This is a genomic window from Streptomyces sp. NPDC101118 (assembly GCF_044759445.1).
GTDB lineage: Bacteria > Actinomycetota > Actinomycetes > Streptomycetales > Streptomycetaceae > Streptomyces.
The window spans coordinates 1-47,757 of the sequence record NZ_JBIVZG010000038.1 but is presented as its reverse complement, the minus strand read 5'-3'; the positions used below and the strand labels follow the sequence as shown (position 1 = coordinate 47,757).

Below are 47,757 nucleotides of genomic sequence, written 5' to 3'. Positions count from 1 at the left end.
CGCTACGCGATGACCCTTCGGGTCACCCTTGACCGCCCACCCCGGTCCGGAAGGCAAAATCCCTCGGCGGACAACCCCCGAAAAACGCCCCGGAGCAACACAAGCCACCCACCACCCCCACAGCCATCACCCGGCACCAAGGCAGAGGCACCTCTCCAGACGGCAGCACGACCTCCGGCCACCCGCACCACCCCAAGCCCCGCCCCACGGGGCGGACGCGTCAGCGTCCGTAGGCCCACCGCCCGTCTCGGCGTCCCCGGGCCGTCCGTGCCCCTTCATAAGCCGCCCACGATCGCTACGCGCTCCCGCCGTCACGCGACACACAGCCGCTTGTGGCCGGAAACAAGCCGCCCACGATCACGTTCCTCCCTCACGCCGCGCGACACACGGCCCATTGTGGCCAGAAACATCGCCGTGACCGGGCCCCAGTGTCGATACACGCACCTGCCGACGGGTCGGCATCAGCCCGGGACGACCTGGTCCCTCGGCACGCAGTCGGGGCACGCGGAGAGGTGGGTGCCATGGTGGGTCTGGAGAACGGCCACGTCGGAATCGACCACGCGGGGGGAGTACGAGGCGAGGGCAGTGAAGCGCAGCCGCTCGCCGCTCTTGCGGACGACTCTCGGCGCGCCGGTCGCCCCCGGTCCGAGCCCCTGGGTTTCGACATCGATCAGCTGGACGTCGCACCACGGCACCCGCCGCGAGCGCCACAGCTCGCGCTCGGTGATGCCGTCCACGCTGACCCGCACTCCGACGCGGGGGGTGCGGATGACCAGCCAGGCTCCCATCAGCAGCCACCAGGCGAAGAGCCCTGCACCGAAAACGTCATCGGCGCCGAACAGGTTCACCCCAGCGACGAGCACGGAGAAGATTCCCAAGAGGAGCATCACCAGTTGCTGGCCCCCTCTGCCGAGCGTGATGGACGGCGGCGGAGGCGGTGATGAAGAGGTCATGGTCCCGGAGCTTAAGAAGCGGATCTTCGGGCGGGAAGATGATTCCACGCTACGAAGGCCCGCCGGGCAGAGCCTTTCAGCCACAGCCACGCCCACAGCCGGCCCGGGCCGGGACCTCACCGCGGGCCGCACCCCCGGCGGGAGGGGGGTGTACCTGGGGTGTAACGCGGGGTGGGGTTCGGTGTAACACCTGCGGCGCACGCTGGCGGCATGCGCACTGAACCCGGTTCCGTCACCGCCACCCACTGCCCGTACTGCGCACTTCAGTGCGGGATGGGTCTGGCGCCCTCGCCCGATGGCGACGGCGTGGCGGTGTCGGTGGTGGAGCGGCCGGAGTTTCCGGTCAACCGGGGGGCGCTGTGCGGAAAGGGCCGCACGGCACCCGCAGTGCTCTCCTCCCGGGTCCGGCTCACCGAGCCACTGGTCCGCACCCATGCCACAGGTGCGCTCGAACCGGCCACCTGGGAGGAGGCCCTCGACGCCGTCGCCGAGGGCCTGGCACGCGTCCGTCGTGGGCACGGTCCGGACGCTGTCGGGGTCTTCGGCGGCGGTGGTCTCACCAACGAGAAGGCGTACGCGCTCGGGAAGTTCGCGCGCGTCGCCCTGGGGACCTCGCAGATCGACTACAACGGACGGTTCTGCATGTCCTCGGCCGCCGCCGCCCACCAGCGGGCCTTCGGCCTGGACCGGGGGCTGCCGTTCCCGCTGGAGGACATCCCCCGTACCGGCTGCGTGATCCTCGTCGGCTCCAACCTGGCCGAGACCATGCCGCCCGCCCTGCGCTACCTCACCGAGCTCAAGGAGAACGGCGGCACGCTGATCGTCGTCGACCCCCGCCGGACCCGTACGGCGGAGCAGGCCGACCTGCACCTGGCCCCCCGCCCCGGCACCGACCTGGCGCTGGCCCTGGGCCTGCTGCACCTGGTGGTCGCGGAGGGGCGCACCGACGAGGAGTTCATCGCCGCCCGCACCAGCGGCTGGGCCGACGCCCGGGCCGCGGCCATGGCGCACTGGCCCGAGCTCGTCGAGCGGATCACCGGCGTGCCGGTGCCGAAGCTGCGGGAGGCGGTGCGGATGTTCTGCGCACCCGAGTCGGCGATGGTGCTCACCGCCCGCGGCCCCGAGCAGCAGTCCAAGGGCACCGACACCGTCGGCGCGTGGATCAACCTGTGCCTGGCCACCGGCCGCGCCGGGCGGCCGCTGTCCGGGTACGGCTGCCTGACCGGCCAGGGCAACGGGCAGGGCGGGCGCGAGCACGGCCAGAAGGCCGACCAGCTGCCCGGCTACCGCAAGCTGACCGACCCGGCGGCGCGCGAGCACGTGGCCGGCGTCTGGGGGGTGCCGGCCGACTCGCTGCCCGGGCCCGGCCGCAGCGCGTACGAGCTGCTCGACGCGCTCGGCACCGGGGACGGCCCCCGCGCGCTGCTGCTCATGGGGTCGAACCCGGTGGTCTCCGCGCCGCGGGCCGCGCACATCGAGGAGCGGCTGCGTTCGCTGGAGTTCCTCGCCGTCGCCGACGTGGTGCTGTCCGAGACCGCCGCCATGGCGGACGTGGTCCTGCCCGTCACGCAGTGGGCCGAGGAGACCGGGACGACGACGAACCTGGAGGGGCGGGTGCTGCTGCGCAGGCAGGCCCTGACACCCCCGCCGGGGGTGCGCAGCGACCTGGACCTGCTGCACGGGCTCGCGGCCCGGCTGGGCCCTGAGTTCGGGCAGGTGGACCTGGAGAAGAAGTTCCCGACCGACCCGGCGGAGGTGTTCGCGGAACTGGGGCGCGCCTCGGCCGGCGGTCCCGCCGACTACGCGGGCATCGACTACGCGCGCATCGAGCGGGAGCAGGGCGTCTTCTGGCCGTGTCCGTCCCCCGAACACCCCGGCAGCCCGCGTCTGTTCCTGGACCGGTTCGCCACCGAGGACGGCCTGGCCCGCTTCGTGCCCGTCGCGCACCGCGAGGCCGGGGAGCTGCCGGACGCCGAGTACCCGCTGCTGCTGACCACCGGCCGGGTTGTCTCCCAGTACCAGTCGGGGGCGCAGACCCGGCGGGTCGACGAGTTGAACCGGGCGGCGCCGGGGCCGTTCGTGGAGCTGCACCCGCGGCTGGCCGAGCGGATCGGGGCCGTGGAGGGCCGGCCGCTCGCGGTGGTCTCGCGGCGCGGGCGGGCCGTGGCGCCGGCCCGGATCACCGACTCGATCCGGGCGGACACGGTGTTCATGCCGTTCCACTGGCCGGGCGAAGGGCGCGCCAACTCCCTCACCAACCCGGCGCTCGACCCGGTCTCCCGGATGCCGGAGTTCAAGGTCTGTGCGGTGCGCGTCGAGCCGGTGGAGTGAGGGTCAGCGGCGCAGCCAGTCGCCGCCGGCGATGAGGGTGCCCGTGGCGCGCAGCTCTGCGGCGACCGGCCCGGCGGCCACGTAGACCCAGGCCGGTACGGGGGTGCCGTCCGGGCGCACGGCCTGGCGCGGGACCCGGTCGTAGACGTTCCGGGGGCGGCCGGGGCCGTGGTACTCCTCCAGCCGGTCCAGTACGTCGAGCAGGTCGCGGTACTGCCCGGCGGCCGGTGTGATCAGCTCGCCCACGACGCCCGCGCCGGCGGCCGGTGCCGGGAGCTCGACGGCGTACGGGTAGCCGGGGCCCTCGTACAGCACCGCGCCCGGCAGCCGGGCCGGCTCCTCGGCGGCGGTCCGGCCGCGCAGGAAGAGGTCGTGGTTGTACTCGCCGGGGCGCAGCGTCCCGTAGACGAAGAAGGGCAGCTCCGCCTCGCTCACCTGGCCTCGACCTCCGCGCCGACCCACGCGAGGTAGCCGGCGGCGCCGCGGACGACCGGGGTCGCGATGATCTCGGGGGTGTCGTAGGGGTGCTCGGCGGTCAGCCGGGCCTCCAGGGCGGCGTAGGCGTCCTCGGTGGTCTTGAACAGCACCTGCCACTCCTGGGCGGTCTCGACGGCGCCCTTCCAGCGGTAGACGGAGGTCACCGGGCCGGAGACCTGCGCGCAGGCGGCGAGCCGCGCCTCGACCGCGAGCCGGGCCAGGGCCTGGGCGGCGTCCGCCGAGTCGACGGTGGTCAGCACCGTCAGGACTGGCCGTTCGACCGATGTCACGGGGTTCCTCCCTCGGTTACAACGGGAGGTCCGGCCCCGGCCGGAACCCCCAGCGGCGTGCCGCGGCCGGGCCGGAGAACGGCTCGTCCGCGCAGCTGTCACACAACGTCCCGGTGCCCGTGACGGGCGCCGTCACCGTCGATTGTCGCGGCCCCGGCTGCGGCCCGTCCCCCCACCCCCTCCCCGTATCCACCATGATCAGAGCAATCCGCGCCGCCGCCCCGGCCCTCGCCGTGTCCGCCGTCCTCCTCGCCCTCGGCGGCTGCGCCGCGCCCGGGGGTCTGGGCGTCGGCGAGCCGGCGCCCGCCGTGTCCGCCCAGCCGCGCCCCGAGGAGCTGTGGCCGGCGTGGGCGATCGGGTCACCGGAGGCGCCGGGGGCGGCCGCGGCCACCCGGCAGCCGCCGCCCGAGCCGTTGCCGGACGGGCCCGCGGTGCCGGCCGGCGGGATGGCGGCGGTGGATCCGCTGGAGGTGCTGCGGGCCGACAAGCGGATGAAGCCCTTCCTGGCGCGCGGGATGATCAGCGGGCCGGGGCACGCGGGCATCCGCCCGCCGGTGCTGCACGACCTGACGGGCGACGGGAAGCCGGACCTGGTCATCGGGGCGGACCTGGAGAGCGGCCGGTCGGCGATCGCCGTCTACACGGCGCGCGACGGCAGGGTCGTGCCGGTCCTCTACACGTCGGGCCGGCGGATGGCCGTCGAGGCGCTGCAACACGACCTGCTGGTGCGCACGGCGGCGAACGACGGGGCCGAGCAGGCGGTGCGCTACCGCTGGGACGGCCGCCGGCTGTCGGTGGTGAGCGACGAGAAGCGCTACCGCAAGGGTGCGGACCTGTGAGGGCCCTCTTCCTGCGCGGCCGCCGCTCCCTCCGGGCGCTCGGCCTGCGGTGGAAGATCGCGGTGCTGCTGGCGGTGGGCTGTGCGCTGGTGGCGGTCACCATCGGCGTGCTGATCCACGAGGCGCGCACCCGGCAGGTGGCCGACGCCGCGCGGGTGGCGGCCACCGGCCAGCTGATCCGGGTACGGCAGCTGTACGAGGTGACGGGACGGCTGGACGGGAACGACGAGACCGAGGCGGCCATCGACTGCCCCCGCCTGCCGGCCGCGCTGCGCGAGGCGGCCCTGGCGGGCGAGCGCACGACGTTCCTGCGCCTGGAAGGACCGGACCCCGCGGTGTGGGCGGCCCGCCCCATCGGGGGCAGTCACGTCCTGTCCGTGAAGCAGTCGCTCCGGGTGGAACGCCAGGAGCTGACCGATCTGGACCGGCAACTGGCGGTCTCGACGGCCGGCGTCGTGGGCCTGGCGGCCGTCGGCGGCGCGCTGCTGGCCGGCAGGCTCAGCAAGGACCTGCGGAACGCGGCCGAGACCGCGCGCCGGATCAGCCAGGGCGAGCTCGACGCCCGCATCGGCCCCTCGGGGGTCCCGGGCACCCGGGACGAGGTGGCCGAACTCTCCTCGGCCGTCGACACGATGGCCGCCAGCCTGCAGCGACGGCTGGAGGCGGAGCAGCGCTTCACGGCGGACGTGGCCCACGAGCTGCGCACCCCGCTGACCGGCCTGCACACCGCCGCCGAGCTCCTCCCGGAGGGCCGCCCGACGGAACTCGTACGGAACCGGGTGGCCGCCCTCCGCACCCTGACGGAAGACCTCCTGGAGGTGGCCCGCCTGGACGCGGCCCGGGAACGGCCGGCGCTCGAGGTCCAGCCCCTCGGGCCGCTGGTCACGGCCGCCGTCCACCGCTCGGGAGTACGGGCCGCCGTCTGCCTCCCGGCCGACCCGCTCCCCGTACGCACCGACTCCCGCCGTCTGGAGCGCATCCTGACGAACCTGCTGGTCAACGCGGCCCGCCACGGCGGCAGCGCGATCACGGTCACGGTGACGCCCAGCGCCACGGGGGCCGAGGTCGCGGTCGCCGACCACGGCCCCGGTTTCCCGGAAACCCTCCTCCGGCACGGCCCCCAGCGCTTCATGACGGGTGCCCCGGAGCGCGGGCAGGGCACGGGCCTGGGCCTCACCATCGCCTTCGGCCAGGCCGCGGTCATCGGCGCCCGGGTCCGCCTCGCCAACCCTCCGGAGGGCGGCGCCCGGGCCACCCTCCACCTGCCGGGTCCGTGAGCTGTCCGCGACCCGGGGCCCGGGGCAGCGCGGGGCCCGGGGCGGCGCGGGGCCGCGGTGGCCCTCCTCACCCGAACGGCGCGCCCCGTGCTCCTCTCCCCGACCGGGTGAGCGGCCCGCGGCTGACCTGCGGAAAGCCAACGCACCGGGTGCCGGGCGGCGGGGGCGTGCGGTGGCCGCACCGGCCCGGGGCCGTTCTCCTCTGAAGGGAGAGACCGCCCCCGAGGAGCGATATGCGCACCCGTCTGCTGACCGGCACCCTGCTGACCGCCGCCGCCCTGCTGGCCCCGGTCACCGGCGCCTTCGCCGGGGAGTTCGCCGTGCTGGAGATCTTCCCGAAGTCCGCCGCCCCGGGCGCCACCGTCACGGTGAACACCACGGCCTGCGGCGCCGGCGGTACGGCGGACGGCGACGCCACGACGGTGGGCGGCGGCCGCTTCCGGCTGGCCCCCTCCACCCACAAGGAGGACGCGGTCGGCCAGTTCCGGGTCGCGCACGACACCCGCCCCGGCACCTACGCGATCGGCGCCACCTGCACCAACGGCAAGTTCGCCACCGGGGACCTGATCGTCACGGAACGCGGCCCGCAGGGCCACGTACAGACCGGCGTGGGCGGCGGTACGACGACCTCCGCCGACCCCGCCAGGATCGCGGCGGGCGTGGCCGTACTGGCCGCGACCGCCGTCGGCGGTACCTGGGCCCTGCGTCGCCGGGCGAGCGGCACGCGGGCCTGACGGGATCCACGGGTACCCCGGATCCCACGGATCCCGGCGGTACCCCGGAATCCCACCGGTACCTCCCGCCGTCGCCCGCCCCGAGAGAGCCGGGGCCGGGCGGCGGCACCGCCCAGACCGAGGGGGCCGCATGCACCGGGACCCGCGCACCGCCCGCCGCTGCGGGCTGCTCGCCCTGGCCGCGTGCACCGGCATCTGGCTGATCGGCAGCGGCTCGTCGGAGACGGTGCGCCCGCCGCAGCCCGCCCTCTCGGAGGCCCTCGGATCCCGTGCCGCGGACCACGGCGCGGCCATCGCCCCGCTGCCCGGCGCCCCGCCGTTGCGCATCCGGATCCCCTCGGTCCGGGTGGACGCCCCGCTCGTCGGCCTCGGTCTCCAGCGCGACGGCCGCCTGGAGGTCCCGCCGCCCGAGCGGACCGGGGTGGCCGGCTGGTACCGGCACGGCACCCCGCCCGGAGCCACCGGGACGGCGGTCGTGGCCGGTCACGTGGACCACGCCGACGGGCGCGCCGTCTTCTACGACCTGGGCGCGGTGCGGCGCGGGGCCGCGATCGAGGTGGGGCGCGCGGACGGCCGTACGGCCGTCTTCACGGTGTACGCGGTCGAGGTGTACGAGGCCGGGCGCTTCCCTGACGCGCGGGTGTACGGGCCCGCGCCGCGCGCCGAGCTACGGGTGATCACCTGCGGCGGCGGCTTCTCGGCCCGCACCGGGTACCGGGGGAACGTGGTGGTGTTCGCGCATCTGACGGGCACGTACTGAGAGGCGCCCACGGCTCACGCGGCGGCCCACTGCTCCAGCCCGAGCTTCACCACCAGTACGCACACCACGCTGAGCAGCACGCCTCGGACGAAGCCGCTGCCCTTCTTGAGCGCCATGCGGGCACCGATCATGCCCCCGGCGAGGTTGAAGACGGCCATCAGGGCGGCCAGCTGCCAGAGCACGTAGCCCTGGTACGAGAACATCACCAGCGCGCCCAGGTTGGTGCACACGTTGACGATCTTCGTGGTGGCGGAGGCGGTCACCAGGTCGAGGTGCAGGAGCGCGGTCAGCGCGAGGACCAGGAACGTGCCCGTGCCCGGGCCGACCAGCCCGTCGTAGAAGCCGATGCCGCCACCGGCCAGCAGGATGGCCAGGAGCACGCGCTGCCGGGTGACCGGGCCGGTGGCGGGTGCGCTGCCGAACGACGGCTTGAAGATCACGAAGGCCGCCACCAGCAGCAGGATCACCATGATCGCGGGGCGCAGGACGTCCTTGCTGATGCCGCCGGCCAGCAGTGCGCCGCCCATCGACCCGGCCAGCGCGGCCAGGCCGATGCGGACGGAGAGCTTCACGTCCACCGGCGTCTTGCGCACGTACGTCACGGCGGCGCCCGAGGTGCCCACGATGCTGACGGCCTTGTTCGTCGCCAGGGCGTAGGCGGGGGGAAGGGAGGACGGCAGCCCGAGCATCAGCGCGGGGAGCTGGATGAGCCCGCCGCCGCCCACCACGGCGTCGACCCAGCCCGCGCCGAGTGCGGCGAGGCAGAGCAGGACGGTCATGGTCAGCGATATGTCGGGCATGATCGCGACCCTATGGACGGGATCGGTGCAGCGTCCATCAATCCCGCGAGAATTGCGCAAGGCTTGAGGTTCCCGCCGGGGCGCGGTCCGGGGCGGCGGGCGCGGCCGGGTCGACGAACGCGGTGACGGCGGTCGCCGAGAGCGCGCTGGCCAGGGCGAGGGCCGCCGCGAGCCGCTGCGCGGGCGGTACGGCGGCCAGGGCCCTGCGCAGCAGGGCGGGCGCGGTGGGGGGCTTGCGGTGGCGGGCCATGTCCTCGTCTTCCGGGTGCGGGGGTGATCGGTGAAGTCGTCGCCGGGGATGACCGGCAGGGGCGTCGCTGGGGGCCGGCGGCGGGGGTTGCGGGGGCGCGGGATGGGCGCAGGGGGCCGGCGGGGTCGGCGGCGTCGGCGCAGCTCAGTACGCGAAGCACTCCGAATGGATCCGCGCGGCCGGCACCCCGGCCCGGCGCAGCGAGTTCGTGGTGGCCAGGGCCATCCCCGGCGGGCCGCACAGGTAGACGTCGTGGGCGTCGAGGTCGGGCACCAGCTCCCTCAGGGCTCCGGGCGCCAGCGGGTCGTACGCGGCGTCCGACGGCCCGAGCAGGTAGTGCAGGCCGGCCCCCCGCTCGGCGGCGATGGCCTCCAGCTCGCCCCGCAGCACGAGTTGCCCGGCGTCGCCCGCCCGGTAGAGCAGGGTCAGCTCCCCGGGCCCGCCGGGCAGCGTTTCGAAGAGGGCGCGCAGCGGGGTGATCCCGACCCCGCCCGCTATCAGCAGCACCTTCGGCCGGGTACGGCGGCGCGCGGTCAGGGCGCCGAACGGGCCGGTGGCCAGCACCCGCGTGCCCGGCCTCAGCCGGCGGATCCGGCGCGAGTGGCGCCCGAGGCCCTTCACGGTGATCCGCAGCGTGTCGTCCCGTACCGGCGCCGAGAGGGAGAAGGGCAGCGCGGTGTGCCAGAGCCCGCGGCACAGGAACCGCCACCGCAGGAACTGCCCCGGCTCGGCCCGCAGCTCCGCCAGCCCCTCCCCCATCACCGTCACGGACACCACACCGGGCCCCTCGGCACGCACCCCGGCCACCCGCAGCCCGTGCCGCAGCGCCTGCCGTACGGGCACCACGGCCCGGTACCAGACCAGAAGCACGGCAACGGCCGTGTGCAACAGCGCCCAGCACCACGCCACCGGCGGGACGGACGCGAGATCCGGCCCGGCGAGCTGGTGGCCGAAACCCAGCGCCACGGCCGGGTACGTCAGCAGGTGCACCCCGCGCCACGTCCCGTGGGGCAGGCGGCGGCGCGCGGCCCTGGCGGAGGTCACCCCGACGGCGGCCAGCAGCACCGCCCCCAGCGCGGCCGCCGCGAGCGCCGGGTAGCCCAGCAGCGCGACGGCGGCGCCGATCACGTCGGACCCGGTGTGGACGGCGTAGCCGCACAGGGCGAACAGCCCGTGTCCGAGGCACAGCCCGAGCACCCACCGGCCGCCGAGGGCGTGCAGGCGGGCCAGCCGGTCCGCGCCCACCCCGTGTTCCACGGCGGGCACCCGCGCCATCAGGAAGAGCAGCGCCAGCACCCCGTACCCGGCGAGCAGGCCGGTCAGGTGGGCGGCGGTGGCGAAGAGCGCATCGAGTCGTGCGGAGGGCCGGACCTGGGCGGCCCACAGGGCGAACACGCCACCGGCCCCGCCGAGCAACCCGGTGCGCAGGCGCGCGGGGGCGGATCTCATGCGGGGCACGCTATGCCAGGTCAGAGGGGGTGTGGTGATCCTTAAGCCGGGCTTGAGGGAGCGTTAAACCACCCCTCATCCGGTACCTCATCGGCCCCTGATCCGCGCCTCGTCCCGGTGCCCACGCGCCGCACCGGAACACCTCGTCACAGCCCTCGTCACCGCCCACGTCACGGCCCCCGCAACCGGCCCCGGAAGACCCTCACACCCGACGGACACCCCCCGGGAGGGCAGCGTTCCCCGCGGGAAACAGAGGGGATGCGGTGGGGAAACAGCGGGCCCGCAGTCTCCTGACATGACCTCGCGACGTGTGGTGGTGATCGGCGGCGGAATGGCGGGCCTGCGCCTGGCCCAGCGGCTCACGGCCGCCTCCACGGCCCCGGGCACGGCCCCCGGCCCGGCCCCGGGCACCGCCACAGCCACAGCCACAGCCACCGCCGCAGCCACAGCCACCGCCGCAGCCACCCCAGCCGTGTCCGTGACCGTACTCGGCGAGGAGCAGCACGCCCCGTACAACCGGGTGCTGCTCGCCGAGGTGCTGGCCGGGCGGTACGCGCCCGAGGTCACCGCCCTCCCCTCCCCCGGCCCGGTGCTGCGGCAGGGGGTGCGCGCGGTGCGCGTGGACCGGGGAGCCCGGGAGGTGCACTGCGACGACGGCGCGGTCCTGCCGTACGACGACCTGGTGCTGGCCACGGGGTCGAACCCGGTGCTGCCCCCGCTGCGCGGCCTGTTCGAGCCGGGCGGCGGTGAACTGCCGGACGGCGTGCACCCGTTCCGCACCATGGACGACTGCCTGGCCCTCTCGGCGGCGATGCGCCCCGGGCTGCGCGCGGTGGTCATCGGCGGGGGCCTGCTGGGCGTCTCGGCGGCCCGGGCGCTGGCCGCCCGCGGGGCGCAGGTGGTGCTGGCCCAGCAGGGTGCGCGGCTGATGGAGCGGCAGCTGGACGAGGAGGCCGGCGGGCTGGTCCGCAGCCACCTGACCGCCCTCGGCGTGGAGGTCCACACCGAGTGCCGCGTCCGCGGCCTGATCACCGCCCCCTCCGCCCCTGCCGGCCCCAAGGCGACCGGCCCCGCCCCCACCGCCTCCCCCCGCCGCGTGACCGCCGTGGAGCTGGGCGACGGCTACCGGCTGGAGGCCGAACTGGTGGTGATCGCCTGCGGGGTCCGGCCCCGCGTCGGCCTCGCGCAGGCCGCCGGCATCGAGACCCGCCGCGGCATCGTCGTGGACGACGCGCTGCGCACCTCGGACCCGCACGTGTACGCGATCGGCGACTGCGCCGAGCACGACGGAAGGGTGTACGGGCTCGCCGGCCCGGCGCTGGAACAGGCCGACGCCCTGGCCCGGACCCTGACCGGCGCAGCCCCCATCGCCCTGGCCCGGCCCCAGACCCCTCCCACCCCCACCGCCCCCCGCTACACCGGCACCCGTGCCCTCACCCGCCTCACCCTCGCCACCGGCGAACGTCCCCTGGACCTGGCCGCCTTCGGCGAGACCACGCCCCAGCCCGGCGACGACGTCGTCCGGCTGGTCGACGCCACCCGCAGCACCTACCGCAAGGTCGTCGTCCGCGGCGACCGCCTCGTCGGGGGCGTGCTGCTCGGCGAGCTCTCCACCGTGGGCGCCCTCGCCCGTACCTGGGAGAGCGACGAACCCCTGCCGGACCCGCCACCGGATTCCCACCGGAATCCACTGCTCCACCTGCTCACCGACGACGGAGGCTCCTGAGATGGCCAACCCCGCCCCCAAGCCCACGATCGTGCTCATCGGGCACGGCATGGTCGGCCAGCGCTACCTCGAAGCGCTCGCCGAACGCGGACTGACCGCGACGCACCGCGTCGTCGTGCTCTGCGAGGAGCCCCGCCCGGCGTACGACCGGGTCCACCTCACCTCGTACTTCTCCGGCACCAGCCCGGAGGAACTGTCCATGACCCCGGACGGGTTCATGGCGGAGCACGGCATCGAGCTGCTCCTGGGCGACCCCGCGGCCGCCGTCGACCGCGCGGCCCGGACGGTGACCGCCCGCTCCGGGCGGGTCGTGCCGTACGACACCCTGGTGCTGGCCACCGGCTCGTACCCCTTCGTTCCGCCCGTGCCGGGCAAGGACGCGCCGGGCTGCTTCGTCTACCGCACCATCGAGGACCTGCTCGCGATCGAGGAGTACGCCAAGGGCCGCACCCGCGGCGCGGTCGTCGGCGGCGGCCTGCTGGGCCTGGAGGCCGCCGGCGCCCTCCAAGGGCTCGGACTGACCACCCACATCGTGGAGTTCGCCCCGCGCCTGATGCCGGTCCAGGTCGACGAGGGCGGCGGCGCAGCCCTGCTGCGCACGATCGAGGACATGGGCCTGACGGTCCACACGGGCACCGGCACCCAGGAGGTCGTCACCGGCCCCGACGGCTCGGTGACCGGCATGAAGCTGTCCGACGGCAGCACCGTGGAGACCGAGCTGGTGGTGTTCTCGGCGGGCGTCCGGCCGCGCGACGAGCTGGCCCGCGACTGCGGCCTGGACGTCGGCGAGCGCGGCGGCATCGCCGTCGACGCCCGCTGCCGCACCTCCGACCCGCACGTGTACGCGATCGGCGAGTGCGCCCTCGCGGTGGACGGCCGGGTCTACGGACTGGTCGCGCCCGGCTACGAGATGGCCCAGACGGCCGCCGAGGACCTGCTGGGCACGGCGGAGCGCGCGTTCACGGGCGCGGACCTGTCCACCAAGCTCAAGCTGCTGGGCGTGGACGTGGCCTCCTTCGGCGACGCCCACGGCACCACCGAGGGCTGCCTCGACGTGGTCTACTCGGACTCCCGCTCGGGCGTCTACAAGAAGCTGGTCGTCGCCGCGGACGGCACGCTGCTCGGCGGTGTGCTGGTCGGCGACGCCGACTCGTACGGGCTGCTCCGCCCGCTGACCGGCTCGGTGCCGCCGGCCGCCCCCGAGCAGCTGGTGCTGCCCGCCGGGATCGGCGCCCCGGCCGCCCTCGGCCCGGCCTCGCTGCCGGACGACGCGATCATCTGCTCCTGCCACAACGTCACGAAGAAGGCCATCGCCGCCTGCGCCACCCTGCCCGAGGTCAAGAAGTGCACCAAGGCGGGCACGGGCTGCGGCAGTTGCGTGAAGGTGATCGGCCAGCTGCTGCCGCAGGCCGGCGACCAGGGTCTGTGCGGCTGCTTCAAGTACACCCGCGCCGAGCTGTACGAGATCGTCCGCACCCTGCGGGTGACCTCGTACGCCGCACTCCTCGACAGCCACGGGCGGGAGGCGGCGCGCGGCGGCGAGGGCTGCGACGTGTGCAAGCCGGCGGTCGGCTCGATCATCGCCTCGCTCGCGCCGACCATCGGCGCGGAGGGGTACGTGCTGGCGGGCGAGCAGGCGGCCCTCCAGGACACCAACGACCACTTCCTGGCGAACCTGCAGCGCAACGGCTCGTACTCGGTGGTGCCCCGGATCCCCGGCGGCGAGATCACCCCGCAGAAGCTGATCGTGATCGGCGAGGTGGCCCGCGACTTCGGCCTCTACACCAAGATCACCGGCGGGCAGCGGATCGACCTGTTCGGCGCCCGCGTCGACCAGCTCCCCGCGATCTGGACCCGCCTGGTCGACGCCGGGTTCGAGTCGGGCCACGCGTACGGCAAGGCCCTGCGGACGGTGAAGTCCTGCGTGGGCCAGACCTGGTGCCGGTACGGGGTCCAGGACAGCGTACGGATGGCCATCGACCTGGAGCTGCGCTACCGGGGCCTGCGCGCCCCGCACAAGCTCAAGTCCGCGGTCTCCGGCTGCGCCCGCGAGTGCGCCGAGGCACAGAGCAAGGACTTCGGCGTGATCGCCACGGCCGGCGGCTGGAACCTCTACGTCGGCGGCAACGGCGGCGCCACGCCCCGCCACGCGGACCTGCTGGCGCAGGACCTGTCCGACGCCGAGCTGGTCCGGCTGATCGACCGGTTCCTGATGTTCTACATCCGCACGGCCGACCGCCTGGAGCGCACCTCCACCTGGCTGGAGCGGCTGGAGGGCGGCCTGGACCACCTGCGGGACGTGGTCGTGCACGACTCGCTGGGGCTGTGCGCGGAGCTGGAGTCCCTGATGGCCGCCCACGTGTCCCACTACCGCGACGAGTGGGCCGAGACCCTGGACGACCCCGACCGGATGCGCCGCTTCGTGTCCTTCGTCAACGCTCCGGGGGCGCCGGACCCGACCGTGAAGTTCGTGCCCGAGCGCGACCAGGTCAAGCCCGACCTGGAGATCCTCACCATCCGCCCGCTGGAAGGGAGCACGGCCCGATGACCGTCGAACTGCGCACTGGGGAGGACTGGGTGCCGGTCTGCGAGCTGACCGCGCTGACACCGGGACGCGGGGTCGCGGCGCTGCTGCCGGACGGCAGCCAGGCGGCGCTGTTCCTGGACCGGGCGGGCCGCGCGTACGCGATCTGCAACCAGGACCCGTTCACCGGCGCCCACGTGCTGTCCCGGGGGCTGCTGGGCTCCGACGCGGGGCGCCCCTTCGTGGCCTCGCCGCTGCTCAAGCAGCGCTTCGACCTGGAGTCGGGGCGCTGCCTGGACGACGACGGGGTGGCGGTCCGCACGTACGAGGTGCGGACGGCCTGACCCCTGGGTCGGGTCCGGGGCCGCCGAGGAGGCGCGGTCCCGGACCGCCCGGGGGCATCCGTCGTCCCGGGGCGCGGGGTGCCCGGGGTGCCGGTCGCTCGGGCGCCGGCTCAGCCCCCGATGGCGGCCGGGTCCATCCAGACGTACTCCCAGACGTGGTGGTCCAGGTCCTCGAAGGCGCGGCCGTACATGAAGCCCATGTCCATGGCCGGCCGGGGCTCGACGGCGCCGGCGGCGAGGGCGGCCTCCACGACCTCGTCGACCTTCTCGCGGCTCTCGGCGCTGAGGGCGACCATGACCTCGGTGGTCTTGGAGGCGTCGGCGACCGGCTTGGTGGCGAACTCCTTGAACTTCTCCTCGGTCAGCAGCATGGCGAAGATCGTGTCGCTGATGACCAGGGAGGCGGCCGTCTCGTCGGTGAACTGCGGGTTGAAGGAGTAGCCGAGCTTCTCCCAGAAGGCCTTGGCGGCGTCCAGGTCCTTGACCGGCAGGTTGACGAAGATCATGGTGGCGGACATCGGCCGTCTCTTCTCTCTCGGTGTTCCCGTCCGCCGCCCTCGTGGGCGGCGGTTTCAGAGAGATAGACCGGGGGCCGTCCCGGAACTCATCGCCCGCCGGTGAATTTTCTCGAAGATTTTTTCGTGGCGGCGTATCCGCAGGTCAGACTGGGTGCGACGGTCCGGGTCAGGCTGCGGAACGGAGCTGCAGGGCGGCCAGAGGGATGAAGCCGCGGTTCTCCGCGCCCGCCAGGGAGGCCCCGGGACCGGCGAGGCGCCTGTGCAGGGTGAGGGCGATCCGCTCGCCCTGCACCTTGGCCCGCTCGGCGTTCGGTCCCCGGTGCGCTCCGTCGACGGTGGCGTGCCAGAGCTGGACCCAGCGGCCGAAGTCGGCGGCGGTCATGCCGCGCACCGAGTGCAGGGCGGCGTGCGGGGCGAAGGCGTTGCGCCGGTAGTCGGCGGTGCGGAACAGGGCCCGCTCCCAGAAGTCGGTGATCCGGGGGAGGTGCACGCCGAGGTCGGTGCCGGCGATCTCCGTGAAGAAGGGGCCGATCCGCGGGTCCGCGAAGGCCGCGGTGTAGAAGCGGCGCAGCAGGCGTTCGAGGTCGGCCCGGCCGGCGATGTCGGCACGGTGGTGGTTCATGCCCCCAGCCTCCTCCTCGCCCGCTGCCGGGCCCAGGGTCGAAGGTCCCTGGCCGGCGCGGAGGAGGGGGGCCGGCCGCGCTGAAGGAGCTGCTGGGGGGCTGAGGGGCGTACGCCGGTGCGTGCCGGGCGGTGGTGGGCGCCCGGTGGTCGCAGCAGGCTCCGCCACCCCGGAGTCCGTAGGCCTGCGGTCGCCCCCGGGACACCCGGCGTTGACGCCACGTCAATTCCGGACGCCTAGGTTCCTCGGCGCGCGACCCCGTGGCCGTCCCGGGCCGCGGGGCGCTCCCTCCCCACCAGGAGTGACCGTGGAACGTCGTACCTTCCTGCGCGGCGCCGTCATCGGCTCCTCGGCCGCCGCCTTCGGCGGCACGCTCATGCGCGGCGCGGCCTACGCCGCGCCCGCCCAGCCCGGCCCGGGGCCCTACGGGGCCCTGAACCCGGCCGACGCCAACGGGATCATGCTGCCCGGCGGCTTCACCAGCCGCGTGATCGCCCGTTCCGGCCAGACCGTCGGCGGCACCTCGTACACCTGGCACAACGCCCCCGACGGCGGTGCGTGCTTCGCCGACGGCTCGGGCTGGATCTACGTGTCCAACTCCGAGATCAACCCCTCCGGCGGGGCGAGCGCGGTCCGCTTCAACTCCTCGGGCACGGTCACCTCCGCGTACCGGATCCTCTCCGGCACCCGGCAGAACTGTGCGGGTGGCAAGACCCCGTGGAACACCTGGCTGTCCTGCGAGGAGGTCAGCCTCGGGTTCGTCTACGAGACCGACCCGTTCGGCGTCAACGCGGCCGTCCAGCGGCCCGCGATGGGCAAGTTCAAGCACGAGGCGGCCGCGGCCGACCCGGTGCGCCAGGTGGTCTACCTGACCGAGGACGAGTCGGACGGCTGCTTCTACCGCTTCGTCCCGAACACCTGGGGCAGCCTCTCCGCCGGCACCCTCCAGGTCCTGAAGGCCGGCACCGCCACGTCCGGCTCCTTCACCTGGCAGAACGTGCCGGACCCGGACGGGTCGCCGACCGCCACCCGCAACCAGGTCTCCGGCGCGAAGCGGTTCAACGGCGGCGAGGGCTGCCACTACGCGAACGACACCGTCTGGTTCACCACCAAGGGCGACAACCGGGTCTGGCAGCTGAACCTGGCCAACAGCACCTACGAGCTGGCCTACGACGACTCGCTGGTGGTCGGCGGGGGCGCCCCGCTGACCGGCGTCGACAACGTCACGGGCTCCTCGTACGGCGACCTGTACGTCGCTGAGGACGGCGGCAACATGGAGATCTGCGTGATCACCCCGGACGACGTGGTGGCGCCGTTCCTGCGGATCACCGGCCAGTCCTCCTCCGAGATCACCGGCCCGGCCTTCTCGCCCGCGGGCAACCGGCTGTACTTCTCCAGCCAGCGCGGTACGAGCGGCAGCTCGTCCGGCGGCATCACGTACGAGGTGACGGGGCCCTTCCGCACCTGACCGTGGACGGACGTGGCCCCGGCCGGACTCCCCCGGCCGGGGCCACGCCCTTGTGCCGCCCCGCCCCGGCCCGTGGTTGCCGTGGGCGGGCCGGCGGCTCAGGAGGCCACGGCCCCGCCCTTGAGGAGGGCCGCGCCCAGTGGGGTGACCGTGTGCAGGACGGCGTTGCCGTGCCGGAGCGTGGTCACCAGCCCGGCCTCCCGCATCACGCAGGCGTGCTGGCTCGCCGAGGCGAGCGAGACCCCGGCGCGGCGGGCCAGTTCGCTGGTGGTGGCCCCGTCGCCGATGGCCTGGAGGACCACGGACCGCGTGTGGCCCACCAGCTTGCCCAGGGTGCGATGGGTGCCCGGGTCCGCCCCGCGCGGCGTGGCGGCCGAGCTCAGCTGCGCGGCGGCCGGGTAGACCAGCACCGGGGGCAGCTCCGGATCCGCCAGCGTCACCGCCGTACGCCGGCAGAAGAACGACGGCTGGAGCAGCAGCCCGCGCCCGCGCAGACGGACGTCCCGGTCGACCGGGTAGTCGCACTCCAGCACCGGCGAGCGCCAGCGCAGCATCGGCGGCAGGGAGGACAGCAGTTCGTCCGCCCCTCCGTCCAGCAGCGCCCGGCCCCGGGCGGCGCGCTCGGCCTCGATCTGGGCCTGGATGTGCGTCCAGTACGGCTCGACCGCGACCCGGTGGTACGCCCGCAGCTCGGTGACCAGCCGGCCCAGCTGCTCGGTGCCGCCCTCGGCGAGCTCCCGCAGCCGCGGCACCATCGGGGCCCCGGCACCGACCCGGGCCAGCTCTCCGCGCAGGCGGGAGGCACGGGTGCCGCGGAGGGCGTCGAGGCCCAGGTCCACGCCGTACCGGCCCTCGGCGGGCGTCAGAAAGTCCGGGAAATAGCCCCGGATCGGTATCAGCGCACCCAGCAGGCGTGTTTCACCATTCAACCGGGTACGAGTTTCCGTACGCCATTCACCGAACAGGCGGGCATCTCGCCGGTCTCTTAAGCGATGAAAACTAAGAATCGTTTCCCACAACGCATCGGGTCTCCCCGCCATCCTCACCCGTGCCAGGTCCACTCCAGTGAAATGGATACGCAGCACTGAACCCCCACACTGTGCAACCGCAATCCCCCCGCCCCACGAGTATGCACACCGTCACGCGACGTCACCACGCCCTTTCGGCCACAGTTGAAACCCCTTTCGGCGAGGGCGTGACAAGCGAAATGCTGTACTCCGCCGGGCACACTCCGGGGCGACCGGAAACGCTCCGCGAAGGCCGTGGGGGGCTTTGCGGGGCCTGGCGGTCGGTCGCACCGGGAAGCGCCGACGTGTCCGGCTGATTGACAGGAGGCGGCGGGCGGGTGGGGATCCGCCCGCCGCCTGCTGGTTGAATTCCGCATCTTTTTGGATATGCCGGATATGGCGCACCCCGATATCGCGTTTCCCGCCTCCGGGCATGCCGGAACCGTCCTCCGCTCGATGAGGGTCGGGTGAGCGGGGGACGGTTCCGTGGGCGGCCTGCCCGTCCCGTCTGGTCAGGGATGACAGGACGGGTGGCCGGGGACGGGTGGTTCGTGCCACCCGCCCGGGCCGGCGGTTCGCGCCACCGGCCCGTTGTGGGCGGCCGGGCGGCCCGTGGGCGGCCCGGCCGCAGTCTCAGCGGCTGTCGCTGCCCTGGGCCTCCGCGGCGGCCCGGCCGGCCTCCAGGCGCGCCACCGGGATCCGGAAGGGCGAGCAGGAGACGTAGTCGAGGCCGGCCTCGTGGAAGAAGTGCACCGACTCCGGGTCGCCGCCGTGCTCTCCGCAGACGCCGAGCTTCAGGTCGGGGCGGGTCGCGCGGCCTTCCTTGACCGCGTGGCGCACGAGGGCGCCGACGCCGTCCCGGTCGATGGTCTCGAAGGGCGAGACCCCGAAGATGCCCTTCTCCAGGTAGGCGGTGAAGAAGCTGGCCTCGACGTCGTCGCGGGAGAAGCCCCACACGGTCTGGGTCAGGTCGTTCGTGCCGAAGGAGAAGAACTGCGCGGCCTCGGCGATCTGGCCGGCGGTCAGGGCGGCGCGGGGCAGCTCGATCATCGTGCCGATGGAGAGCTTGAGCTCGGTGCCGGTGGCGGCCTCGACCTCGGCGATGATCGCGTCGGCCTCCTCGCGGACGATCTCCAGCTCCTGGACGGTGCCCACGAGCGGGATCATGATCTCGGCGCGCGGGTCGCCCTTGGCGTCCTTGCGGATGGCCGCGGCCTCGGCGATCGCGCGGACCTGCATGGCGAACAGGCCGGGGATGACCAGGCCGAGGCGGACGCCGCGCAGACCCAGCATCGGGTTCTGCTCGTGCAGCTTGTGCACGGCCTGGAGCAGGCGCAGGTCGTTCTCGTTGTGGTCCTTGCGGGCCTCGGCGAGGGCGACGCGCACCGAGAGCTCGGTGATGTCGGGCAGGAACTCGTGCAGCGGCGGGTCGAGCAGGCGGACGGTGACGGGCAGGCCGTCCATCGCCTCGAACAGCTCGACGAAGTCCTTCTGCTGCAGCGGCAGGAGGGCACTGAGTGCCTCCTCGCGCTCGGACTCGGTGTCCGCGAGGATCAGGCGCTCGACCATCTCGCGGCGCTCGCCGAGGAACATGTGCTCGGTGCGGCACAGGCCGATGCCCTGGGCGCCGAAGCGGCGGGCGCGCAGCGCGTCCTCGGCGTTGTCGGCGTTGGCGCGGACGCGCAGGCGGCGGACCCGGTCGGCGTACGCCATGATCCGGTGGACGGCCTGGACGAGCTCGTCGGCGTCGTCGGCGCCGGCGTGCATGCGGCCCTCGAAGTACTCGACGACCGGGGAGGGTACGACGGGTACCTCGCCGAGGTAGACCTTGCCGGTGGAGCCGTCGATGGAGACGACGTCGCCCTCCTCGATGACCTGTCCGGCGGACGTGGTCAGGCGGCGGCGCTTGGTGTCGACGTCCAGCTCCTCGGCACCGCAGACACAGGTCTTGCCCATGCCGCGGGCGACGACGGCGGCGTGCGAGGTCTTGCCGCCGCGGGAGGTCAGGATGCCCTCGGAGGCGATCATGCCGTCCAGGTCGTCAGGGTTGGTCTCGCGGCGGATCAGGATGACCTTCTCGCCGGAGCGGGACCACTTGACGGCCGTGTAGGAGTCGAAGACGGCCTTGCCGACGGCCGCGCCCGGGGAGGCGGCGATGCCGCGGCCGAGGAGCTCGACCTTCGCGCTCTCGTCGAAGCGGGGGAACATCAGCTGGGCGAGCTGGTGGCCGGTCACGCGCTGGAGGGCCTCGGCCTCGTCGATCAGGCCCTGGTCCACGAGCTGGGTGGCGATGCGGAAGGCGGCACCGGCGGTGCGCTTGCCGACGCGGGTCTGGAGCATCCACAGCTGGCCGCGCTCGATGGTGAACTCGATGTCGCACAGGTCCTTGTAGTGCGTCTCGAGCGTCTCCATGATGCCCATGAGCTGGTCGTACGACTTCTTGTCGATCTGCTCCAGGTCCGCGAGCGGCACGGTGTTGCGGATGCCCGCGACGACGTCCTCGCCCTGGGCGTTCTGCAGGTAGTCGCCGTAGACGCCCTGGTGGCCGCTGGCGGGGTCGCGGGTGAAGGCGACGCCGGTGCCCGAGTCGGGGCCGAGGTTGCCGAAGACCATGGAGCAGACGTTGACGGCGGTGCCGAGGTCGCCGGGGATGCGCTCCTGGCGGCGGTACAGCTTGGCGCGGTCGGTGTTCCACGAGTCGAAGACGGCGCGGACGGCGAGGTCCATCTGCTCGCGCGGGTCCTGCGGGAACTCGCGGCCCGCCTCCTTGGCGACGATCTTCTTGAAGGTCTTGACGATCTTCTTGAGGTCGGCGGCGTCGAGGTCGGTGTCGACGGTGATCTTCTTCGCGGCCTTGGCCTCGTCGAGGGCCTCCTCGAAGAGCTCGCCGTCGACGCCGAGGACGGTCTTGCCGAACATCTGGATCAGGCGGCGGTACGAGTCCCAGGCGAAGCGCTCGTTGTCGGCCTGGGCGGCGAGACCGGTGACGGACTCGTCCGAGAGGCCGATGTTGAGGACCGTGTCCATCATGCCGGGCATGGAGAACTTGGCGCCGGACCGGACGGAGACCAGCAGCGGGTCGTCGGACTGACCGAGCTTCTTGCCCATCTTCTGCTCGAGCGCCTCGAGGTGGGCGCTGACCTCGGCCTGCAGCGCGGCCGGGGCCTCGCCGCTCTCGAGGTAGACCTTGCAGGCCTCGGTGGTGATGGTGAAGCCGGGAGGGACCGGGAGACCCAGGTTGGTCATCTCGGCGAGGTTGGCTCCCTTGCCGCCGAGAAGGTCCTTGAGGTCGCGGTTGCCCTCGGTGAAGTCGTAGACGAACTTCTGATCTTTGTTTTCCGACACGGGTCTCGACTCCTCGAGGACTCGGTGGCTGCCCTGACGGCGAGGAACATACCCAGATCGAAGGCGTTGCGGTACGTCCACTTGGCCGTCGTACGGCTTCAACCACCCGTCCGCCAGCAGATCGAAAGTAACTCAACGGTAGCCAGAAGCCCCCACGAGCCTTCAGATCCCAAAGGGAAAAGCGTCAGATGGGGCCCCAGAGTGCTCACATGAGCGATGATCGATAACTTTGTCTTCAACTCTTGAACGAACAAAGGGTGGCACCCAGTGCCACCCTTTGAGAAGTGCAGTCGATGATTTCGCGCTCATCTGAGCGCAACCCCACCCATGCGTGGCGCATATCACGCCGTCCGTTCAGCCTCCGGACGTGTCCAGTTCGGCTTCCTCGCCCACTCCGGCGCAGTCGTAAGGATCCTTGAGCCAGCCGTCGGGGAGGACAACTCGGTTGTTTCCGGACGTCCGGCCTCGGGGGCCGTCCGCACCCTCGGGCCAGGGCTGGTCCAGATCAAGCTCGCTCAGATGAGCGTCCAGTTCTGCCAGGGACGAGATCACCGCGAGCTTCTTGCGCATCTCCGAGCCGACCGAGAAACCCTTGAGGTACCAGGCCACGTGCTTACGGAAGTCGATCACTCCGCGGGCCTCGTCGCCGATCCACTCGCCCAGCAGGGCGGCGTGCCGCAGCATGACCCGTGCGACCTCGCGCATGCCGGGCCGCGCCAGGTCGTCCGTACGCCCCTCGAAGGCCGCGACCAGGTCCCCGAACAGCCAGGGGCGGCCCAGGCAGCCCCGGCCGACGACGACGCCGTCGCAGCCGGTCTCGCGGACCATGCGCAGGGCGTCCTCGGCGCACCAGATGTCGCCGTTGCCGAGCACGGGGATCTCCGGCACGTGCTCCTTGAGCCGTGCGATGGCCTCCCAGTCGGCGGTGCCGCCGTAGTGCTGCGCGGTGGTGCGGCCGTGCAGGGCGATGGCCGTGACGCCCTCCTCGACCGCGATGCGGCCGGCGTCGAGGTAGGTGAGGTGGTCGTCGTCGATGCCCTTGCGCATCTTCATCGTCACGGGGAGGTCCCCGGCGTTGCCGACGGCCTCCTTGAGGATGGCGCGCAGCAGGTTCCGCTTGTACGGCAGCGCCGAGCCGCCGCCCTTGCGGGTGACCTTGGGGACGGGGCAGCCGAAGTTCAGGTCGATGTGGTCGGCGCGGTCCTCGTCCACGATCATGCGGACCGCCTTGCCGACGGTGACCGGGTCCACTCCGTACAGCTGGATCGAGCGGGGCTTCTCGCTCTCGTCGAAGTGGATCAGCTGCATGGTCTTGTCGTTGCGCTCGACCAGGGCGCGGGTGGTGATCATCTCGCTCACGAACAGGCCCTTGCCGCCGCTGAACTCGCGGCAGAGGGTGCGGAACGCGGCGTTGGTGATCCCGGCCATGGGGGCGAGCACCACCGGCGGCTGGACGGTGTGCGGGCCGATGGCGAGGGTGGGGGCGGCCGGGGCGGTGGCCGTGGCGGTGGCCTGGGCGGACGCGGCGGCCGGGGTGGCTGCGGGGGCCTGGTCGAGCGTGGTCATCCGCCCATTGTCCCTCACTCGGGTGTTGATTAGTTAGGCGTACTATTGAATCATGCGCGCCATGCCGTTCCCGCCCGTCACATCCGCCGCGCCCGAGCCCGGCCCGCGCCGACGGCTGCTGATCCTGGCGATCTGCTGCATGAGCCTGCTGATCGTCAGCCTCGACAACACCGTGCTGAACGTCGCCCTCCCCTCCATGCGGAACGAACTCGACGCCTCCGTCGCCGGAATGCAGTGGACCATCGACGCCTACACGCTGGTCCTGGCCTCCCTGCTGATGCTCGCGGGCTCGACCGCCGACCGGGTCGGCCGGCGCCGGGTCTTCGCCACCGGCCTGGTGCTCTTCACGACGGGGTCGCTGCTCTGCTCCCTGGCCCCGAACCTGGAGGCGCTGATCGTCTTCCGGATGCTCCAGGCCGTGGGCGGCTCGATGCTCAACCCCGTCGCCATGTCGATCATCACCAACACCTTCACCGACCCCAGGGAACGCGCCCGCGCGATCGGCGTCTGGGGCGGCGTGGTCGGCGTCTCGCTCGCCGCCGGGCCGGTGGTCGGCGGCCTGCTGGTGGACAGCGTGGGCTGGCGGTCGATCTTCTGGCTCAACCTGCCGGTGGGACTGCTCGCGCTCGGGCTCACCCTCCGGTACGTGCCCGAGTCCCGCGCCCCGCGGCCCCGCCGCGCCGACCCGGTGGGCCAGGTGCTGGTGATGCTGCTGCTGGGCTCGCTCACGTACGGGATCATCGAGGCGCCGCACGCCCCGGCCTGGGTGCTGTGGACCTGCGGGACGGTCGCGACGCTGTCACTGGTGGGGCTGGTGAGGTACGAGCTCCGGCGCGCGGAACCGCTGATCGACCCCCGCTTCTTCCGCAGCGCGCCGTTCAGCGGAGCCGTGGTCATCGCGGTGTGCGCCTTCGCGGGACTGAGCGGCTTCCTCTTCCTGAACACCCTCTACCTCCAGGACGTACGGGGCCTGTCGGCCCTCGAAGCCGGCCTGTACATGCTCCCGATGGCCGCCCTGACCTTCCTCTTCGCCCCGCTGTCGGGGCGCCTGGTGGGCACCCGGGGGCCCCGCCTGCCGCTGCTGGCCGCGGGGGCGGCGATGGGGGCGAGCGGGCTGCTCTTCGCCGCGGGCGGGGCGGAGGGGTCGGATGCGGTGCTCTTCTCGTCGTACGTGCTGTTCGGACTGGGCTTCGGCCTGGTCAACGCACCGATCACCAACACGGCGGTCTCGGGCATGCCGCGCGCCCAGGCGGGCGTCGCGGCCGCCGTCGCGTCCACGAGCCGCCAGACGGGCGGCACGCTGGGCGTCGCGGTGATCGGCGCGGTCCTGGCCGGCGGCCTGGCCCAGGGCGCCGACTTCGTCGACGCCGCGCGGGTGGCGTGGTGGGTGATCACTGCCTGCGGCCTGGCCGTCCTGGCGGTGGGCGCGGCCACGACGGGCAGGTGGGCGGCGGGGACGGCGGGGAGCGTGGACGGGGTGCGGGAGAGGGCGGGGGTGGGGCGGGGGTGAGGGTTCGGGGGTGAGGGTTCGGGGGTGAGGGTTCGGGGGTGAGAGGCGGGGTGAGGGTGGGTCGGTGAGGGGCGGGGTGACGGTGGGTCGGTGAGGGGCGGGGGGACGGTGGGTCGGTGAGGGGCCACCGCGGCGGTCCGTGCCGGTCGGTCGGCGATCCGTTGGTCGACGGTCCGTCGGCCGGCGATCCATCGGTGGTCGGTCGGTGGTCTGTCGGTACACGGGTCGGCACGTCGGCGGCTGTCGGCGGTGCGTCGGCAGCCGCTGCCAGCCTGGGTTCACCGGGGAGGGCCCGGCGCACGGCAATCCGTGAGGAGAAACCAATGACATCGCACGCGATGAAGACCGAGACCGTGAGCCGACCTGACTTGGACGAATCGCTGGTGGCGCGGATGTGGGAGTACCTGCACGCCGGCCTGGCGATGGACGTCGAGACGCTCGACGCGCTCTACGACCCCGAGTTCACCAACATCCGCGCCGACGGCGCGGGCCGCACGGTGACCCTCACCAAGGCCCAGTTCATGTCCCGCTTCCGCGCGCTCCGCGCTCGGGGCGAGCGGGTCGGCGAGTCCGTGGACGACATCCGTTTCGTGGCCACGACCGTCTGCGACGACCAGGGAACGATCGTCATGCGCCGGGCCGAGGACGACGCCCCGGCCCTGTACCTCTACGTGTGGCGCCGCCGGGACGGTCAGTGGTCCACCCTGGTCCGCGAGTTCACGTTCGAGCACGACCTCTCCGCGCTGCTGGCGCAGATCGGGAAGGGCTGACGCCCACCGGGAAGCGGTATCGGGAGGGGCGGGGCCGGGGGCCGGTGCCGCCTGGGCCGGCACCGAGAGCTGACCGGCTGGCGGCACCCCCAGAGCCGGCACCGGAAAGGCGACCGGACGGCAGCACCACCCAGGCCCGGCACTACAGAGCTGACCCGACGGCAGCACCACCTGGACCGGCCTCAGGGAGGGCGCCGGTCTGGGGCCGTCCGCCGACCGAGGGTTTCCGGGCCGGGGCACCCTGTCAAGGGCGCTCCGCTGCGCTCCGCGTCGCCTGCGGCGATTCCACTTCGTTCCACCCTTGACAGGGCACCCCGGCCCGGAAGGCAAAGACCTCGGCGGACAACCCCAGAAAAGACGCCCTGGCCACTCCTCATGCATTCCGGTACCGGGTGCGCGTCCCGGTGTCGGGGTGCGGGCCCGCCCCACGGGGCGGACGCGTCAGCGTCCGTAGGCCCACCACTCGGCATAGCGGCCTCCGGGCCGTCTGTGCCCCTTCATAAGCCGCCCACGATCGCTACGCGCTCCTGCCTCACGGCGACAGACGGCCGTCTTGGGCCGGGAAGGGACGTGAGAAGGGACGGGCGTCGGGGATGACCCGGATCCAGTGTCCATTTCCCGCAACTGGCGGGCGGGACGGCCCGTCGGCCGCCCAGCGAGAGCCGCACGCGGCCACCGTGGGCGGCTCTCGTCCCACCACGACCGGCCGGCGGACGCTGAGACGTGAAAAGCACCTACCCATCGCTGACGGCCTATGTCCCACCACGACGGGCCCGGTCATCGCGTGACGGGAGAAGCACATGCGATCGCTGGCGGCCTATGTCCGGCCCCAGACGGCCGTTTGTCGCCGTGAGGCAGGAGCGCGTAGCGATTTGTGGCGGCTTATGAAGGGGCACCGGCGGCCCGGAAGTCGCTGAGACGGGCGGAGGGCCTACGGACGCTGACGCGTCCGCCCCGTGGGGCGGGGGCCCACCCCGGCTCCGGGCACCGGGGGCGGACACCGGGCTCCCGGCCGGTGCCTGGGTGGCGGAGCCACCGGGCACGCTCCCATCGCTACTGGTCCGGCCCTCGGCTTTGCCCCCCTGACCGTCCCTCCTGGAGCCTCCCGCCACTCGTCGTACCCCCGGGGCGGGGCGGGCAGTCAAGGGTGAAACGAAGTGGAATCGCCGCAGGCGACGCGCAGCGCAGCGGAGCGCCCTTGACGGGCCGCCCCGCCCCGGAAACACCCTCAAGTGGCGGGTGGCTCCAGGACCCACCCACAACACCGGCCCACTGCGGATGCACCCGGCCCACACCATGCCGCGTGCGTGCGTGGGGCGCCCCCGGCCCACACCATGCCGCCGTGCGCGTGCGGGATGCCCCCGGGCCACCTCCACACCGCCCCACCCCGAAACGCCCTCCCGCCGACCACCCACCCTCCCTCACCGACCACCCACCGACCGCCCACCCCCACCGACCACTCACCCCACCCCACACCCACCCCACACCCACTCCCCCACCCACCGACTGACAGATATTGAAATCTGTCATCGCTCATGCCAAACTCGTCTCATGACCACCACCTTCACCCCCGCCCCCCGCACCCTCGGATCCGCCGGTCCCCGGACCTTCCCCCTCGGGCTCGGCTGCATGGGGATGTCCGCGCTCTACGGCGAGAGCGACCGGGCCGAGTCCATCGCGACCATTCACGCGGCGCTCGAAGCCGGGGTCACCCTGCTCGACACCGGTGACTTCTACGGCATGGGGCACAACGAGCTCCTCATCAACGAGGCCCTGCGCACCGCTCCCGCGCACCTGCGCGACCAGGCGCTGACCAGCGTGAAGTTCGGTGCGCTGCGCACCGTCGAGGGCGGGTTCACCGGGTACGACGGGCGGCCGGAGGCCGTCCGGAACTTCCTCGCCTACTCGCTCCAGCGCCTGGGCCGGGACCACATCGACGTCTACCGGATCGCGCGCGTCGATCCGGACGTGCCGATCGAGGAGACCGTCGGCGCCATCGCCGAGGCCGTCGAGGCGGGGCACGTGCGGCACATCGGGCTCTCCGAGGTCGGGGCGGAGACGATGCGGCGGGCCGCCGCCGTCGCTCCGATCGCGGACCTGCAGATCGAGTACTCGCTGATCTCCCGCGGCATCGAGAAGGAGATCCTGCCCACCGCCCGCGAGCTCGGGATCGGTGTCACGGCGTACGGCGTGCTGTCCCGGGGCCTGATCAGCGGCCACTTCACGCGGGACCGGGCGCTGGCGCCCGGCGACTTCCGTGGCATGAGCCCGCGCTTCCAGGGCGAGAACCTGCACCGGAACCTCGACCTGGTGGAGGCGCTGCGCGAGGTGGCGGACGCCAAGGGCGTCACCGTGGCGCAGGCCGCCATCGCCTGGGTGCTCGCGCAGGGCGAGGACATCGTGCCGCTCGTCGGTGCGCGCCGGCGGGACCGGCTGGCCGAGGCGCTGGGTGCGCTGGAGGTCCGGCTGGAGCCGGCCGACCTGGCCGCGATCGAGGCGGCCGTCCCGGTGGGGGCTGCGGCGGGTGAGCGGTACCCGGCGGCGCAGATGGCCCACCTCGACAGTGAGCACTGACCGGGCGGTACGGTCGTAGTCATGCCACCCGCTGCTGCCGAGCCCCTGACCCCCGAGCGCATCCTCGAGACGACCGAGGAGGTGCTGCGCCGCTACGGTCCCGCGAAGGCCACCGTGGTGGACGTGGCGCGTGCCCTGGGGGTCAGCCATGGCAGCGTGTACCGGCACTTCCCGTCGAAGGCGGCGCTGCGCGAGGCGGTGACGGACCGCTGGCTGGGCCGGACCGTGGGCCGGCTGGCGGAGATCGTCGAGGCGCCGGCGGAGCCGGCTCCGTCGAAGCTGGAGGCGTGGCTGGAGGCGTTGTTCGACGCCAAGCGCCACAAGGCGGGGGACGATCCCGAGCTGTTCGCGACGTACACGGTGCTGCTGGCGGAGAACAGCGGTGTCGTGGACGCGCACCTGGCCGAGCTGGTCGCCCAGCTGGCGCGGATCATCGGTGAGGGTGTCGAGGCGGGGACGCTCGCGGCGCCGGACGTGCCGGCCGCGGCGCGGGCGGTGTTCGACGCGACGGGGCGGTTCCACGACCCGCAGTACGCGGCGGAGTGGCGGTCCCCGTCGATCATTGCCGAGTTCGAGGCCGTGACGGGTCTGGTGATCCGCGGTCTGCGGGTCTGACACCCTCCTGGGCCCCTGTCCGGAGTCGACTCTTCCGGACACCTTGGTGATCATTTGGGGCTGGGACGCCTGTTCTCTTGGCGTGATCCGCACCTAGGTTCCCCCCGACCACACTGATTCCGCAGTCCTCAGGGGGAAGCATGTCCTCGCAGCCCGTCGCGGCCGCCGCCACCGCACCCGGCGGCCGTCCGCAGCCGCCCGCCCGCTCCGGCGGGGCGGCGGCCATCGGCTGGATCCTGACCATCGGCCTGAACGTCGTCGCGCCGATCCTCACGTACAACGCCCTCCGGGACCACGGCTGGAGCGAGTTCGGCGCGCTGCTCACGAGCAGCGCGTGGCCCGTGCTCGACACCGCGGTCATGGTGGCCTGGCGGCGGAAGCTGGACGAGTTCGCCCTCGTCACGCTGGTGTTCATCGTGATCACGGCGGCCGTCTCGCTGGTCGGCGCGCACACCGCCCGGGCGCTGCTGGTCAAGGACTCGGCCGTGACCGGCCTGTTCGGGGCGCTGTGTCTGGCGACGCTGCTCGCGCCGCGGCCGCTGATGTTCTACTTCGGACGCAAGTTCGCCACCGACGGCACCCCGGAGAGCACCGCGTGGTGGAACGGCCTGTGGCAGTTCGAGGGCTTCCGCCGGACCATGACCGTGATGACCACGGTGTGGGGCGTGGCGTACCTGGCGGAGGCCGGGATCCGGATCGCCCTCGCGTACGTGCTGAGCACGGACACGATGGTCGTCCTCAGCCCGGTGATGATCTACGGCGTTCTCGGCGCGCTCGGGGTGTGGACCGCGCTCTACGGCAAGCGGTCGGCGGCCGAGGGTGAGAGGCGCGCCGTCGCGGCCGCCGCGGCGGCCGCGACCGGCGACTGACGCGGCCGGCCGAGGCTGCCGGTGGAACGGCCGGCCGAGCCGGCCGGGACACGGGAACGGCCGGTGCCCGGTGCGCTCGACGCGCACCGGGCACCGGCCGTTCTCAGTCGCGGGTCGCTGCGGGTCAGCAGCCCAGCAGGCGGGCGCCGAGGTACGCCTGGATCTGGTCCAGGGAGACGCGCTCCTGCTTCATGGTGTCGCGCTCGCGCACGGTCACCGCGTTGTCGTCCAGGGTGTCGAAGTCGACGGTGACGCAGAACGGCGTGCCGATCTCGTCCTGGCGGCGGTAGCGGCGGCCGATGGCGCCGGCGTCGTCGAACTCGATGTTCCAGAACTTGCGCAGGTCGGCGGCGAGGCCCTTGGCCTTCGGCGACAGCTTCTCGTTGCGGGACAGCGGGAGGACGGCGACCTTGACCGGGGCGAGGCGGTGGTCGAGGCGCATCACGGTGCGCTTCTCCATGACGCCCTTGGCGTTCGGGGCCTCGTCCTCGACGTACGCGTCGAGCATGAAGGCGAGCATGGCGCGGTTGACACCGGCCGCCGGCTCGATGACGTACGGGACGTAGCGCTCGCCGGCCTCCTGGTCGAAGTAGAACAGGTCCTGGCCGGAGGCCGCGGAGTGGGCCTTGAGGTCGAAGTCGGTGCGGTTGGCCACGCCCTCGAGCTCGGAGAACTCACTGCCGCCGAAGTTGAAGCGGTACTCGATGTCGGCGGTGCGCTTCGAGTAGTGGGACAGCTTCTCCTTCGGGTGCTCGTACCAGCGGATGTTCTCCTCGCGGATGCCGAGGTCGCGGTACCAGTTCCACCGCTCCTGCATCCAGTACTCCTGCCACTGCTCGTCCTCGCCCGGCTTGACGAAGAACTCCATCTCCATCTGCTCGAACTCGCGGGTCCGGAAGATGAAGTTGCCCGGAGTGATCTCGTTCCGGAAGGACTTGCCCATCTGCGCGATGCCGAACGGCGGCTTCTTGCGGGAGGTCTGCTGGACCTGGGCGAAGTTGGTGAAGATGCCCTGGGCGGTCTCGGGGCGCAGGTACGCCTTGGAGCCGGTGTCCTGGGTCGGGCCGAGGTGGGTCTCCAGCATGCCGGAGAACTGCTTGGGCTCGGTGAACTGGCCCTTCACACCGCAGTTGGGGCAGTTGACGTCGGCCAGGCCGTTGGCGGGCGGGCGGCCGTGCTTGGCCTCGTACGCCTCTTCCAGGTGGTCGGCGCGGTGGCGCTTGTGACAGGAGGTGCACTCGGTGAGCGGGTCGGAGAACGTCGCGACGTGACCGGAGGCGACCCAGACCTCGGGGGCCAGGATCACGGAGGAGTCGATGCCGACGACGTCCTCACGCGCGGTGACCATGGCCTTCCACCACTGGCGCTTGATGTTCTCCTTGAGCTCGACACCCAGCGGTCCGTAGTCCCAGGCGGCCTTGGAACCGCCGTAGATCTCGCTGCACGGGTAGACGAAGCCACGGCGCTTGCTCAGGCTGACGATGGTGTCGATCTTGTCGGCGGCCACGGTGCTCTCTTCATTACGAGGACGAACGCGAATGCTTCAGGTTACCGGCGGCCGGGCCCCCACTTTCAAATCGGTTCCCCTTTGGTACCGCGCGCGCGGACGGGCCCGAGGGCGGGACCCGAAGGCTTTTGACAATCGTTTCCATCTTTGATGAAAATGAGTGTCATGAACGTACGACGCCTCATACCCGCCGCCGCCCTGACCGGAGCCGTCGCCCTCGGCGCCGGTGCCCTGACCGCCTGCTCCGGAGCCACCGCTGCCGGCGGCGCGAAGGACGGCAAGCTGGACGTCGTGGCGTCGTTCTACCCGCTCCAGTTCCTGGCCGAGCAGATCGGCGGGGGCCACGTGGCCGTCTCCACCCTCACCAAGCCGGGCGTGGAGCCGCACGACCTGGAGATCACGCCCAAGCAGACCGCCCAGCTCGGCGAGGCGGACGTCGTCCTCTACCTCAAGACCCTCCAGCCCGCCGTCGACAAGGCCGTCGAGCAGGCCGGCGTCGAGAACACCGTCGACGCCGCCTCCCTCACCAAGCTCGTCCACCACGACCTGGCCGGCGAGGACGAGCACGGCCACGAATCCGGCGCGGAGCACGGCTCGGAGGACGACCACGGCCACGACCACGGCGAGGCCGGCGACGACCCGCACGTCTGGCTCGACCCGGTCAAGTACGCGGAGATCGCCAAGGGCTTCGGCGCGACCCTGGAGAAGGCCGACCCGGCCCACGCGGCCGACTACAAGAAGAACACCGCCGACCTGGTCGGCAAACTAGGCGCCCTCGACACCGAGTTCAAGGACGGCCTGAAGAACCGGGCCACCGACACCTTCATCACCACCCACTCCGCCTTCGGCTACCTCGCCGAGCGCTACGGCCTCGACCAGGAGGGCATCTCGGGCGTCGACCCCGAGGCCGAGCCCAGCCCGGCGCGGATGAGGGAACTCCAGGCCCTCGCGAAGAAGGACAATGTCACCACCGTGTTCTTCGAGACGCTGGCCAGCGACAAGACCGCCAAGACCCTGGCGGCGGACACGGGCCTGAAGACCGACGTCCTCGATCCCCTGGAGGGGATCACCGAGAAGTCCCAGGGCGCCGACTACCTCGAGGTCATGCGGTCCAACCTCAAGAACCTCCAGAAGGCACTCGGCAGCAAGTGATGACAGCCACGGCAGTTACGGAGGCGCGCGCCATGCAGTCCACGCCCGCGGAGGCAGCGGACCAGCCCGTCATATCCCTGCGCGGGGCCTCGGCCTCGCTCGGCTCGCGCCCCGTACTGCGCGGGGTCGACCTCACCGTCCGGCGCGGTGAGGTCGTCGCCCTGCTCGGCGCCAACGGCTCCGGCAAGTCCACCGCCGTCCGGTCGGTGGTCGGCCAGGTCCCGCTGAGCAGCGGCGAGCTGTCCCTCTTCGGCACGGAGCTCAAGCGCTTCCGCGACTGGTCGCGCATCGGCTACGTGCCCCAGCGCACCACCGCCGCCAGCGGTGTCCCGGCCACCGTCCGCGAGGTCGTCTCCTCCGGCCGGCTGGCCCGCAGCCGCTTCGGGCTGCTGCGCAAGGCCGACCGGGCCGCCGTGGAGCGGGCCCTGGCCCTGGTCGACATGGACGCGTACGCCGACGCCTCCGTCAACGCCCTCTCGGGCGGCCAGCACCAGCGGGTGCTCATCGCCCGGGCCCTCGCCGTCGAGCCCGAGCTGCTGATCATGGACGAGCCCATGGCCGGCGTGGACCTCGCCAACCAGGAGGTCCTGGCCAACGCCCTGCGCGAGCAGGTCAAGACGGGTACCACCGTGCTGCTCGTGCTGCACGAACTGGGCCCGCTGGAGCCGCTGATCAGCCGCGCCGTCGTGCTGCGCGACGGGTGCGTCGTCCACGACGGGCCGCCCCCGGAGGCCGTGGGCCAGCACGCGCTGCCCGGCCACGACCACGTACACCCCCACGCGGCGCACGATGCCGAGCCGCTCCGGACGGGACTGCTGAGCTGATGGACATCCTGAACTACGCCTTCATGCAGCGGGCACTGATCGCCGCCGCCCTGGTCGGCATCACGGCCCCCGCCATCGGCACGTACCTCGTCCAGCGCCGCCAGGCCGTGATGGGCGACGGCCTCGGCCACGTCGCCATGACCGGCGTCGCCCTCGGCTTCCTGCTGAACACCAGCCCCGTCTGGATGGCCACCCTGGTCGCCGTGCTGGGCGCGGTCGGCATGGAGCTGATCCGTTCCCGCGGCAAGACGAGCGGCGACGTGGCGCTGGCCATGCTGTTCTACGGCGGCCTGGCCGGCGGCGTCATGATCATCAACCTGGCGCCGAACGGCTCGACGACCAACCTGGTCAGTGCGATGTTCGGCTCGATCACGACGGTGGCCCCCGAGGACGTCACCGCCATGCTGATCCTCGCTGCGTTCGTCATCGCGGTGACCATCGGCCTGCGCCGGCAGCTGTTCGCCGTCTGCCAGGACGAGGAGTTCGCCAAGGTCACCGGCCTCCCGGTGCGCGCCCTGAACCTGCTGCTCGCGGTCACCGCCGCGGTCACCGTCACCGTCGCGATGCGGATCGTGGGCCTGCTGCTGGTCAGCGCCATGATGGTGATCCCGGTCGCGGCCGCCCAGCGGGTCACCCGCGGGTTCGCCGCCACGCTGGGCCTGGCCATCGCGATCAGCCTCGCCGTCTCCCTGGGCGGGACGGCGGCCACGTACTACGTCGACGTGCCCTCGGGCGCGACCATCGTGCTGATCGCCATCGGCGTCTTCCTCGTGACGACCGCGCTGTCGGCGCCGCTGGCCAGGCGGCGTGCCGGAGCGGCGCGCGCCGCCGAGCAGGTGTGCACGCGGGACGACGTCAAGGTGTAGAGGGCCGCGGGCGGACAGCCGGGGCCCCGGGGGTGCCCGGCCTGGCACAATGGCCCGAGGCCCGAGATGAGGAGGAACCGGTGGCGACTGCGCCTGGCGAGACGAACACCGCGCCAGTACGAGGACGGTCCACCCGGCAGCGTGCCGCCGTGGCGGCGGCGCTGGACGAGGTCGACGAGTTCCGCAGTGCCCAGGAGCTGCACGACATGCTCAAGCACCGCGGCGATTCCGTGGGCCTGACCACCGTGTACCGCACCCTCCAGTCCCTCGCCGACGCCGGCGAGGTCGACGTGCTGCGCACCAGTGACGGCGAGGCCGTGTACCGCCGGTGCTCGTCCGGCGAGCACCACCACCACCTGGTCTGCCGCAAGTGCGGCAAGGCCGTGGAGGTGGAGGGCCCGGCCGTGGAGAAGTGGGCCGAGGCCATCGCCACGGAGCACGGCTTCGTGAACGTGGCGCACACCGTGGAGATCTTCGGCACCTGCGCGGACTGCGCGGCCGCGGGCTGATCCGGCCCGCGCCGGAAACCCGGCCTAGACCGGCGTGGCGGAGCCGAGGCTCTGCTCGAAGAACCGGCGCAGCCGGTCCAGGTCGGCCGGGCCCTGCAGGCCGCGCTTGGGCAGCACCGTGACTCCCACGGCGTTCCGGTCGGGGCTCAGCATCACGAACAGCTCGGGCGTCTCGACGTAGCGGGGCTGGGCGCCCCACGGGATGAACTGGGAGCCGCCTGCGGAGGTGACCGTCACGCCTTCCCCGTCCACCACGCTCCGGTACTCCCCGTGGCCGGCGGCCATCCGGTGGAGCTGCCGGGCGGCCAGCCGGGGGCTGAGCCACAGCAGGACGCAGAAGGCCACGGCTCCGGTCACCACCCCGATCACGGCCGGTTCGAAGGGGACCCCGTCCCGCGCCTTCAGCCATACGTACAGCGCCGCCGCGGCGATCACCACGACGGGGGCGAACCGCGTCCGCCGCCCCGTCGGCGTGGTCCTGGACCGCGCCTTCAGCGCCCCGACCATGTCCTCGGCCATCGGCCGGTACCTGAGTTCCACCGGCGCCGCGACGCCCTGCTCCCCACCCGTGTTCATGGGCGGGGAGCATAGTGGGCCGGCGTCCGGGGGCTGCCTACCGGCCCCCGACCTCGTTCGGGATCGCCCCGCCGAAGCGGCGGTCGCGCTGGGCGTACTCCAGACAGGCCCGCCACAGGTCGCGGCGGTCGAAGTCCGGCCACAGCACGTCCTGGTAGACCATCTCGGCGTACGCGCTCTGCCAGATCAGGTAGTTGGAGGTGCGCTGCTCGCCACTGGGGCGCAGGAACAGGTCCACGTCCGGCATGTCCGGGTAGTACATGTACTTGGCGAAGGTCTTCTCGTTGACCTTCGACGGGTCGAGCCGGCCGGCGGCCACGTCCCGCGCGATGGCCTGGGCCGCGTCCGCGATCTCCGCACGGCCGCCGTAGTTGACGCAGAAGTACAGCGTCATCGCGTCGTTGTTCTTGGTCTGCTCCTGGGCGACCTGGAGCTCCTGGACCACGGACTTCCACATCTTCGGCATGCGGCCGACCCAGCGGATGCGGATGCCCAGCGCGTCCATCTCGTCGCGGCGGCGGCGGATGACGTCGCGGTTGAAGTTCATGAGGAAGCGGACCTCGTCAGGCGAGCGCTTCCAGTTCTCGGTGGAGAAGGCGTAGAGGGAGAGGTTCTTGACGCCCATCTCCAGGCAGCCCTTGAGCACGTCGAGGACGACGCCCTCGCCGACCTTGTGGCCCTCGGTGCGCGGCAGCCCGCGCTCCTTGGCCCAGCGGCCGTTGCCGTCCATGACCACGGCGACGTGGTTCGGCACGAGCTCGCCCGGGATCTTGGGCGGGCGCTCTCCGGACGGGTGGGGTTCGGGAAGGACGTACTCGCGGCGCTGCCGCCCCAGAATCCCGCGTCGTACCATGTCGCCTCGCTCCTTATTTCTCTACGTAACGCAAGGAGCGTAGCCCTCGCTCCAGATGCCAGTGGAGGTAGGCCGAGACCAGCCCGCTGCCCTCCCTGACGTGCCGCGGCTCGCACGCGTCCGCGGTGGCCCAGTCGCCGGTCAGCAGCGCGCTGAGCAGTCCGATGGCCTCCGAGGAGGGTACGACGCTTCCGGGGACCCGGCAGTCGCCGCAGACCACGCCGCCCGCGGCGACGGAGAAGTGGCGGTTGGGGCCGTGGATGCCGCACTTCGCGCAGTCCTCGAAGGAGGGCGCGTAGCCGTTCACGGCCAGCGAGCGCAACAGGAAGGCGTCGAGGATCAGGTGCGGCTCGTGCTCGCCGCGGGCCAGGGTGCGCAGGGCGCCGACGAGCAGCAGGTACTGCTGTACGGCGGGCTCGCCCTCCTGGTCGGTGAAGCGCTCGGCGGTCTCCAGCATCGCGGTGCCGGCGGTGTAGCGGGCGTAGTCGGTGACGATGCCGCCGCCGTACGGGGCGATGATCTCGGTCTGCGTGCAGAGCGGCAGACCCCGGCCCACCAGTTCGCTGCCGCGGGCGAAGAACTGGACGTCGACGTGGGAGAAGGGTTCCAGCCCGGCGCCGAACTTCGACCTGGTCCGGCGTACGCCGCGGGCGACGGCGCGGACCCGGCCGTGCCCGCGGGTCAGGATGGTGATGATGCGGTCCGCCTCACCCAGCTTCTGGGTGCGCAGCACGATGCCGTCGTCGCGGAACAGACTCATGCGGCCCATTGTCCCGTACGGCGGCGGGACAACGGGCCGGGTCGGCCGGCTCGGGCCGTGGGGCCCTAGAAGGGGACGGCCATCGGCTGCCGGCAGGCGGAGCCCTGGAGCAGGGTCTCGTCGAAGTTCTTCCGGAAGCCCTCGTAGATCGCCGCGTTGTCGATCTTCAGCAGGGTCTCGTCCTGCGAGCGGAGGTTCGGGTACGTGTAGTTGTGGCTGCCGGTGAAGACCAGCTTGCGCGGGGTGCCCAGGTACGTGCCGTCGATCAGCAGGTACTTGGAGTGGATGCCGAGGCCGGGCGCCGACTTGTCCTCGCCGCCCTCACACATGCGTACGTCGACTCCCGGCGCCGTGGCGAAGACGTCGCGCACCCCGGTGCCCACGCTGCCCTTGTCCCCGTTGAGCACGACCTGCACCGCACAGCCCTTGGCCGCCATGCTGCGGAGCCGGTCGGCGACCTGGGTGCGGGTGAAGGCGTACATCCCGATCCTGATCTTCGAGGGAGTGGCGGCGCTGCAGGTCACGTTCTCCAGCAGGTCCACGACGGTGTCGGTGTCCGGGTCCTGCCGCGGGTCGGCCGGCACGCCGTCGGCGGTGTTGTCGTCGTCCTCGCGGCGCGGGAAGAAGTAGGTCTTGTAGTCCCCGACGTCCTTGGTCTTGTAGTAGTGGTCCAGGCCGTCGCCGCTGACGCCGAGGCGCACCTGGTCGTTCCAGTAGCGGCTGTACTCGTCGTAGAGGTCCTTGTGGGGGACGACCACCGCGTTGTTGTACATGGTGGTGCGGTGGCTCGTGGTCAGGTTGGCCGAGGACTGGAAGACGACGTTCTCGGTGGTGCCCACCTTCGAGAACAGGAAGAACTTGTTGTGGTTGATGGCGTTCTCGACGTCGCCGTCGGCCTGCGTCATCTTCCGGTTGCCGATGCAGCCGCGGTCCTTCTCACAGGCCAGGACGAAGGAGCCGGCGGTGGCGACGTCCACCGTGTCGCCGTACTTGACGGTCCTGCCGAACGCGGTGCCCAGGTTGCCGAACTCCGTGCCGGTGGGCTCGCCCGCCGCGTTCGTCTCGGCCACGGCATTCTCGTCGAAGACGATCTGGACGGTGACCTTCTTCGCCCCTTCCCGGGACGCCGCCCGCTTGAGGGCCTCGCGCACGTCGTTGTCGGTGAAGAGGAAGATCGAACCCCGGATCAGCCCGCCGTCCGCCGTGTTGTCGATGAGCCTGATCAGCTCGTCGCGGATGGCGTTCGGGCTGGTGGCCGGATCGTTGAAGACGGCCTTCGGCGTGACGGGGGACGCGGTGTCCGCGGCCGTGGCCCCGTGGCCGCCCAGCAGCGAGGCCGAGACTGCGAGGGTGGAGGCGACGGCGAAGCGCCGGAACACACGTGTGCGCATGATGATCTTCCCGGTCCGGTGGTGGCGGGCGGCGGGCGCCCTGGGTCGGATCCGACCGTAGGCAGGGAAGATCGGTTCGGGACCGGTTTCCGGGTGGCACGAAGCGTCCTTGGCCGCAAGGTGCCTCGCCCGGCGGCGGAACGGCAGTGACCCCGGCCGGTGGTGGTACCCGGCCGGGGACACCCCTTGGGAGGTATCAGGCGGTGGGCGCGGGCGCGGCGGCCTCGCCCTCCGTGGCCTCGGAGGCGGGCGCGGCCTCGTCCGCGTCCGCGTCCTTCGCGGCCTTCGTGGTTTCCGCCGGCTGACCCGGGATGACTGCCGGAGCCTCGGTGGCGTTGTGGGCGTCGTCCTTGCCGAGACCGTTGAAGATCAGGTTCAGGACGATCGCCGCCGTGGCGCCGAGGGTGACACCGCTGTTGAGCAGCGAGGAGAGGTCGGCGTTCATGTGCTCCTTGAAGAACACCGGGACGGTGGCCGGGAGCAGGGCGAAGGCCAGGGAGACGCCGATGACGAGCGCGTTCTTCTCCTCCTTGAGGTCGACCTTGGCCAGGGTCTGGATACCGGCCAGGGCGACCATCGCGAACATCACGGTGGCGGCGCCGCCGAGGACCCCGTGCGGGACGGAGGCGACGATCGCGGCCGCCTTGGGCAGCATGCCCAGGACGATCATGAACACACCCGCGGCGACGACCACGAAGCGGCTCTTGACCTTGGTCATCCGGACCAGGCCGACGTTCTCGGCGAAGGCGACGTACGGGAAGGAGTTCAGCACACCGCCGAGGGCGGTCGCGGCACCGTCGGCGCGCAGGGCGCGGGCCACGGTCTCGCTGTCGACCTCCTTGCCGACGATGTCGCCGACCGCGTAGGTGTCGCCGGTGGTCTCCACCATCGTGATCAGCATGACGATGAGCATCAGCACGATCGGGAACCACTCGAACTTCGGGACGCCGAAGTGGAACGGGGTGGTGACGCCCACCCAGTCGGCCTTCGACACGTCACCGAACTTGGCGTCGCCGAGCAGGAAGGCGACGGCGGTGCCGCCCACCAGGCCCAGCAGGATCGCGATGCTGGAGAGGAACGGCTTGCCGATCTTCATCAGGATCAGGATGAAGAGCATCGTGCCGCCGGCGTAGGCGAAGTTCTTCGGGTCGCCGAAGTCGGGGCTGCCGAGGCCGCCCGCGGCGTCGTTGAGGCCGACCGGGATGAGCACGATGCCGAGCACCGTGATCACCGTTCCGGTGACGACCGGCGGGAAGAGCCGCATCACGGCCCGGAAGGCCTTCGGCGGCAGCCAGGCGAACGCGAAGGTCGCGATGCCCGCGGTGATCACGGCTCCGTAGATCACCAGGAGTGCTGCGGTCCCGCCGCCGGCGCCGAGGCCGATGGCGATCATCGGCGACACCGCGGTGAAGGTGACGCCCTGGATCAGCGGCAGTCGCGCACCGATCCGGCCGATGCCGAAGGCCTGGATGATCGAGGCGATACCGCAGGTGAAGAGGTCTGCGTTGATCAGATAGACGAGCTGTTCCGTGCTGAGTCCAAGGGCACCACCGACGATGATCGGGACGATCACCGCTCCCGCGTAGAACGCGAGTACGTGCTGGAAGCCGTAGAGCGCGAGCTTGGGAAGGGGGAGCACCTCGTCGACCGGGTGCGTGCTCTGCTCTCCGTCGGAAAGCCGGGCGGCGACACGTGCCATCTCTGCCTTGCCCTTCAAGAGGTAGGTAACTGAGAGGAGTTCTGGTTATCCCTGCTCCGGCGGCTCTGACGGTCAGGGTTGTCAGTGCTTCACGTGGATCGAAGCCCTGCGGTGTTACGGACAGCGCCTCGTCGTGTGACCGGAATCAAACGCCTGTGAGGGCCCTCACGCACATCGTCGACTGCTACAAATTGTTGAGCCTTACGGAACCTCGATTTGTGGGTTCCTCTCATGGCGACCGCGCCCCGGATCAACTATGGGAAGATCCTGCTCCGCTTGGCGTTCCCACCTGCACGAACGGGAAGCCGCCGCTGCCCCCAGGCCCCTGACCAGGCAGGGGCGACTTTCCGTCAAGCGAATCCGAACGTCCTGTGAACGCCCTGTGAAGCTGCAGGACAGCAAGGGGCCAGGGGTCCCGGAGGATCCACTTCCGGCCAGGAACGGAGCCGTCCACCGGGCGGCGACGCGAAATCGTTACGCAGCGAAGCGGAGTCAACACGCGTAGAACGGGCGCCCGGAGAAGCCCCGGACAACTGCGTCCGGGGCTTCGGTACTGACAGGCCGCCGCCGGGGCGGGTCAGGAGGGCGTACGGGCCGCCGCGAGCAGCCGCGAGACGTCGTCCGTGTCGAGCCGCAGCGCGCCCCCGGCCGTGGCCAGCACCTCCCGCTCGCCGGGCGTGTACGGGCCGTCGGCGAGGGCGATACGGGCCCCCTGGAGCAGGATCGACTCACGGCCGGCCGGCGCCAGGTGCGGCGACAGCGGCTCCAGCGCCTCGTGCAGCTCGATGGACAGGGCGGCGCCGAACATGTCCGCCGAGAGCCTGCCGGTGTCCCCCAGCGCCTCGACGAGCGCCTCCAGCTGCTCCTCGGTGCAGTCCTCGAACCCGGCGCCGCGCACGGCCGACACCGCGGCCTCCAGCGCCGTACGGGAGGACGTGCCCCCGGCGGCGAGCACGGCCAGGGCCACCGTGTGGACCGCGTCGCGCAGCATCGCCGAGAAGCGGGTCGTGGTCGGGTGGTCCAGCAGCTCCGGGCCGTACCGCTCCGCACAGGCGGCGCACTCGACGACCGGCCCGACGTACCCGCGCGGCAGCAGCGGCAGCCCGAGCACGGTGAGCCGGCGCCGGCCGGTCCGGCGGCGGTAGTTGCGGTCCCCGCCGCAGCCCGGGCAGAAGAACTCACCGTCCCCCACGGTGCTCCAGGTGGTGCGGATGCCCCACGGCATCACCTTCCGGCCGTTCCCGCCTCGCCCAGGCAGCACGTCCCACCTCCGTTACATCCCCGCAACATCGCGACGTTGGCGTGATGTTAGCCACATGCGCCGGACGACGGCAGTCCCGCGACAGGACATCCCCCTTCCCCACACGGGAGTTGGCCGAACTCCGCCCTCCCCCGTCCTCCGGCGGAGTTCCGGCGGGCCGCGCTGGCCCCTTGCGGTCAGGGCCGGTTGCGTCCCGTTGATCTTCCTTCCGCAGGCCGGACGGCTCCCTCAGAGTGGATCTCGAAAGCACCGAGCACGTGCTCGAACGGCACCGGCCATCTCGTGGGCGGAACCGCCCGTGTCCGTGTCCGAGCTCCGGAACCGCCGTTCCCGCCCGGTGCCCCGGGACGGGGGCCGGCCGCCTTCCCCCCTGCGGCCGGCCCCGTACGGCGGATGCCCGGAGCTCCCTCGCGGGAGGTCCGGGCATCCGTCACGTCAGGACCCAGGCGGGCCTCGTGTCAGGACCGGGTCGTCGCGTCAGGACCCGGCCCGGCGGGGTCAGCGGCCCGCGCGGTTCACGGCCGAGATGACGGCCTTCAGGGAGGCGCGCGTGGTGTTGGCGTCGATGCCGATGCCCCACAGGACACGGCCGTCGATCGCGCACTCGATGTACGAGGCTGCCTGCGCGGAGGCGCCCTCGCTCATGGTGTGCTCGGTGTAGTCCAGCAGGCGGGCGTCCACGCCGATGCCGGCCAGCGCGTCGAAGAAGGCCGAGATCGGACCGTTGCCGGAGCCCGACAGGGTGGTCTCCACGCCGTCCACGACCGCGTCGACGGTCAGGGTGTCGGTGCCGTCCTTGTCCGTGGTCGACTGGCCCGAGCGCAGCTGGATGCGGCCCCACGGGTTCTCCGGGTTCGGCAGGTACTCGTCCTGGAAGACGGACCAGATCTCCTTCGGCGTGACCTCGCCGCCCTCGGCGTCGGTCTTGGCCTGGATGATCTTCGAGAACTCGATCTGCATGCGGCGCGGCAGGTCCAGCTTGTGGTCGTTCTTCAGGACGTACGCGATGCCGCCCTTGCCGGACTGCGAGTTGACGCGGATGACCGCCTCGTAGGAGCGGCCGACGTCCTTCGGGTCGATCGGCAGGTACGGGACCGCCCACTCGATGTCGTCCACGGTCTTGCCCTGGGCGGCCGCGTCGGCCTCCATGGCGTCGAAGCCCTTCTTGATGGCGTCCTGGTGGGAGCCGGAGAAGGCGGTGTAGACCAGGTCGCCCGCGTAGGGGTGGCGCGGGTGGACCTCCATCTGGTTGCAGTACTCGGAGGTGCGGCGGATCTCGTCGATCTGCGAGAAGTCGATCTGCGGGTCGACGCCCTGCGAGAACAGGTTCATGCCCAGGGTGACCAGGTCGACGTTGCCGGTGCGCTCGCCCTGGCCGAACAGGCAGCCCTCGATGCGGTCGGCGCCGGCCATGATCGCCAGCTCGGCGGCGGCGACGGCCGTGCCGCGGTCATTGTGCGGGTGCACGGACAGACAGACGTGCTCGCGGCGGGACAGGTTGCGGGACATCCACTCGAAGCGGTCCGCGTGGGTGGAGGGGGTCGAGCGCTCCACGGTGGCGGGCAGGTTCAGGATGATCTCGCGGCCGGGGCCGGGCTGCCAGACGTCGCAGACGGCCTCGCAGACCTCCAGGGCGAAGTCCAGCTCGGTGTCGGTGAAGATCTCGGGGCTGTACTGGTAGCCGAAGACCGTCTCGTCGCCCAGGATCTTCTCGGCGTACTCCATGACCAGGCGGGTGCCGTCGACGGCGATCTGCTTGATGTCGTCCTTGGAGCCGCGGAAGACGACCCGGCGGAAGGTCGGCGCGGTGGCGTTGTACATGTGCACGGTGCCGCGCTTGGCGCCGCGCAGGGACTCCACGGTGCGCTCGATCAGGTCCTCGCGGGCCTGGGTCAGCACAGAGATGGTGACGTCGTCCGGGATCGCGCCCTCTTCGATGATGGAGCGTACGAAGGCGAAGTCGGTGTCGCTGGCGGACGGGAAGCCGACCTCGATCTCCTTGTAGCCCATGCGCACCAGCAGGTCGAACATCTCGCGCTTGCGGGCGGGGCTCATCGGGTCGATCAGGGCCTGGTTGCCGTCGCGCAGGTCGGTGGACAGCCAGCGGGGTGCCTTGGTGATGCGCGCGTCCGGCCACGTGCGGTCCGGGATGTCCACCTGCTCGTACACGCCGTACTTGTGGACCGGCATCCCCGAGGGCTGCTGCGTGTGGGTCGCGTTGGTGACGGGCGTGCGGCGGTCGGCGTAGCTGTGCTGGGTCATGGCGTAGGGCTCCTCGCGTGTCCGCGTTGATTCGCTGGGACGGCCGACGGGTCGTACTGCGCAACACCAGACTCCGCGGGGAGGGGGTCGGCCTACGACTACAGGCCCTCGCCGCGGCAGCTAAGGAGAAGCAGCCCGAAACGCATGATGCTCCGCAGACTAACCGAGACCGCGGCGGGGACGCGTCGTCGTTCCAGTATGCGGGACCCCGTTTCCGGAATGTCCGAAATGTGACTTACACCTCCGGGGGCTCCGGAAGGTCCGGATGTTCTGTCAACGCGGTGCTGCGACTTTGAGACGGAGGAATGAATCATGGTCGCGGGTAGTGACAGCGTCATGACCCACTGCCACATTGCTGTCGCATGGATGCCAAGGACGCCCGCCACGCCGCCCACCCCGTCTTCTGCACGATCGTGCCGCCCCACCTGCTCGACAAGCTCGCCCGGGCCGACAACCCGGCCGTCGCCGCGCCCGCCAAGCGGACCCTGATCGCCGACGCCTCGCTGCGCACCGAGCGCCGCCTGAACACGGTCATCGGCCTGCCGGCCTTCGGCGGGGCCCCCGAGGAGCCGAACCGGACCATCCACGACGCGCAGCGCCGCACCTCCCTGCCCGGAAAGGTCGTGCGCCGCGAGGGGGACGAGCCGGGCCAGGACGCGACGGTGAACCGCGCGTACGCCGGCCTGGGCGCGACCTTCGAGCTGTTCCTGACCGCCTTCGGCCGGAACTCGATCGACGGCGAGGGCCTCCCGCTGCTGGCGACCGTCCACTACGACGAGAACTACGGCAACGCCTTCTGGAACGGCGAGCAGATGGTGTTCGGCGACGGTGACGGCGAGATCTTCCTCGACTTCACCCTGCCGGTGGACGTGATCGGGCACGAGCTGGCCCACGGCGTCACCCAGTACACGGCCAACCTCGACTACTTCGGCCAGTCCGGGGCGCTCAACGAGTCGATGTCCGACGTCTTCGGCTCGCTGATCAAGCAGTACGCCCTGGGCCAGACCGCCGACCAGGCGGACTGGCTGATCGGCGCGGGGCTCTTCGCCCCCGACGTGCAGGGCGTGGCGCTGCGCTCGATGAAGGCCCCGGGCACGGCGTACGACGACGACGTGCTGGGCAAGGATCCGCAGCCGGCCACCATGGACGACTACGTGCGCACCGGCCGGGACAACGGCGGCGTGCACATCAACTCGGGCATCCCCAACCACGCCTTCTACCTGGTGGCCACCGCGCTGGGCGGCAACGCCTGGGAGCGGGCGGGGAAGATCTGGTACGAGACCCTCGCGGGCGGCGAGCTGGACTCCGACGCACAGTTCAAGGACTTCGCCCGCCTCTCGGTGGCGAAGGCCGTCTCGCTGTTCGGCGAGGGCGAGGAGTCCCAGGCACTGCTGAAGGCGTGGTCGCAGGTGGGTGTCCCGACCGTGTGAACGCGGTAGAGAGGTCCCATGCGCATCGAAGTACACAGGACGGGCGGCTTCGCCGGGATCGAGCGGCGTGCCGAGGTGGACACCGGGGGCCGGCCGGACGCGGAGGAGTGGGCGGCGCTCGCGGAGCGGGCGCTGTCCACCGCGCCGGGCGGCCCCGGCGGCACGTCGGGGGCGGTCGGGGTGCCGGACGGCTTCTCGTACCGGATCACGGTGGACGGCCGGACCGTCCACTGCGCCGATCCGCACCTCACGGACGCCCAGCGGCAGCTGGTGTCCCGGGTGCTCAAGGAAGGGGCGTGACGCGGGCCGTAAAGGGGGTGCCCCGCCGGGGTGATCCTGCTTCCATGGCGCCGTGACCACACTTGACGATCTTGAGCGGTACTACGACACGGTGCCGCGCGTGGGCGGTGCCCGCGCCGAGGACTTCGGCCCCCTGACCCTGTTCGTCCAGGAGAACCCCGAGGGCTGGGCGTACTACGCCCGGCCCGTGCTGGGCGGCACCGGCCCGGTGACGGCCGCCGACGTGGAGCGGGTGCTGGCCCGGCAGCGCGAGCTGAAGGTGCCCGAGGCCTTCGAATGGGTGGCCGAGACGACGCCGGGCCTGCGGGCCGCGGTGGAGGCGGCCGGTCTGCCGGTGCACGCCCACCCCCTGATGGTGCTTGACCCGGACGCCGCGGCGCCGGAGCCGCACCCGGAGGTACGGCTGCTGGGCGCCGACGACCCGCTGCTGCGGGCGGCGGTGACGGTGCCGGCGCTGGCCTTCGCGGCGCCCGGCACCGCGCTGGGCGAGGCGGGGCCGGCGGAGCTGGCGCGGCAGGCGGCCGACCCGGGGAGCGAGAGCCGCCGGGCGTACGTGGCGGCGAAGCTGGCGGCCGGCACCACGGTGCTGGCGGCGGCGGTGCGGGACGGGGTGGTGCTGTGCTCCGGGCAGTACAACCCGGCGGGTGACGTTGCCGAGGTGGTGGGTGTCGGCACCCTTCCCGCGGCACGCCGCCAGGGCCTGGCGCTCGGGGTGACCGCGGCCCTGGTGGCGGCGGCCCGCTCGAACGGCGCGCGGACGGTGTTCCTGTCGGCCGGCGACGAGGACGTGGCCCGGATCTACCGGCGGGCGGGCTTCCGCCGGGTGGGCACCGCCCTGATCGCGGAGCGCGAGGGCTGAGCCGCGCCCAGTCGCCGGCCACCGGGCGGGCGCCCGGTGGTCAGCGGCGGACCGGGGTCCGCAGCCGGGCCGGCATGTTCCGGATGAGCCAGCGGTTGGCGGGCTCCTCGACGTACCGGTGCAGCGCCCAGGACAGGGCGGTCGCGACGAGCCCGAGGCCGAGCAGGCCGAAGAGGGCGCCGTTGTTGTCGTGGAGGCGGCCGAACTCGTACGTGGCCCAGCGGCTGACCGTGTGGTGCAGCAGGTAGAAGCAGTACGACCAGATGCCCAGGTTGATCAGCGTCCTGCTGTTCATGATCCCGCGGTGCCCGGCGACCTCGCGCTGGACGAAGGCCAGCATGATCAGGGCGGCCAGGATCGCGATGCCCGGCCGGACGAGCGCCTCCAGCTGCTGGTCCCAGTACGGGGGCAGCGCGGCGCGGGCCTGGTAGTACGCGTAGACGAACGCGGCCAGCGCGGCGACCGGCACGGCCGGGTGCAGCGGCATCCGCCAGCCCCGCTTGACCGCCAGGGCGAGGGTGATGCCGAGCAGGAACTCGGGCATGTAGACCAGCGGGTGCCGCATGACCCAGGAGGCCATCTTGCCGCTGAGCTCCGCGTACGCCACGTGGTCGACGACGACCATGCCGAGCAGGCCGGCCGCGGTCAGCAGCCACAGGTTCCGGGTGCGCATCCGGACCAGCACGCGGGCCGCGAAGGGGAAGAGCAGGTAGAAGAGCAGCTCGACGCCGAGGGTCCAGGTGACCGGGTTGCCGGGCAGCGTGGGGTACGCGCCGGGGAACCAGTTCTGGACCAGGAAGAGCGAGGAGATGATGCTGCCCCAGTCCCGGTCCTCCTTGGCCATCACGTAGAAGACGTAGTAGGCGGGGACGGCGGCGACGAGGGTGGCCGGCCAGATGCGGGCGATGCGCCGCCAGTAGAAGGCGCCGGCCCTCTGCTCCGGCTTGTGGACCCAGGTCAGCAGGAAGCCGGAGAGCACGAAGAAGAACGTGACGCCATGCGCGCCGATCTGCGAGTACGGGAAGATCAGCGGCGCGGTGCCGAAGCCCGTCTTGTGGCCGTACCCGGTGAAGTGGTGCGCGAAGACCGCGAACGCCGCGAAGAACCTCAGGCTGGTGAGTGAATCGAGCCGGCTCGGCAGCGGATCCGTTTCGGCGGGGCGGTCGCCGCGCCCGGATATGGAGGGCTGCAGAACGGTCGGGGACGTCGACGCCGTCGATGTCATGGCGGGGTCTGCCTCACAATTTCATCAGCGGACGGAGCGGCCGGAAAACTCTCCGTGTCATTCCGCGCAATTCAGGACGCCGGTGGCTCCGCGGATTCCCCGATGGGGTGTCAGGCTCCGTGGCTGGACGTGCGGACACCCTGCGGAAGCTCGCGGCGTTCGGCAGACGAAAAGGTTCCGTTCATAGTAAGCACCGCACTCCGACGTTCCGAGCGCCCGAACGACTCACTCTGTGTGATGAATCTCCCGCTGATACCCTGGTGTTCATCCGGGATGATCTGGTATGGGGGCCGCCCTGGTGCCGGGTGCGGGGGTCGGGCGGCTCACACACGCGCGGGGCGCGCCGGTCGGCAGCGGCTGCGGACAGGCCCGCTGGGGTATCGTGCCTGACCGGTCGCCGCGGTGGCCGTCGCATCAAAACCAGCCCCAAAATTCGGCGCGGCGAAAGCACCTCCATTCGGCGCGGCGGAGTTTTCCCGTGCAAAAGAGAGCCGATCGAAGATGACGTATTCGCTGGGGCGAATATGACCCTCGAGACCTCAGAGAACACGAACGCGCCGCGCCCGGATCTCTCCGTGGTCGTCATCGTCTACAACGACGCAGAGCGTCTGCCGACGGCGGTGAAGTCCGTCCTGGACCAGACCCTTCACGGGGTCGAGGTCGTG

41 protein-coding genes are annotated in these 47,757 nt (G+C 72.1%); 21 read left to right on the top strand and 20 right to left on the bottom strand.

Annotation, left to right across the window (positions count from 1 at the left end; translation table 11 throughout):
* Positions 1 to 461: 461 nt before the first annotated feature.
* Positions 462 to 953, bottom strand: a complete 492-nt coding sequence (locus ACIQUQ_RS34870) for a hypothetical protein (protein WP_403984152.1) — start codon at positions 951 to 953, stop codon at positions 462 to 464.
* Between the two features lie 210 nt (positions 954 to 1,163).
* Between ACIQUQ_RS34870 and ACIQUQ_RS34865 the strand changes: the two genes are divergently transcribed.
* Positions 1,164 to 3,284 (top strand): molybdopterin oxidoreductase family protein, encoded by a 2,121-nt coding sequence (locus ACIQUQ_RS34865; protein WP_403984150.1) that lies wholly within the window; start codon positions 1,164 to 1,166, stop codon positions 3,282 to 3,284.
* Positions 3,285 to 3,287: 3 nt separating this feature from the next.
* Here the strand turns inward: ACIQUQ_RS34865 and ACIQUQ_RS34860 are convergent, their stop codons facing one another.
* Together ACIQUQ_RS34860 and cutA are read right to left on the bottom strand one after the other, a co-directional pair.
* Positions 3,288 to 3,719 carry a gamma-glutamylcyclotransferase family protein gene (locus ACIQUQ_RS34860; protein WP_403984148.1) on the bottom strand — a complete coding sequence of 144 codons (432 nt, stop codon included), beginning with the start codon at positions 3,717 to 3,719 and terminating at the stop codon, positions 3,288 to 3,290.
* Complete coding sequence (cutA, locus tag ACIQUQ_RS34855; protein ID WP_403984146.1) at positions 3,716 to 4,051, bottom strand: divalent-cation tolerance protein CutA; 336 nt, start codon at positions 4,049 to 4,051, stop codon at positions 3,716 to 3,718. The genes ACIQUQ_RS34860 and cutA overlap by 4 nt, the downstream gene beginning before the upstream one ends.
* Before the next feature lie 194 nt (positions 4,052 to 4,245).
* Between cutA and ACIQUQ_RS34850 the strand changes: the two genes are divergently transcribed.
* The 4 genes from ACIQUQ_RS34850 (at position 4,246) to ACIQUQ_RS34835 (ending at position 7,661) form a co-directional block, all read left to right on the top strand.
* Positions 4,246 to 4,890 (top strand): FG-GAP repeat protein, encoded by a 645-nt coding sequence (locus tag ACIQUQ_RS34850; protein ID WP_403984144.1) that lies wholly within the window; start codon positions 4,246 to 4,248, stop codon positions 4,888 to 4,890.
* The gene (locus ACIQUQ_RS34845) at positions 4,887 to 6,167 is read left to right on the top strand and encodes a sensor histidine kinase (protein ID WP_403984142.1); all 1,281 of its coding nucleotides are present in this window, start codon (positions 4,887 to 4,889) and stop codon (positions 6,165 to 6,167) included. Before ACIQUQ_RS34850 ends, ACIQUQ_RS34845 begins: the two co-directional genes overlap by 4 nt.
* 233 nt (positions 6,168 to 6,400) lie before the next feature.
* A complete protein-coding gene (locus ACIQUQ_RS34840; protein WP_403984140.1) occupies positions 6,401 to 6,901 on the top strand; it encodes a hypothetical protein in 501 nt (166 codons plus the stop codon).
* Positions 6,902 to 7,031: 130 nt separating this feature from the next.
* Entirely contained in the window at positions 7,032 to 7,661 is a 630-nt protein-coding gene (locus ACIQUQ_RS34835) for a class F sortase (protein ID WP_403984138.1), read from the top strand.
* 14 nt (positions 7,662 to 7,675) lie between these two features.
* Here the strand turns inward: ACIQUQ_RS34835 and ACIQUQ_RS34830 are convergent, their stop codons facing one another.
* The 3 genes from ACIQUQ_RS34830 to ACIQUQ_RS34820 form a co-directional block, all read right to left on the bottom strand.
* A complete protein-coding gene (locus tag ACIQUQ_RS34830; protein ID WP_399958129.1) occupies positions 7,676 to 8,461 on the bottom strand; it encodes a sulfite exporter TauE/SafE family protein in 786 nt (261 codons plus the stop codon).
* Positions 8,462 to 8,498: 37 nt separating this feature from the next.
* The gene (locus ACIQUQ_RS34825) at positions 8,499 to 8,711 is read right to left on the bottom strand and encodes a hypothetical protein (protein WP_399958132.1); all 213 of its coding nucleotides are present in this window, start codon (positions 8,709 to 8,711) and stop codon (positions 8,499 to 8,501) included.
* Positions 8,712 to 8,855: 144 nt separating this feature from the next.
* Positions 8,856 to 10,160 (bottom strand): ferric reductase-like transmembrane domain-containing protein, encoded by a 1,305-nt coding sequence (locus ACIQUQ_RS34820; RefSeq protein ID WP_403984135.1) that lies wholly within the window; start codon positions 10,158 to 10,160, stop codon positions 8,856 to 8,858.
* A 295-nt stretch (positions 10,161 to 10,455) separates the two neighbouring features.
* Here ACIQUQ_RS34820 and ACIQUQ_RS34815 point away from each other — a divergent pair, with 295 nt between their 5' ends.
* Genes ACIQUQ_RS34815 through nirD form a run of 3 tightly spaced genes read left to right on the top strand, consistent with a single transcriptional unit; the run spans position 10,456 to position 14,754 of the window.
* Positions 10,456 to 11,886, top strand: a complete 1,431-nt coding sequence (locus tag ACIQUQ_RS34815; protein WP_403984133.1) for an NAD(P)/FAD-dependent oxidoreductase — start codon at positions 10,456 to 10,458, stop codon at positions 11,884 to 11,886.
* 1 nt (position 11,887) lies between these two features.
* Positions 11,888 to 14,434, top strand: a complete 2,547-nt coding sequence (nirB, locus tag ACIQUQ_RS34810) for a nitrite reductase large subunit NirB (protein WP_403984131.1) — start codon at positions 11,888 to 11,890, stop codon at positions 14,432 to 14,434.
* Positions 14,431 to 14,754, top strand: a complete 324-nt coding sequence (gene nirD, locus ACIQUQ_RS34805) for a nitrite reductase small subunit NirD (protein ID WP_403984129.1) — start codon at positions 14,431 to 14,433, stop codon at positions 14,752 to 14,754. Before nirB ends, nirD begins: the two co-directional genes overlap by 4 nt.
* 110 nt (positions 14,755 to 14,864) lie before the next feature.
* Here nirD and ACIQUQ_RS34800 read toward each other — a convergent pair whose 3' ends face one another.
* Both ACIQUQ_RS34800 and ACIQUQ_RS34795 read right to left on the bottom strand, forming a co-directional pair.
* Positions 14,865 to 15,272: a VOC family protein gene (locus ACIQUQ_RS34800; protein WP_403984127.1), complete on the bottom strand. Its 408-nt coding sequence runs from the start codon at positions 15,270 to 15,272 to the stop codon at positions 14,865 to 14,867.
* A 166-nt stretch (positions 15,273 to 15,438) separates the two neighbouring features.
* Entirely contained in the window at positions 15,439 to 15,894 is a 456-nt protein-coding gene (locus tag ACIQUQ_RS34795; protein ID WP_403984125.1) for a group III truncated hemoglobin, read from the bottom strand.
* Between the two features lie 307 nt (positions 15,895 to 16,201).
* Here ACIQUQ_RS34795 and ACIQUQ_RS34790 point away from each other — a divergent pair, with 307 nt between their 5' ends.
* Entirely contained in the window at positions 16,202 to 17,362 is a 1,161-nt protein-coding gene (locus ACIQUQ_RS34790; RefSeq protein WP_403984123.1) for an alkaline phosphatase PhoX, read from the top strand.
* Positions 17,363 to 17,460: 98 nt separating this feature from the next.
* Here ACIQUQ_RS34790 and ACIQUQ_RS34785 read toward each other — a convergent pair whose 3' ends face one another.
* The 3 genes from ACIQUQ_RS34785 to dusB all read right to left on the bottom strand — a co-directional run bounded on the left by ACIQUQ_RS34785 (position 17,461) and on the right by dusB (position 23,280).
* Positions 17,461 to 18,447, bottom strand: a complete 987-nt coding sequence (locus ACIQUQ_RS34785; RefSeq protein ID WP_403984121.1) for an ArsR/SmtB family transcription factor — start codon at positions 18,445 to 18,447, stop codon at positions 17,461 to 17,463.
* 555 nt (positions 18,448 to 19,002) lie between these two features.
* Positions 19,003 to 21,714 (bottom strand): pyruvate, phosphate dikinase, encoded by a 2,712-nt coding sequence (gene ppdK, locus ACIQUQ_RS34780; RefSeq protein ID WP_403984119.1) that lies wholly within the window; start codon positions 21,712 to 21,714, stop codon positions 19,003 to 19,005.
* Between the two features lie 354 nt (positions 21,715 to 22,068).
* Complete coding sequence (gene dusB / locus ACIQUQ_RS34775) at positions 22,069 to 23,280, bottom strand: tRNA dihydrouridine synthase DusB (protein ID WP_403984117.1); 1,212 nt, start codon at positions 23,278 to 23,280, stop codon at positions 22,069 to 22,071.
* A 52-nt stretch (positions 23,281 to 23,332) separates the two neighbouring features.
* Between dusB and ACIQUQ_RS34770 the strand changes: the two genes are divergently transcribed.
* The 5 genes from ACIQUQ_RS34770 to ACIQUQ_RS34750 all read left to right on the top strand — a co-directional run bounded on the left by ACIQUQ_RS34770 (position 23,333) and on the right by ACIQUQ_RS34750 (position 29,618).
* Positions 23,333 to 24,790 (top strand): MFS transporter, encoded by a 1,458-nt coding sequence (locus tag ACIQUQ_RS34770; protein ID WP_403984115.1) that lies wholly within the window; start codon positions 23,333 to 23,335, stop codon positions 24,788 to 24,790.
* A 323-nt stretch (positions 24,791 to 25,113) separates the two neighbouring features.
* Positions 25,114 to 25,560 carry a nuclear transport factor 2 family protein gene (locus tag ACIQUQ_RS34765; RefSeq protein ID WP_403984113.1) on the top strand — a complete coding sequence of 149 codons (447 nt, stop codon included), beginning with the start codon at positions 25,114 to 25,116 and terminating at the stop codon, positions 25,558 to 25,560.
* Between the two features lie 1,551 nt (positions 25,561 to 27,111).
* A complete protein-coding gene (locus ACIQUQ_RS34760) occupies positions 27,112 to 28,134 on the top strand; it encodes an aldo/keto reductase (RefSeq protein ID WP_403984111.1) in 1,023 nt (340 codons plus the stop codon).
* Between the two features lie 21 nt (positions 28,135 to 28,155).
* Positions 28,156 to 28,749: a TetR family transcriptional regulator gene (locus ACIQUQ_RS34755; RefSeq protein ID WP_403984109.1), complete on the top strand. Its 594-nt coding sequence runs from the start codon at positions 28,156 to 28,158 to the stop codon at positions 28,747 to 28,749.
* 140 nt (positions 28,750 to 28,889) lie between these two features.
* The gene (locus ACIQUQ_RS34750; protein ID WP_403984108.1) at positions 28,890 to 29,618 is read left to right on the top strand and encodes a VC0807 family protein; all 729 of its coding nucleotides are present in this window, start codon (positions 28,890 to 28,892) and stop codon (positions 29,616 to 29,618) included.
* 124 nt (positions 29,619 to 29,742) lie between these two features.
* Here the strand turns inward: ACIQUQ_RS34750 and ACIQUQ_RS34745 are convergent, their stop codons facing one another.
* Positions 29,743 to 31,125: a glycine--tRNA ligase gene (locus ACIQUQ_RS34745; RefSeq protein ID WP_403984107.1), complete on the bottom strand. Its 1,383-nt coding sequence runs from the start codon at positions 31,123 to 31,125 to the stop codon at positions 29,743 to 29,745.
* Between the two features lie 165 nt (positions 31,126 to 31,290).
* Here ACIQUQ_RS34745 and ACIQUQ_RS34740 point away from each other — a divergent pair, with 165 nt between their 5' ends.
* From ACIQUQ_RS34740 to ACIQUQ_RS34725, 4 genes are all read left to right on the top strand, one after another.
* On the top strand, positions 31,291 to 32,277 hold the full coding sequence (locus tag ACIQUQ_RS34740) for a metal ABC transporter substrate-binding protein (RefSeq protein ID WP_403984105.1): 987 nt from the start codon (positions 31,291 to 31,293) through the stop codon (positions 32,275 to 32,277).
* Positions 32,278 to 32,309: 32 nt separating this feature from the next.
* Positions 32,310 to 33,101: a metal ABC transporter ATP-binding protein gene (locus ACIQUQ_RS34735; protein ID WP_403984103.1), complete on the top strand. Its 792-nt coding sequence runs from the start codon at positions 32,310 to 32,312 to the stop codon at positions 33,099 to 33,101.
* Positions 33,101 to 33,967, top strand: a complete 867-nt coding sequence (locus ACIQUQ_RS34730) for a metal ABC transporter permease (RefSeq protein WP_403984101.1) — start codon at positions 33,101 to 33,103, stop codon at positions 33,965 to 33,967. The genes ACIQUQ_RS34735 and ACIQUQ_RS34730 overlap by 1 nt, the downstream gene beginning before the upstream one ends.
* A gap of 80 nt (positions 33,968 to 34,047) precedes the next feature.
* Positions 34,048 to 34,476, top strand: coding sequence for a Fur family transcriptional regulator (locus tag ACIQUQ_RS34725; RefSeq protein ID WP_403984099.1), 429 nt, complete (start codon positions 34,048 to 34,050; stop codon positions 34,474 to 34,476).
* A 24-nt stretch (positions 34,477 to 34,500) separates the two neighbouring features.
* Here ACIQUQ_RS34725 and ACIQUQ_RS34720 read toward each other — a convergent pair whose 3' ends face one another.
* The 7 genes from ACIQUQ_RS34720 to leuA form a co-directional block, all read right to left on the bottom strand.
* Entirely contained in the window at positions 34,501 to 35,052 is a 552-nt protein-coding gene (locus tag ACIQUQ_RS34720) for a YcxB family protein (protein WP_403984097.1), read from the bottom strand.
* Positions 35,053 to 35,089: 37 nt separating this feature from the next.
* Positions 35,090 to 35,905 carry an isoprenyl transferase gene (locus tag ACIQUQ_RS34715; protein ID WP_403984095.1) on the bottom strand — a complete coding sequence of 272 codons (816 nt, stop codon included), beginning with the start codon at positions 35,903 to 35,905 and terminating at the stop codon, positions 35,090 to 35,092.
* Between the two features lie 13 nt (positions 35,906 to 35,918).
* Positions 35,919 to 36,665 (bottom strand): DNA repair protein RecO, encoded by a 747-nt coding sequence (gene recO / locus ACIQUQ_RS34710; protein ID WP_399958188.1) that lies wholly within the window; start codon positions 36,663 to 36,665, stop codon positions 35,919 to 35,921.
* Positions 36,666 to 36,730: 65 nt separating this feature from the next.
* Positions 36,731 to 38,056, bottom strand: coding sequence for a phospholipase D-like domain-containing protein (locus tag ACIQUQ_RS34705; protein ID WP_403984093.1), 1,326 nt, complete (start codon positions 38,054 to 38,056; stop codon positions 36,731 to 36,733).
* 196 nt (positions 38,057 to 38,252) lie between these two features.
* Positions 38,253 to 39,755, bottom strand: coding sequence for a nucleobase:cation symporter-2 family protein (locus tag ACIQUQ_RS34700; protein ID WP_403984091.1), 1,503 nt, complete (start codon positions 39,753 to 39,755; stop codon positions 38,253 to 38,255).
* Between the two features lie 577 nt (positions 39,756 to 40,332).
* Entirely contained in the window at positions 40,333 to 41,016 is a 684-nt protein-coding gene (locus ACIQUQ_RS34695) for a TerB family tellurite resistance protein (RefSeq protein WP_403984089.1), read from the bottom strand.
* 498 nt (positions 41,017 to 41,514) lie between these two features.
* A complete protein-coding gene (gene leuA / locus ACIQUQ_RS34690) occupies positions 41,515 to 43,278 on the bottom strand; it encodes a 2-isopropylmalate synthase (RefSeq protein WP_403984087.1) in 1,764 nt (587 codons plus the stop codon).
* A 362-nt stretch (positions 43,279 to 43,640) separates the two neighbouring features.
* On the opposite strand from leuA, the gene ACIQUQ_RS34685 reads away from it, so the two are divergent.
* The 3 genes from ACIQUQ_RS34685 to ACIQUQ_RS34675 are packed head-to-tail and all read left to right on the top strand — an operon-like array spanning position 43,641 to position 45,867.
* Positions 43,641 to 44,708: a M4 family metallopeptidase gene (locus ACIQUQ_RS34685; protein WP_403984085.1), complete on the top strand. Its 1,068-nt coding sequence runs from the start codon at positions 43,641 to 43,643 to the stop codon at positions 44,706 to 44,708.
* A gap of 18 nt (positions 44,709 to 44,726) precedes the next feature.
* Complete coding sequence (locus tag ACIQUQ_RS34680; protein ID WP_403984083.1) at positions 44,727 to 45,008, top strand: protealysin inhibitor emfourin; 282 nt, start codon at positions 44,727 to 44,729, stop codon at positions 45,006 to 45,008.
* Positions 45,009 to 45,060: 52 nt separating this feature from the next.
* A complete protein-coding gene (locus tag ACIQUQ_RS34675) occupies positions 45,061 to 45,867 on the top strand; it encodes a GNAT family N-acetyltransferase (RefSeq protein WP_403984081.1) in 807 nt (268 codons plus the stop codon).
* Between the two features lie 40 nt (positions 45,868 to 45,907).
* Here the strand turns inward: ACIQUQ_RS34675 and ACIQUQ_RS34670 are convergent, their stop codons facing one another.
* On the bottom strand, positions 45,908 to 47,092 hold the full coding sequence (locus ACIQUQ_RS34670) for an acyltransferase family protein (RefSeq protein WP_403984079.1): 1,185 nt from the start codon (positions 47,090 to 47,092) through the stop codon (positions 45,908 to 45,910).
* Positions 47,093 to 47,757 lie beyond the last annotated feature (665 nt).

Coding starts and splice junctions, on each gene's coding strand:
- ACIQUQ_RS34870 (WP_403984152.1), bottom strand. CDS start 953: ATGACCTCTTCATCACCGCCTCCGCCGCCGTCCATCACGCTCGGCAGA.
- ACIQUQ_RS34865 (WP_403984150.1), top strand. CDS start 1,164: ATGCGCACTGAACCCGGTTCCGTCACCGCCACCCACTGCCCGTACTGC.
- ACIQUQ_RS34850 (WP_403984144.1), top strand. CDS start 4,246: ATGATCAGAGCAATCCGCGCCGCCGCCCCGGCCCTCGCCGTGTCCGCC.
- ACIQUQ_RS34840 (WP_403984140.1), top strand. CDS start 6,401: ATGCGCACCCGTCTGCTGACCGGCACCCTGCTGACCGCCGCCGCCCTG.
- ACIQUQ_RS34835 (WP_403984138.1), top strand. CDS start 7,032: ATGCACCGGGACCCGCGCACCGCCCGCCGCTGCGGGCTGCTCGCCCTG.
- ACIQUQ_RS34830 (WP_399958129.1), bottom strand. CDS start 8,461: ATGCCCGACATATCGCTGACCATGACCGTCCTGCTCTGCCTCGCCGCA.
- ACIQUQ_RS34825 (WP_399958132.1), bottom strand. CDS start 8,711: ATGGCCCGCCACCGCAAGCCCCCCACCGCGCCCGCCCTGCTGCGCAGG.
- ACIQUQ_RS34820 (WP_403984135.1), bottom strand. CDS start 10,160: ATGAGATCCGCCCCCGCGCGCCTGCGCACCGGGTTGCTCGGCGGGGCC.
- ACIQUQ_RS34815 (WP_403984133.1), top strand. CDS start 10,456: ATGACCTCGCGACGTGTGGTGGTGATCGGCGGCGGAATGGCGGGCCTG.
- nirB (WP_403984131.1), top strand. CDS start 11,888: ATGGCCAACCCCGCCCCCAAGCCCACGATCGTGCTCATCGGGCACGGC.
- nirD (WP_403984129.1), top strand. CDS start 14,431: ATGACCGTCGAACTGCGCACTGGGGAGGACTGGGTGCCGGTCTGCGAG.
- ACIQUQ_RS34800 (WP_403984127.1), bottom strand. CDS start 15,272: ATGTCCGCCACCATGATCTTCGTCAACCTGCCGGTCAAGGACCTGGAC.
- ACIQUQ_RS34795 (WP_403984125.1), bottom strand. CDS start 15,894: ATGAACCACCACCGTGCCGACATCGCCGGCCGGGCCGACCTCGAACGC.
- dusB (WP_403984117.1), bottom strand. CDS start 23,280: ATGACCACGCTCGACCAGGCCCCCGCAGCCACCCCGGCCGCCGCGTCC.
- ACIQUQ_RS34770 (WP_403984115.1), top strand. CDS start 23,333: ATGCGCGCCATGCCGTTCCCGCCCGTCACATCCGCCGCGCCCGAGCCC.
- ACIQUQ_RS34765 (WP_403984113.1), top strand. CDS start 25,114: ATGACATCGCACGCGATGAAGACCGAGACCGTGAGCCGACCTGACTTG.
- ACIQUQ_RS34760 (WP_403984111.1), top strand. CDS start 27,112: ATGACCACCACCTTCACCCCCGCCCCCCGCACCCTCGGATCCGCCGGT.
- ACIQUQ_RS34755 (WP_403984109.1), top strand. CDS start 28,156: ATGCCACCCGCTGCTGCCGAGCCCCTGACCCCCGAGCGCATCCTCGAG.
- ACIQUQ_RS34750 (WP_403984108.1), top strand. CDS start 28,890: ATGTCCTCGCAGCCCGTCGCGGCCGCCGCCACCGCACCCGGCGGCCGT.
- ACIQUQ_RS34740 (WP_403984105.1), top strand. CDS start 31,291: ATGAACGTACGACGCCTCATACCCGCCGCCGCCCTGACCGGAGCCGTC.
- ACIQUQ_RS34735 (WP_403984103.1), top strand. CDS start 32,310: ATGCAGTCCACGCCCGCGGAGGCAGCGGACCAGCCCGTCATATCCCTG.
- ACIQUQ_RS34730 (WP_403984101.1), top strand. CDS start 33,101: ATGGACATCCTGAACTACGCCTTCATGCAGCGGGCACTGATCGCCGCC.
- ACIQUQ_RS34720 (WP_403984097.1), bottom strand. CDS start 35,052: ATGAACACGGGTGGGGAGCAGGGCGTCGCGGCGCCGGTGGAACTCAGG.
- ACIQUQ_RS34715 (WP_403984095.1), bottom strand. CDS start 35,905: ATGGTACGACGCGGGATTCTGGGGCGGCAGCGCCGCGAGTACGTCCTT.
- recO (WP_399958188.1), bottom strand. CDS start 36,665: ATGAGTCTGTTCCGCGACGACGGCATCGTGCTGCGCACCCAGAAGCTG.
- ACIQUQ_RS34705 (WP_403984093.1), bottom strand. CDS start 38,056: ATGCGCACACGTGTGTTCCGGCGCTTCGCCGTCGCCTCCACCCTCGCA.
- ACIQUQ_RS34700 (WP_403984091.1), bottom strand. CDS start 39,755: ATGGCACGTGTCGCCGCCCGGCTTTCCGACGGAGAGCAGAGCACGCAC.
- leuA (WP_403984087.1), bottom strand. CDS start 43,278: ATGACCCAGCACAGCTACGCCGACCGCCGCACGCCCGTCACCAACGCG.
- ACIQUQ_RS34685 (WP_403984085.1), top strand. CDS start 43,641: ATGGATGCCAAGGACGCCCGCCACGCCGCCCACCCCGTCTTCTGCACG.
- ACIQUQ_RS34680 (WP_403984083.1), top strand. CDS start 44,727: ATGCGCATCGAAGTACACAGGACGGGCGGCTTCGCCGGGATCGAGCGG.
- ACIQUQ_RS34670 (WP_403984079.1), bottom strand. CDS start 47,092: ATGACATCGACGGCGTCGACGTCCCCGACCGTTCTGCAGCCCTCCATA.